Source organism: Burkholderia sp. 22PA0099, from assembly GCF_047497165.1.
Taxonomy (GTDB): Bacteria; Pseudomonadota; Gammaproteobacteria; order Burkholderiales; family Burkholderiaceae; genus Burkholderia.
In genome coordinates this window covers 2,975,951-3,032,599 of sequence record NZ_CP163164.1, presented here as the reverse complement: position 1 = coordinate 3,032,599, position 56,649 = coordinate 2,975,951, and the positions used below count along the sequence as shown (strand labels likewise).

51 protein-coding genes, 3 pseudogenes and 1 riboswitch (1 of these 55 running past the window's edge) are annotated in these 56,649 nt (G+C 66.2%); of the genes and pseudogenes, 22 read left to right on the top strand and 32 right to left on the bottom strand.

Annotated elements, in window-relative coordinates:
- The first annotated feature begins 275 nt into the window (after positions 1-275).
- Entirely contained in the window at positions 276-842 is a 567-nt protein-coding gene (locus AB4851_RS13355) for a sigma-70 family RNA polymerase sigma factor (protein WP_414449185.1), read from the top strand.
- Entirely contained in the window at positions 839-1,609 is a 771-nt protein-coding gene (locus tag AB4851_RS13350; protein ID WP_414447597.1) for an anti-sigma factor domain-containing protein, read from the top strand. Before AB4851_RS13355 ends, AB4851_RS13350 begins: the two co-directional genes overlap by 4 nt.
- Before the next feature lie 520 nt (positions 1,610-2,129).
- Here AB4851_RS13350 and AB4851_RS13345 read toward each other — a convergent pair.
- Both AB4851_RS13345 and AB4851_RS13340 read right to left on the bottom strand, forming a co-directional pair.
- A complete protein-coding gene (locus AB4851_RS13345) occupies positions 2,130-3,026 on the bottom strand; it encodes a retron St85 family RNA-directed DNA polymerase (protein ID WP_414447596.1) in 897 nt (298 codons plus the stop codon).
- 29 nt (positions 3,027-3,055) lie between these two features.
- Entirely contained in the window at positions 3,056-3,976 is a 921-nt protein-coding gene (locus AB4851_RS13340) for a retron St85 family effector protein (RefSeq protein ID WP_414447595.1), read from the bottom strand.
- 434 nt (positions 3,977-4,410) lie between these two features.
- Between AB4851_RS13340 and AB4851_RS13335 the strand changes: the two are divergent.
- The 7 genes and pseudogenes from AB4851_RS13335 to AB4851_RS13305 all read left to right on the top strand — a co-directional run bounded on the left by AB4851_RS13335 (position 4,411) and on the right by AB4851_RS13305 (position 10,922).
- Positions 4,411-5,207, top strand: a pseudogene (locus tag AB4851_RS13335) (DUF1295 domain-containing protein).
- A 25-nt stretch (positions 5,208-5,232) separates the two neighbouring features.
- Complete coding sequence (locus tag AB4851_RS13330; RefSeq protein ID WP_414447594.1) at positions 5,233-6,327, top strand: class I SAM-dependent methyltransferase; 1,095 nt, start codon at positions 5,233-5,235, stop codon at positions 6,325-6,327.
- Positions 6,324-6,947, top strand: coding sequence for a lipocalin family protein (locus tag AB4851_RS13325; RefSeq protein ID WP_414447593.1), 624 nt, complete (start codon positions 6,324-6,326; stop codon positions 6,945-6,947). The genes AB4851_RS13330 and AB4851_RS13325 overlap by 4 nt, the downstream gene beginning before the upstream one ends.
- A gap of 91 nt (positions 6,948-7,038) precedes the next feature.
- Positions 7,039-8,337: an NAD(P)/FAD-dependent oxidoreductase gene (locus AB4851_RS13320; RefSeq protein ID WP_414447592.1), complete on the top strand. Its 1,299-nt coding sequence runs from the start codon at positions 7,039-7,041 to the stop codon at positions 8,335-8,337.
- Positions 8,334-9,155, top strand: coding sequence for a DUF1365 domain-containing protein (locus AB4851_RS13315; protein WP_414447591.1), 822 nt, complete (start codon positions 8,334-8,336; stop codon positions 9,153-9,155). The genes AB4851_RS13320 and AB4851_RS13315 overlap by 4 nt, the downstream gene beginning before the upstream one ends.
- On the top strand, positions 9,152-10,363 hold the full coding sequence (locus tag AB4851_RS13310) for a class I SAM-dependent methyltransferase (RefSeq protein ID WP_414447590.1): 1,212 nt from the start codon (positions 9,152-9,154) through the stop codon (positions 10,361-10,363). Before AB4851_RS13315 ends, AB4851_RS13310 begins: the two co-directional genes overlap by 4 nt.
- Position 10,364: 1 nt before the next feature.
- Positions 10,365-10,922, top strand: a complete 558-nt coding sequence (locus tag AB4851_RS13305) for a chalcone isomerase family protein (protein WP_414447589.1) — start codon at positions 10,365-10,367, stop codon at positions 10,920-10,922.
- Positions 10,923-10,941: 19 nt separating this feature from the next.
- Here the strand turns inward: AB4851_RS13305 and AB4851_RS13300 are convergent, their stop codons facing one another.
- From AB4851_RS13300 to AB4851_RS13285, 4 genes are all read right to left on the bottom strand, one after another.
- The gene (locus AB4851_RS13300; protein WP_414447588.1) at positions 10,942-12,963 is read right to left on the bottom strand and encodes an acetyl-CoA carboxylase biotin carboxylase subunit; all 2,022 of its coding nucleotides are present in this window, start codon (positions 12,961-12,963) and stop codon (positions 10,942-10,944) included.
- Positions 12,964-13,030: 67 nt separating this feature from the next.
- Complete coding sequence (locus tag AB4851_RS13295) at positions 13,031-13,819, bottom strand: enoyl-CoA hydratase/isomerase family protein (protein ID WP_414447587.1); 789 nt, start codon at positions 13,817-13,819, stop codon at positions 13,031-13,033.
- A gap of 10 nt (positions 13,820-13,829) precedes the next feature.
- Complete coding sequence (locus tag AB4851_RS13290) at positions 13,830-15,446, bottom strand: carboxyl transferase domain-containing protein (protein ID WP_414447586.1); 1,617 nt, start codon at positions 15,444-15,446, stop codon at positions 13,830-13,832.
- 20 nt (positions 15,447-15,466) lie between these two features.
- The gene (locus AB4851_RS13285; RefSeq protein WP_414447585.1) at positions 15,467-16,648 is read right to left on the bottom strand and encodes an isovaleryl-CoA dehydrogenase; all 1,182 of its coding nucleotides are present in this window, start codon (positions 16,646-16,648) and stop codon (positions 15,467-15,469) included.
- Positions 16,649-16,872: 224 nt separating this feature from the next.
- Between AB4851_RS13285 and AB4851_RS13280 the strand changes: the two genes are divergently transcribed.
- From AB4851_RS13280 to AB4851_RS13265, 4 genes are all read left to right on the top strand, one after another.
- Positions 16,873-17,625 (top strand): TetR/AcrR family transcriptional regulator, encoded by a 753-nt coding sequence (locus AB4851_RS13280; RefSeq protein ID WP_414447584.1) that lies wholly within the window; start codon positions 16,873-16,875, stop codon positions 17,623-17,625.
- 346 nt (positions 17,626-17,971) lie between these two features.
- Positions 17,972-18,238, top strand: coding sequence for a translation initiation factor IF-1 (gene infA / locus AB4851_RS13275; protein ID WP_414439203.1), 267 nt, complete (start codon positions 17,972-17,974; stop codon positions 18,236-18,238).
- Between the two features lie 164 nt (positions 18,239-18,402).
- Positions 18,403-18,627: a hypothetical protein gene (locus AB4851_RS13270; protein WP_414439204.1), complete on the top strand. Its 225-nt coding sequence runs from the start codon at positions 18,403-18,405 to the stop codon at positions 18,625-18,627.
- A 267-nt stretch (positions 18,628-18,894) separates the two neighbouring features.
- Positions 18,895-19,281, top strand: coding sequence for a hypothetical protein (locus tag AB4851_RS13265; protein ID WP_414447583.1), 387 nt, complete (start codon positions 18,895-18,897; stop codon positions 19,279-19,281).
- Between the two features lie 54 nt (positions 19,282-19,335).
- Here AB4851_RS13265 and AB4851_RS13260 read toward each other — a convergent pair whose 3' ends face one another.
- Positions 19,336-20,316: a helix-turn-helix domain-containing protein gene (locus tag AB4851_RS13260; protein ID WP_414449184.1), complete on the bottom strand. Its 981-nt coding sequence runs from the start codon at positions 20,314-20,316 to the stop codon at positions 19,336-19,338.
- A 111-nt stretch (positions 20,317-20,427) separates the two neighbouring features.
- On the opposite strand from AB4851_RS13260, the gene AB4851_RS13255 reads away from it, so the two are divergent.
- Positions 20,428-20,955 (top strand): cysteine hydrolase family protein, encoded by a 528-nt coding sequence (locus AB4851_RS13255; protein ID WP_414447582.1) that lies wholly within the window; start codon positions 20,428-20,430, stop codon positions 20,953-20,955.
- A 69-nt stretch (positions 20,956-21,024) separates the two neighbouring features.
- Positions 21,025-21,423: a hypothetical protein gene (locus AB4851_RS13250; protein ID WP_414447581.1), complete on the top strand. Its 399-nt coding sequence runs from the start codon at positions 21,025-21,027 to the stop codon at positions 21,421-21,423.
- Positions 21,424-21,453: 30 nt separating this feature from the next.
- On the opposite strand, the gene AB4851_RS13245 is transcribed toward AB4851_RS13250, so the two are convergent.
- The 7 genes and pseudogenes from AB4851_RS13245 to tssI all read right to left on the bottom strand — a co-directional run bounded on the left by AB4851_RS13245 (position 21,454) and on the right by tssI (position 31,989).
- Entirely contained in the window at positions 21,454-22,458 is a 1,005-nt protein-coding gene (locus tag AB4851_RS13245) for a hypothetical protein (protein WP_414447580.1), read from the bottom strand.
- Positions 22,459-22,506: 48 nt separating this feature from the next.
- Positions 22,507-22,878, bottom strand: coding sequence for a hypothetical protein (locus AB4851_RS13240; protein WP_414439214.1), 372 nt, complete (start codon positions 22,876-22,878; stop codon positions 22,507-22,509).
- Position 22,879: 1 nt separating this feature from the next.
- Positions 22,880-27,162 (bottom strand): annotated as a pseudogene (locus AB4851_RS13235) (DddA-like double-stranded DNA deaminase toxin).
- 19 nt (positions 27,163-27,181) lie between these two features.
- Entirely contained in the window at positions 27,182-27,646 is a 465-nt protein-coding gene (locus tag AB4851_RS13230; RefSeq protein WP_414447579.1) for a DUF1795 domain-containing protein, read from the bottom strand.
- A gap of 47 nt (positions 27,647-27,693) precedes the next feature.
- Positions 27,694-28,125 carry a hypothetical protein gene (locus AB4851_RS13225; RefSeq protein ID WP_414447578.1) on the bottom strand — a complete coding sequence of 144 codons (432 nt, stop codon included), beginning with the start codon at positions 28,123-28,125 and terminating at the stop codon, positions 27,694-27,696.
- Complete coding sequence (locus AB4851_RS13220; RefSeq protein ID WP_414439217.1) at positions 28,125-28,994, bottom strand: ankyrin repeat domain-containing protein; 870 nt, start codon at positions 28,992-28,994, stop codon at positions 28,125-28,127. Before AB4851_RS13220 ends, AB4851_RS13225 begins: the two co-directional genes overlap by 1 nt.
- Positions 28,995-28,998: 4 nt before the next feature.
- Complete coding sequence (gene tssI, locus AB4851_RS13215) at positions 28,999-31,989, bottom strand: type VI secretion system tip protein TssI/VgrG (RefSeq protein ID WP_414447577.1); 2,991 nt, start codon at positions 31,987-31,989, stop codon at positions 28,999-29,001.
- 412 nt (positions 31,990-32,401) lie between these two features.
- Between tssI and AB4851_RS13210 the strand changes: the two genes are divergently transcribed.
- Both AB4851_RS13210 and AB4851_RS13205 read left to right on the top strand, forming a co-directional pair.
- Positions 32,402-32,644, top strand: a complete 243-nt coding sequence (locus AB4851_RS13210) for a hypothetical protein (RefSeq protein ID WP_414439219.1) — start codon at positions 32,402-32,404, stop codon at positions 32,642-32,644.
- Positions 32,645-32,692: 48 nt separating this feature from the next.
- Positions 32,693-34,468 carry an ABC transporter transmembrane domain-containing protein gene (locus AB4851_RS13205; RefSeq protein WP_414447576.1) on the top strand — a complete coding sequence of 592 codons (1,776 nt, stop codon included), beginning with the start codon at positions 32,693-32,695 and terminating at the stop codon, positions 34,466-34,468.
- 69 nt (positions 34,469-34,537) lie between these two features.
- On the opposite strand, the gene AB4851_RS13200 is transcribed toward AB4851_RS13205, so the two are convergent.
- From AB4851_RS13200 to AB4851_RS13175, 6 genes are all read right to left on the bottom strand, one after another.
- Entirely contained in the window at positions 34,538-34,816 is a 279-nt protein-coding gene (locus AB4851_RS13200; RefSeq protein WP_414447575.1) for a DUF3325 family protein, read from the bottom strand.
- A 2-nt stretch (positions 34,817-34,818) separates the two neighbouring features.
- The gene (locus AB4851_RS13195; protein WP_414447574.1) at positions 34,819-36,459 is read right to left on the bottom strand and encodes a PepSY-associated TM helix domain-containing protein; all 1,641 of its coding nucleotides are present in this window, start codon (positions 36,457-36,459) and stop codon (positions 34,819-34,821) included.
- Complete coding sequence (locus tag AB4851_RS13190) at positions 36,456-36,755, bottom strand: DUF3649 domain-containing protein (RefSeq protein ID WP_414447573.1); 300 nt, start codon at positions 36,753-36,755, stop codon at positions 36,456-36,458. Before AB4851_RS13190 ends, AB4851_RS13195 begins: the two co-directional genes overlap by 4 nt.
- Before the next feature lie 382 nt (positions 36,756-37,137).
- Positions 37,138-37,821, bottom strand: a complete 684-nt coding sequence (locus tag AB4851_RS13185; RefSeq protein WP_414447572.1) for a DUF799 domain-containing protein — start codon at positions 37,819-37,821, stop codon at positions 37,138-37,140.
- 12 nt (positions 37,822-37,833) lie between these two features.
- Complete coding sequence (locus AB4851_RS13180; RefSeq protein ID WP_414447571.1) at positions 37,834-38,289, bottom strand: DUF4810 domain-containing protein; 456 nt, start codon at positions 38,287-38,289, stop codon at positions 37,834-37,836.
- 49 nt (positions 38,290-38,338) lie between these two features.
- The gene (locus tag AB4851_RS13175; protein ID WP_414447570.1) at positions 38,339-39,028 is read right to left on the bottom strand and encodes a CsgG/HfaB family protein; all 690 of its coding nucleotides are present in this window, start codon (positions 39,026-39,028) and stop codon (positions 38,339-38,341) included.
- A gap of 658 nt (positions 39,029-39,686) precedes the next feature.
- Here AB4851_RS13175 and AB4851_RS13170 point away from each other — a divergent pair.
- A complete protein-coding gene (locus AB4851_RS13170; RefSeq protein WP_414447569.1) occupies positions 39,687-41,066 on the top strand; it encodes an amino acid permease in 1,380 nt (459 codons plus the stop codon).
- A 107-nt stretch (positions 41,067-41,173) separates the two neighbouring features.
- Here AB4851_RS13170 and AB4851_RS13165 read toward each other — a convergent pair whose 3' ends face one another.
- From AB4851_RS13165 to AB4851_RS13140, 6 genes and pseudogenes are all read right to left on the bottom strand, one after another.
- Positions 41,174-41,683: a 6,7-dimethyl-8-ribityllumazine synthase gene (locus tag AB4851_RS13165; protein WP_414447568.1), complete on the bottom strand. Its 510-nt coding sequence runs from the start codon at positions 41,681-41,683 to the stop codon at positions 41,174-41,176.
- A 71-nt stretch (positions 41,684-41,754) separates the two neighbouring features.
- Positions 41,755-41,909, bottom strand: a riboswitch (FMN riboswitch).
- A gap of 125 nt (positions 41,910-42,034) precedes the next feature.
- Positions 42,035-42,895: an ABC transporter permease gene (locus tag AB4851_RS13160; protein WP_414439229.1), complete on the bottom strand. Its 861-nt coding sequence runs from the start codon at positions 42,893-42,895 to the stop codon at positions 42,035-42,037.
- Positions 42,892-43,812: an ABC transporter ATP-binding protein gene (locus AB4851_RS13155; protein ID WP_414447567.1), complete on the bottom strand. Its 921-nt coding sequence runs from the start codon at positions 43,810-43,812 to the stop codon at positions 42,892-42,894. The genes AB4851_RS13160 and AB4851_RS13155 overlap by 4 nt, the downstream gene beginning before the upstream one ends.
- Before the next feature lie 154 nt (positions 43,813-43,966).
- Positions 43,967-45,023 (bottom strand): annotated as a pseudogene (locus tag AB4851_RS13150) (ABC transporter substrate-binding protein).
- Between the two features lie 147 nt (positions 45,024-45,170).
- Positions 45,171-46,076 carry a TauD/TfdA dioxygenase family protein gene (locus AB4851_RS13145; protein ID WP_414447566.1) on the bottom strand — a complete coding sequence of 302 codons (906 nt, stop codon included), beginning with the start codon at positions 46,074-46,076 and terminating at the stop codon, positions 45,171-45,173.
- A gap of 200 nt (positions 46,077-46,276) precedes the next feature.
- Positions 46,277-47,191 carry an NAD(P)/FAD-dependent oxidoreductase gene (locus tag AB4851_RS13140; RefSeq protein WP_414447565.1) on the bottom strand — a complete coding sequence of 305 codons (915 nt, stop codon included), beginning with the start codon at positions 47,189-47,191 and terminating at the stop codon, positions 46,277-46,279.
- Between the two features lie 154 nt (positions 47,192-47,345).
- Here AB4851_RS13140 and AB4851_RS13135 point away from each other — a divergent pair, with 154 nt between their 5' ends.
- On the top strand, positions 47,346-47,798 hold the full coding sequence (locus AB4851_RS13135; protein ID WP_414447564.1) for an Rrf2 family transcriptional regulator: 453 nt from the start codon (positions 47,346-47,348) through the stop codon (positions 47,796-47,798).
- Positions 47,799-47,887: 89 nt separating this feature from the next.
- Here the strand turns inward: AB4851_RS13135 and AB4851_RS13130 are convergent, their stop codons facing one another.
- Positions 47,888-48,793, bottom strand: coding sequence for a LysR family transcriptional regulator (locus AB4851_RS13130; protein WP_414439235.1), 906 nt, complete (start codon positions 48,791-48,793; stop codon positions 47,888-47,890).
- 211 nt (positions 48,794-49,004) lie between these two features.
- Here AB4851_RS13130 and AB4851_RS13125 point away from each other — a divergent pair, with 211 nt between their 5' ends.
- Positions 49,005-49,745 carry an SDR family oxidoreductase gene (locus AB4851_RS13125; RefSeq protein WP_414447563.1) on the top strand — a complete coding sequence of 247 codons (741 nt, stop codon included), beginning with the start codon at positions 49,005-49,007 and terminating at the stop codon, positions 49,743-49,745.
- Positions 49,746-49,830: 85 nt separating this feature from the next.
- On the opposite strand, the gene AB4851_RS13120 is transcribed toward AB4851_RS13125, so the two are convergent.
- The 4 genes from AB4851_RS13120 to AB4851_RS13105 form a co-directional block, all read right to left on the bottom strand.
- The gene (locus AB4851_RS13120; protein ID WP_414447562.1) at positions 49,831-50,598 is read right to left on the bottom strand and encodes a hypothetical protein; all 768 of its coding nucleotides are present in this window, start codon (positions 50,596-50,598) and stop codon (positions 49,831-49,833) included.
- 385 nt (positions 50,599-50,983) lie between these two features.
- Positions 50,984-52,207: a hypothetical protein gene (locus AB4851_RS13115; RefSeq protein ID WP_414447561.1), complete on the bottom strand. Its 1,224-nt coding sequence runs from the start codon at positions 52,205-52,207 to the stop codon at positions 50,984-50,986.
- A gap of 395 nt (positions 52,208-52,602) precedes the next feature.
- Positions 52,603-53,253 carry a DUF2239 family protein gene (locus tag AB4851_RS13110; protein ID WP_414447560.1) on the bottom strand — a complete coding sequence of 217 codons (651 nt, stop codon included), beginning with the start codon at positions 53,251-53,253 and terminating at the stop codon, positions 52,603-52,605.
- Positions 53,254-53,341: 88 nt separating this feature from the next.
- Complete coding sequence (locus AB4851_RS13105) at positions 53,342-53,911, bottom strand: TetR/AcrR family transcriptional regulator (protein ID WP_414439240.1); 570 nt, start codon at positions 53,909-53,911, stop codon at positions 53,342-53,344.
- A 121-nt stretch (positions 53,912-54,032) separates the two neighbouring features.
- Here AB4851_RS13105 and AB4851_RS13100 point away from each other — a divergent pair, with 121 nt between their 5' ends.
- Positions 54,033-54,821 carry an SDR family NAD(P)-dependent oxidoreductase gene (locus AB4851_RS13100; RefSeq protein WP_414447559.1) on the top strand — a complete coding sequence of 263 codons (789 nt, stop codon included), beginning with the start codon at positions 54,033-54,035 and terminating at the stop codon, positions 54,819-54,821.
- A gap of 96 nt (positions 54,822-54,917) precedes the next feature.
- Here AB4851_RS13100 and AB4851_RS13095 read toward each other — a convergent pair whose 3' ends face one another.
- Positions 54,918-56,039, bottom strand: coding sequence for a 4-hydroxyphenylpyruvate dioxygenase family protein (locus AB4851_RS13095; RefSeq protein ID WP_414447558.1), 1,122 nt, complete (start codon positions 56,037-56,039; stop codon positions 54,918-54,920).
- 427 nt (positions 56,040-56,466) lie between these two features.
- Between AB4851_RS13095 and shiA the strand changes: the two genes are divergently transcribed.
- Positions 56,467-56,649: the 5' end (the start) of a shikimate transporter gene (shiA, locus tag AB4851_RS13090; protein ID WP_414439243.1), read on the top strand. Its footprint extends 1,134 nt past the window's final position; only the first 183 of its 1,317 coding nucleotides appear in the window; it begins with the start codon at positions 56,467-56,469; its stop codon lies off the right edge, out of view.

Genomic DNA, 56,649 nt, shown 5'->3' with positions numbered 1-56,649 from the left:
AAGGCGTGATCATAGCGCAGCGGCGGCCCGCCGCAGGCCGGCCGATGCGGCCAGGCAACGGTGTGCGACGCGCCGGTTGCGCAATCGGCTGCATCCTGCGTGCCGGTTCGTCCGTATGTACAGATATCGGTAACGACGGACGCGCCACCATGACGATCAGACAGGCAGGCTGGAGCGGCACGATATACGGCGGCGCACCGCCGATGCTATATTTCGTGACACTTCAGCCACGACGCAGCGCGGCATCGAATCCGCGCGTCAAGATCACGCCCGACATGACCGAGAGTCCCGATGCCGACGAGGCGCGGCGCGCCCAGCTCAACCAGGCTTTGCAACGTGTCGCCCAGGGCGACCAGCCGGCGTTCGAGGCGCTCTACCGTCTCAGTTCGTCGCGCGTTTTTGCCGTGATCGTGCGGATGGTGCATGACCGCAGCGAGGCCGAGGATCTGCTGCAGGAGGTGTACACCAGTGCCTGGCGACGTGCCGACAGCTTCGATGCGGAGCGCGGCAGCGCCATGACCTGGCTGCTCACACTGGCCCGCAACCGCTGCATCGACCGCCTGCGCCAGCATCGCGAAAGCCCGCTCGACGACGAGCAGGCCGACGCCATCGAAGACGACTCCCCCACTCCCGCCGAACTGGCCGAATCGAGCGAGGCACGCCGCCGGCTCGAGCAGTGCCTGCAGGCGCTCGAAACGCAGCAGCGTGGTGCGATCCGCGAAGCGTTCTTTACGGGTGCGACTTATGCCGAACTGGCTGAACGCCTGCGCGTGCCGCTCGGCACCATGAAAAGCTGGATTCGCCGCAGTCTCCTGCAACTGAAGCTGTGCCTCGAGCGATGAATACCCCTGCCTTCTCCGACGACGACCTGCGCTGCGCTGAATATGCGCTCGGTGTGCTTGATTCCGATTCGCGCCGGCAGCTCGAGCGTGATGTTCGACGCGATGCGGTGTTGCGGGCGACGCTTGATGCCTGGTTGGTGCGGCTGGCGCCGCTGGCTGATGAGCTTGCTGCGGTGGAGCCGCCTGAGCGGGTTTGGACGCGGATTCGGCGTGATTTGGGATTTTTGCCGGGTGCGCCGATTTCTGTGGCCCAACCTGCGCGGGGTGGTGGGTGGTGGAATTCGCTCGATTTGTGGCGCTGGGTGGGGGTTGGGGCGAGTTTGGCGGTGGTGGTTTTGTTGGCGGTGAATTTGGGGGTGTTGCGGGAGGGGCCGTCTGGCGGGACCTCGGCTCCTTCGGCGTCTTCTGGTTCTTCTTCGCAGCCGAGCGGGTATCTGGTCGCTACCCTCGCCCGTACCGACGGCGTTGCGCACTGGACGGCGACGGTCGATTTGCAGCGCGGGAATATGGTCGTGGTGCCGGCAGTGCATCCGCAAGTGGCAAGTGGGCGATCGACGGAGCTTTGGCTGATTCCTAATGGGGAGAAGCCGATTGCGTTGGGCGTGTTCCCGGCGGATGCGCCGGCTTCGATGGCGTTGCCGGCGAAGATTGTGGCGCAGTTGGTGGCGAGTGCGACGTTGGCGGTTTCGGTTGAGCCGGAGGGTGGGTCGGTTACGGGGCAGCCTACAGGGCCGGTGATTGCTAGTGGGGCTTTGCGGGTTTCTTGAGGGGATTGTGGGCGGGACTACCAGCAGCAACTAATTTAACTTTGATATGCACTCGTTAAATTGAGTATTTTTTCTATTTCGACGAGTATAGATCAGCCAAATTAGCCGCCCGCTATTCAAAGTTAATGCATCTCCGGGGTGTGCCCTGCGCCGCCAGACGAGTCTTTCCATTAATCCAGCGCCTCGAATGAAAAGCGGCAGCCCATTAATTTGTCACGATTTATTAATAATTTCCATATGTAAAAAAATTGATTTAAGCGCAACACCCGAATTAATAAAACTTCCATTTATAACAATTTTTAAAATCCAATCAACCCTCCCTTCGCCAGAAAAATTACTTATTCAGGTAATTTAAGTCAGTCTACATATTGTCATGCCGAATTATGGAAAAATCAGAAGGCGAGGTTAATGGATTTAGGCATCGAATCACCAAGAATCTTAAAATTCGGCTTCCTGCGAAATGCATGCCTCCGTTCTGTCGTGCCGGTTGGCACTGTCACGAACTGAAGTGTGACCATCATCAAGGTCGAGCAGCTTTCCTAAGTTCCGCCGCCTTTAGTCTATCAGAGAATCCAGGCTCAACGTCATCAATAAACGCGAGAAGCCCGTCAAGGGCATCTGATTCTTCGGTTGTTAGCAAGCCTAAGATTCTCCGATGGAACATGGACCTTACTAACCTTTTTCTGTCACGCCCCACTGATAGTCCGCCGTCCGGCGTCAAAACTATCCCAGTCACAACACGTCGGCCTGCACGAGATGCATGTACTGTTTTAGAACGATTTATCTTAACCTGAGGATATGTCAACCTAGCTAGTGTCGCGGTTACGAAATCTACGTAGTCAGATAAAAGCCCTGCGTGGGTGGACGACAGAGCAATATCGTCTGCATATCTAGTGTAGATCACGCCATCAGACTGCGCCCTCTGTGAAATTGCACAATCAAAATCGTACATTACACTATTGGAAAGCAATGGCGAACTTGGGGCGCCAATGCATAATTGCAAAATAGAATTGCGTTCGGGTAGCCATGTACACGCCCTGACGATAATGCGACGATCCTCAAGTGAGATTTGATCGCCACAGTGCCGATCGAGATGATCGTATAAATCCTTGGCGGTTATTGATGTGAAAAAATTTGAGAAATCCATTTTTAGTAAAAAACGGCTACCCAAATGCCGTTCTGCATTTTTTTTGATGGATTTGCCTGGCTCGTAAGCCATTACGGCATTGTGCAATGGAAGTTGTGGGCGGAGCTGATTGATTATCCATCGCTGTATCGCCTTGACCTCACGAGCAGGCTGAGCCACTACCCGACGCGATCCATCACGTTTTGGAATAGTAAAAACTTTATATCGCAACGGGGCTGTCTTAATGATGCTCGCAAGCTGCCCTGGAAGCATTCCCAAGTCACCGGCCATTCGTCTTAAAATATTCGCATACGCCATAATTAACGGCCTCGGACTTCTTGGATTGCACGAAATCGCTTCTTATCGGATGCGCCGTACCTAGCCAAAGTATCACTTCGGAAACGCGCCGCATCAAACGCCGCCCCATCAATATGCAATCTTAAATATTGATGGTCATTAATTCCGACATAGAATCGCTGATCTCCCTTTGGCTCCATTGCAATTAATTTCACTCGCTCGAGCAAATAAAGAACCTGTTTAATTTCATGCTCTGTTTTAGGTAGGCCAACGTCTCCGAGCAAGCCCCTCAGCTCTCGAATTGTCAGCGCAGAATACAGATCAATGAAATCACAAACCAATAAAGCAAAATGAAGCCACTGATTGGGGTCAAAGGGTTTTTCAGTCCCTTTCTTAGCAAGCCTCACGCGGATTGCGTCCGCAACTTCTGATTGCAAATCAGCTGCAAGCTTGCCATCAACTTGTTGTCTGTTATTTAGCCACCGATGGACTTCTGCAGGATTTCCATGAGTTTTCTCCAAAAAATCGACAGGCCCCAGTTTGATGAATGAATTTGATCTATAGTATTGAGTATCAACAAATACAAGGAGCTTTTCTCGAAATGCGCCAATGGCGGCAAAAAGCCCCAATTCCGCAATGGCGCCAGGACTTTCCAAAACCAATACAATGATAGAAGAAAGTTCGGCTATATGCTGCTCAAATAAAACCAGATCATTATAGACGGAATCGTGTGCCCAATCTTTGTAATGCTCCGCAACTCTGATTCGCCCTTCGTCGGAATCGCTTTTTACCAATTCACGATAAATGGCATCTCGCAAAGACGTAGGAAAAACGGATGTGATATCCGCAGGGCCGCCGCACAAAAAAATGAAGCCCTCGTAGGGCTTCACACGTGATTTCTCAAGATCAATTTTTGGCGAAAGCGACGTGCTAAGATCGCTCATTTAATTATTGCCTTACCTAAAGTGCGCCGCGAAAGCGCTTTCGGGTTTTCCGAGTGCCCGCAGGAAAACCCGAAAGCGCTTTCGCGGCGGTAAACTCGGTCAATCATTGTCAGTCTGGCGAAACGCCCGACTATTCTACGCAACCCGCATCGTAGAACCGCGTAAAGGCACGACATTTTATGCAGGCAACGAACACGAAGTCAATGCCTAGTCGATTTCAACAAATAGATACTTTACATTTTGAAGTCGTCTCGACATACGGGCATAGCTGGCATGGCTGTGGATCGTCATACTCGGGGCTAGTAGCGCCCATCTGCGCCTGCGACCCCACTTGAGGCGACGTAAGTACCAATTTTTCTCTAATTGCTCGCCCCTGCATCCACCGCCCCCCCCCATCCGTATCTCCCCATGAGCCCCCCGACCCCGGACCCCTCATGCCCCTCCCCCTGTCCGTCGCCCTATCCGCCGCAACCCTGATCGCGCTATTCACCGCCGTCTGGCTCTGGCAACTCCGCAGCCAGAACGCCGGCATGATCGACCCGATCTGGGCCTTCGGCCTCGCGCTAGTCGCAATCCTGACCGCCCTAACCGGCACCGGCGCCCCATCAAACCGCTGGCTCGTAGCCATCGGTGGCACCCTCTGGGGCCTACGCCTTGCCCACCACCTTTGGAAACGCAACTTCGGCCACCCCGAAGACGCCCGTTACCGCCAATTCCGCGACCAATGGGGCACCGCAGCCCCTTCCCGCTTCTTCTGGTTCTTCCAACTCCAGGCGGTAGTCGCCCTAATCCTGGCCATCGCCTTCTTCGTCCCAGCCTTCCGCCCCGAACCCGTCGCCGCTCCCGACGCCCTGGCCGCCATCGCAATCTGGCTCGTGTCAGTAATAGGAGAAGGAGTAGCAGATCGCCAACTAGCCCATTTCACCGCCAACCCCAAAAACAAAGGCGAAGTCTGCCGCACCGGCCTCTGGCACTACTCCCGCCACCCGAACTACTTCTTCGAATGCCTGCACTGGTTCGCCTACACCGCCCTGGCGATCCGCCTGCCCTGGGGCTGGCTGACCCTGATCCCCCCTTCGTGATGGCCTGGCTACTCATGAAGCTATCCGGCATCCCGCTACTCGAAGCCCGCCTGATCCACACCCGCCCCGGCTACGACGACTACATCCGCACCACCAGCGCCCTGATCCCCTGGCCGCCGCGCCGCTCGCCGCCTGCCGGCCCGCGCTGAGCCCTCAACCGCAAGGAGCCTCACGATGAGCACGACCGCTACCAACCCCACGCCCGCGCCGCACGCCCCGGAACCCTGGCTGATCCAGTGCTGCGAACGCGGCTGGCTGCCCGACATGCTGATCCGCGCCGGCATGCGCCAATTGATGCGCACCCGCCTGCGCGAAGCGTTCGCGCACGACGGCGAACGCAGCGCGGACGCCCTCCAGCACCTGCTGGCCGAACTGCGCGCGAGCCCGATCGCAATCGACACGCAAACCGCCAACCGCCAGCACTACGAAGTGCCGGACACGTTCTTCGAGCAGCACCTCGGCCCACGCCTCAAATACTCGTGCGGCTACTACCCGCGCGGCACGGAAACGCTCGCGCAAGGCGAGGACGCGATGCTCGAATGCTATGCCGAGCGCGCGGGCCTGGCGGACGGCCAACGCATCCTCGATCTGGGTTGCGGCTGGGGTTCGCTGTCGCTGTGGCTGGCGGAGCGCTATCCGGCGGCCCGCATCGTGGGGCTGTCGAATTCGCACGGCCAGCGCCGCTTCATCGAGCGCCGCGCGGCGGAGCGCGGCCTGACGAACCTGCGCATCGTCACGGGCAACATCGCCGATTTCGATTTCGCGCCGGAAGAACGCGGCTTCGACCGCGTGGTGTCGATCGAGATGTTCGAGCACATGAAGAACTACGGCGCGCTGCTGGCCAAGATCGCGAGCTGGCTGCACGACGACGGCCGGCTGTTCGTCCATCACTTCGCGCACCGCACGGCGGCCTATCACTTCGATTCGCAGGACGGCACGGACTGGATGTCGCGCCATTTCTTCACGGGCGGCACGATGCCGTCGGCCACGCTGCTGCTGCACTTCCAGGACGACCTGCGCGTCTCGCGCCAATGGTGGCTCGACGGCCGCCACTACGCGCGCACCGCCGAGCAATGGCTGGCCTCGCTGGACGACGAGCGCGAGGCGGTGATGCCGGTGTTCGAGGGCGTCTACGGGGCGGACGCAGCGCTGTGGTTCCAGCGCTGGCGCATGTTCTACATGGCGGTGGCGGAACTGTTCGGCTATGCGCACGGCCGCGAATGGGGCGTGGCGCACTGCCTGCTCGAAAAGCGCCAGGTGTCGCGATGAGCCGCGCACGCCTGATCCGCCTGGCCCGCGCGAGTGTGCTCGTGGTGGCCGCCGCCGCGCTGCTGCCGGCGCTGTCTGCCTGCTCGAACGACCCGCCGAACCCGAACCCGCGCGCAGCCGTGCCGCTGCAAACGGTGCCGGTCGATCTGCCGCGCTACATGGGCCGCTGGTACGTGATCGCGAACATCCCCTACTTCGCGGAACGCGGCTTCGTGGGCAGCCGCGTGCACTGGGCGCTGCGCGAGGACGGCCGGATCGACGACGGTTTCGCGGGCCGCAAAGGCAGCTTCGACGCGCCGGAAACCACGCACAGCTTCGTGGATACGGTGCAGCCGGGCAGCGGCGGCGGGGCCTGGCGCGTGCGGCTGTTCTGGCCGGTGTACGTGAGCCAGTTGACGCTCTACGTCGATCCGGACTACCGCTACACGATCCTCGGCTATCCCGGCAAATCGCTCGGCTGGATCCTCGCGCGCGAGCCGCGGATCGACGCGGCGACCTATCGGGCGCTGCTGGCGCGGCTCGACGCGATGGGCTACGACACGGCGCGCTTCCGCCAGGTCGCGCAAACGCCCGCGCAACTCGGCCAGCCGGGCTTCGCGCGGCCCGACGGCAAGGATTGATCGCACGCGGCTGCATCCGTGGGGGCGAGTCGTCCGTATCTGTCCCTGTAGCCCCCCGAGTTCGTCATCAGGAATCAGGAGCAGGAACGCCATGGATCATCAAGCCGCCGCACGGCGGCCCGGACAACGCATCGCCGTGGTTGGCGCCGGCATCGCCGGGCTGGCCAGCGCCTATCTGCTGGGCCGCCGTCACCACGTGACCCTGTTCGAGGCGGCCGGCTACGCGGGCGGCCATACCAATACGGTGGATGTCGAACTGGACGGCCAGCGCCATCCGGTCGATACCGGCTTCCTGGTGTTCAACGACCGCACCTACCCGAACCTGATCGCGCTATTCGATGAACTGGGCGTGCAGTCGCACCAAACCGACATGTCGTTCTCGGTGTCGCTCGACAGCGGCCGCCTCGAATGGGCGGGCACCAACCTGAACACGGTGTTCGCGCAGCGCCAGAACCTGCTGTCGCCGGCGTTCCTCGGCATGTTGCGCGACATCCTGCGCTTCAACGCATCGGCGCTGGCGCAGCTCGACGTGGCGTTGCGCACGCGCTGCTCGGTCGGAGAATTGCTGGCCGAGGGCCGTTACGGCACGCCGTTCCAGCGCCATTACCTGCTGCCGATGGCGGCGGCGATCTGGTCCAGCGAGGCGGACGACGTGCTGCGCTTCCCGGCCGCCACGTTCCTGCGCTTCTGCCTGAATCACGCGCTGCTGCAGGTCAACAACCGCCCGGCCTGGAAGACGGTGGTGGGCGGCGGCCGCGAATACGTGCGGCGCATCCTGGCCACGCTCGACGACGTGCGCCTGAACACGCCCGTGCTGGCCGTGCGCCGCGAGCCGGACGGCGTGACGGTGGCCACCGACGCAGGCGGCAACGAGCGTTTCGACGCCGTGGTGCTGGCCAGCCACGCGCCCACCAGCCTGCGCTTGCTGGTGGATGCCGACGAGGCCGAGCGCAACGTGCTCGGCGCGGTGCGTTATCGCCGCAATCTCGCCACGCTGCATACCGACGCGCGCCTGCTGCCGCATCGGCGCAGCGTGTGGTCGGCGTGGAATTACCTCGGGCGGCAAGGCGCGGACGGCACGCAGGAAACCTGCGTCAGCTATCTGATCAATCAATTGCAGCCGCTGCCGTTCAAGCAGCCGGTGATCGTCACGCTCAATCCGTTCGAGCCGCCGGCCGAGCGCAGCGTGCTCGGACAGTATCAGTACGAGCATCCGCTGCTCGATCAGGCCGCGATCGACGCGCAGCAGCGCCTGCCCAAGCTGCAAGGCCGCCGCCATACGTGGTACGCGGGCGCCTGGGCCGGCTACGGCTTTCACGAAGACGGCCTGAAATCGGCGTTGCGGGTGGCCGCCGCGTTCGACGTGCTGCCGCAATGGGCCACGCCATGACTGCCCGAGCCGCCGCGCCCGCCGCGCAGTTCCTGACCGGCCGCGTCATGCACGAGCGCCTGCGCCCGGCGCGGCATCGCTTCGACTATCCGGTGCTGTATCTCGGCTGCGACGTGGGCCGCCTCGCGCAAATCGAGCGACGCTGGTTCGGCATCGACCGCCGCGCGCCGCTCGGCCTCGCCATGCGTGATTTCGGCCCGCGCGACGGCCAGCCGCTGGGGCCGTGGATGCAGGCCCGGCTCGCCGAGGCCGGCATTCCGGCCGACGGCGAAATCCGGCTCATCAGCATGCCGCGCGTGTTCGGCCATGCGTTCAATCCGGTCGGGTTCTGGCTGTGCCACGACCGCTCGGGCGCGCTGCGGGCGCTGTATGCCGACGTGCGCAATACCTTCGGCGGCCATCACGGCTACCTGTTGAGCGCGCCCGGCCACGCGCCGATCGAAGCGGCCACCGAACTCGTCTGCCGCAAGGTGTTCCACGTCTCGCCGTTCTGCGAAGTGGCGGGCCGCTATGTGTTCCGCGTGCGCGAGCACGGCGAGCGGCTCGCCATCGCGATCGATTACCACGACGATCAAGGCCTGCTGCTGCGCACCGCGCTGGCGCTGCGCGCGCAGCCGTTCACGGGGCGGCAGGCGTGGCGGGCGCTGGCGCGCCAGCCGTTCGATATCGTCGGCGTGCTGTTTCGCATCCATTGGCAGGCGCTGCGGCTGTGGCTCAAGCGCGTGCCGTTTCACGGCGCGCATCCGCCCTCGCCGCCTGCTACCGAATCCACCCCATCCGCACCATCCTCGCTTCACGACCGGGAGACCTCGTCATGACCCTGCTGCGTTCGTTTTCGACTCCTGCCGCGGCGGGGCTGTCCGTGCGGCTCTTTTTCGGCTTGCTGCGGCGCGCGCGCGTCGGTCACCTGACGCTGTCGACGCCCGAGGGCGCGCAGTTCGTGTTCGGCGATCCGCACCAGGGGCCGAGCGCCGTGCTGCGCCTGCTCGACTGGCGCGCCTGCCGCGCGATCCTGCGCTCGGGCGACATCGGTTTCGCGGAAGCCTATCGCGCCGGCTGGCTCGATTCGCCCGATTTCACGGCGCTGCTGCGGCTGGCGATGCGCAACGAGGCGGCCGTCTCGCGCACCGTGCACGGCGGCCGGCTGGCGCGGCTCTGGTACAACCTGCGGCACCGGCTGCGGCCGAACACGCGCGCGGGCAGCCGGCGCAACATCCACGCGCATTACGACATCGGCAACCCGTTCTACGCGCTGTGGCTCGACGACACCTGGACGTACTCGGCGGCCTGCTTCGACGGCGATCCGGCCCGCCCGCTGGCCGAGGCGCAGCACGCCAAGTACCAGCGCATCGTCGACACGCTCGGGTTGAAGCCCGGCATGCGCGTGCTGGAGATCGGCTGCGGCTGGGGCGGCTTCGCGCTGCATGCGGCGCGGCTCGGCATTGCCGTGCGCGGCGTGACGATCTCGCCGAGCCAGCAGGCGCTGGCGGCCGAGCGGATTCACGCGGCAGGCCTCGACAGCCTGGCCAGCGCCGAGTTGTGCGACTACCGCGATCTCGACGGGCACTACGACGCGATCGTGTCGATCGAGATGTTCGAGGCGGTGGGCGAGGCGTTCTGGCCAGGCTATTTCGCGACGTTGCGCGAGCGCCTCGTGCCGGGCGGCCGGGCGCTGGTGCAAACCATCACGATCGACGACGCGTGTTTCGCGGCCTATCGCGCGTCGAGCGACTTCATCCGCGAGTTCGTGTTTCCGGGCGGCATGCTGCCGAGCCCGGAGCGGTTCGTGCGCGCCGCGCAGCGCGGCGGCCTGAGCGCCAAGGCCACCCTCAGCTTCGGCCAGGACTACGCGCACACGCTGCAACTGTGGCGGCAGGCGTTCGAGGCGCGGCTCGACGCGGTGCGCGCGCTCGGCTACGACGAAACCTTCGTGCGCACCTGGCGGCTCTATCTCGCGTATTGCGAGGCCGGGTTCGCCGAGGCGCGCACCGGCGTCATGCATTTCCTGATCGAACGGGACGGCTGAGATGCGCGCGCGGGCTTGGGGGAGGACGGCGCACGGCCTGATCGGCATGGCGATGGCGGCGGCCACGGCCTGCGCGTTCGCCAGCGCCGACACGCCGGCCGATTGCCGCAACGACGTGCCGGCGGCCCGCCTGATCGGCTCGGGCGAGTTTTGCGTGCTGGGGTTTTGTCTCTACGACGCGGCGCTGTGGGCCAGCCGCGCGCCGACCAGCCCGGACGTGCCGTTCGCGCTGGCGCTGACCTACCGCCGCAAGATCCACGCCGAACGGCTGGTGGAAGTTGGCATGGACGAGATTCGCCGCCTCGCGCCCGCTCCGCTGCCCGAAGCGACGCTCGCGGCGTGGCGGGCCGACATGCGCCGCGCGTTCCAGGACGTCGGCCCGGGCGACCGCTTATGCGGCGTCTACCTGCCCGGCCACGGCGCGCGCTTCTATGCGAACGACACGCTGAAGGCCGATATCGACGACCCGGCGTTCGCGGCGGCGTTCTTCGGCATCTGGCTCGATCCGCATACCCGGGCCGAGCGCCTGCGCCGCCGGCTGCTCGGCGAGCAGCCCTGACGCCGGCGCGGCAAGGCGTTCAGCTTGCCGCGTCGAGCCGGATCAACTGCGCGCCGTCGGCCACCTGATCGCCCACGGCATACAGCACCTCGGCCACCACGCCCGCGCTTGGCGCGCCGATGGTGTGCTCCATCTTCATCGCCTCCATCACGAGCAGCGGCGCGCCGGCTTCCACGGCCTGCCCCGGCTCGACCAGCACGGCGATCACCTTGCCCGGCATCGGCGCGGTCAGGCGGCCGCCGCCCTGTTCGGCGTCGCCGGCGTGGGCCAGCGGATCGGCCCAGTCGAACGTTTCGGCGCTGCCTTGCGCGAACACGTGGAACGCGTCGCCATCCACCACCACCCGGCCGGTGCCGCGCTGGGTGCCGATCGTCACGACGAAATCGAGCGGCGTCGCGCCGCGCGACCACGCGAACGGCAGCGGGCCGGCGTCGCCCACCGCCAGTTGCGCACCCGCCGCGCCCTGCGTGTACTCGACACGCAGGCCGCTTTCGCGTTCGCGCAACTGCCAGTCGAGCGTGCGGCGGTACGCGCCGTTGAGCCGCCAGTTGCCGAGCGCGGCCCACGGCGAGCCGGTGGCGACGCCGCCGGTTCCTTGCGCTTGCGCCTGCGCGCCGTCGCGCGCCAGCAAGGCCGCGCAGGCCAGCGCGACGGCCACCGGTGACAGCGGCTGCGGCGCGAACAGCGCGTCGTGATGACGCTCGATCAGGCCCGTATCGAGATCGCCGGTGGCGAACGGCTCGCTGGCCACGATCCGCTGCAGGAACGCCGCATTGGTCGACAGCCCCACCGCCTCGCACTCGCGCAGCGCGCGCGCCATCCGCTTCAGCGCTTCCTCGCGGTCCGCGCCGTGCACGATCAGCTTGGCGATCATCGGATCGTAGAACGGCGTAATCGCGTCGCCCTCGCGCACGCCGCTGTCCACCCGCACGGCCGCGCCGGTCGCGAACTCCACGCCGCTCGGCAGGCGCAGGTGGCGCAGCGTGCCGGTGGACGGCAGGAAGCCGCGCGCCGGGTTCTCGGCATACAGGCGTGCCTCGATCGCATGGCCGCTGGCCTGCAACTGCGCCTGGGCGAGCGGCAGCGGCTCGCCCGAGGCGGCCCGCAACTGCCATTCGACCAGATCGAGCCCGCTGACCATCTCCGTGACGGGATGCTCGACCTGCAGGCGCGTGTTCATCTCCATGAAGTAGAACTGCTCGCCCGTGACGATGAATTCGACGGTGCCCGCGCCCACGTAGCCGACGGCGCGCGCCGCGGCCACGGCGGCCTCGCCCATCGCGCGGCGCTGTGCGTCGGGCAGGCCCGGCGCGGGCGCTTCCTCCAGCACCTTCTGGTGACGGCGCTGCACCGAGCAATCCCGATCGAACAGGTAGACGGTGTGGCCGTGCGTGTCGCCGAACACCTGCACCTCCACATGGCGCGGGCGTTGCAGGTATTTCTCGATCAGCACGCGATCGTTGCCGAAGCTGCTGGCGGCCTCGCGCTGGCACGAGGCGAGCGCGGCCGGGAAATCGGCCGAGCGCTCGACCACCCGCATGCCCTTGCCGCCGCCGCCCGCGCTGGCCTTCAGCAGCACCGGGTAGCCGATCGCGTCGGCCTCGCGGTGCAGCAGCGCCGGGTCCTGGTCGTCGCCGTGATAGCCGGGCACCAGCGGCACGCCGGCGCGCTGCATCAGCGCCTTGGCGGCGGCCTTCGAGCCCATCGCGGCGATCGCGCCGACGGGCGGCCCGATGAACACCAGGCCGGCCGCCGCGCAAGCCTGCGCGAACGCCTCGTTCTCGGACAGGAAGCCGTAGCCGGGGTGGATCGCCTGCGCGCCGGTGGCGAGCGCGGCGGCCACGATGTGCTCGCCGCGCAGGTAGCTGTCGGCGGCGGCCGCGCCGCCGATCGGCACGGCTTCGTCGCAGGCGGCGACGTGTTTGGCGTTGGCGTCGGCGTCCGAGTAGACGGCGACGCTCGCGATGCCCATCCGGCGGCAGGTCGCGGCCACGCGGCAGGCGATTTCGCCGCGATTGGCGATCAGGATCTTGTCGAACATGATGGTCGGGGTTCGGTTGTCGGGTTTTGGCGAGCAGGCGTCGGGGCAGTCGAGGCGCGGTGGCCCGTCATGCGCGCCAGGCCGGCGTGCGTTTTTCGAGGAACGCGGCGATGCCCTCGCGCGCCTCGGCGCCGGCGCGCGTGGCGGCGATCCGGTCGGCGGTGTCGTCGATCAGCGCATCGTCGAGCGCGCGGCCGGCCACGTCGGCCACCAGCCGCTTGCCGGCGCGCACGGCGTCGGGGCCGTTGGCGCACAGCGCGTCGGCCAGTTGCGCGACGGTCGTGTCGAGCGCGTCGGCGGCCACCGCCTCGTGGATCAGGCCCAGTTGCGCGGCGCGCGCGCTGTCGAACACCTCGGCGGTCATGACGTAGCGGCGCGCGGCCCGCTCGCCGAGCGCGCGCACCACGTACGGCGCGATGGTGGCCGGGATCAGCCCGAGCCGCGCTTCCGACAGGCAGAAGCGCGCCGGCTGCGCGGCGATCGCGATGTCGCAGGCGGCCACCAGCCCGACGCCGCCCGCGTACACGTCGCCGTGCACCCGCGCGATCACCGGCTTGCCGCAGCGGTAGACCGCCTCCAGCATGCGCGCGAGCCGCCGCGCGTCGGCGCGGTTCTCGTCGTCGCCGTAGCCGGCCATCTTGCGCATCCAGTTCAGATCCGCGCCGGCGCAGAACGCCGGCCCCTCGGCCGCCAGCACCACGGCGCGCACGCCGTCATCTGCATCGAGCGCGCCGAACGCGGCGCTCAACTCGGCGATCATCGTTTCGTTGAACGCGTTGCGCACCTCGGGCCGCGCCAGCGTGACGGTGGCGATGCGGTGCGCGTGCGTGACGCGGATCGTCTCGTAGTTCGACATGCCGGCCTCCTTACATGCGGAACACGCCGAAGCGCGTGTCCTCGACGGGTGCGTTTTCCGCAGCGGCCAGGCCCAGGCCGAGCACGTCGCGCGTTTGCGCCGGCTCGATCACGCCGTCGTCCCACAGCCGCGCGCTGGCGTAATACGGGTGGCCCTGCCGTTCGTACTGCTCGCGGATCGGCGTCTTGAACGCGGCTTCCTCGTCGGCCGACCAACTGCCGCCCTTCGCCTCGATGCCGTCGCGGCGCACCGTGGCCAGCACCGAGGCGGCCTGATCGCCGCCCATCACCGAAATGCGCGCGTTCGGCCACATCCACAGAAAGCGCGGCGAGAACGCCCGCCCGCACATGCCGTAATTACCCGCGCCGAACGAGCCGCCGATGATCACCGTGAACTTCGGCACCTTGGCCGTGGCCACCGCCGTGACCATCTTCGCGCCGTGGCGCGCGATGCCCTCGTTCTCGTACTTGCGGCCCACCATGAAGCCCGTGATGTTCTGCAGGAACACCAGCGGGATCTTGCGCTGGCAGCACAGCTCGATGAAGTGCGCGCCCTTGACGGCCGATTCCGAGAACAGGATGCCGTTGTTGGCGACGATCCCGACCGGGCGGCCCCAGATGCGCGCGAAGCCGGTCACGAGCGTGGTGCCGAAGCGGGCCTTGAATTCGTCGAACGCGGAATCGTCGACGATGCGCGCGATCACCTCGCGCACGTCGAACGGCTTGCGCGTGTCGGCGGGGATCACGCCGGCCAGCTCGGCCGGCGCGTAACGCGGCGGCAATGGCTCGGCCGCCGCAAACCGGTCGTGCGCCGTGGCCGCCTTCGCGCCGAGGTTGCCGACGATCGAGCGCGCGATCGACAGCGCGTGCGCGTCGTTCTGCGCCAGATGGTCCGCCACGCCCGACAGCCGCGTGTGCACGTCGCCGCCGCCCAGATCCTCGGCGCTGACTTCCTCGCCGGTGGCCGCCTTCACGAGCGGCGGCCCGCCCAGGAAAATCGTGCCCTGTTCCTTGACGATCACCGATTCGTCGCTCATGGCCGGCACGTAGGCGCCGCCCGCCGTGCACGAGCCCATCACCACGGCGATCTGCGCGATGCCGGCCGCCGACAGGTTCGCCTGGTTGTAGAAGATGCGGCCGAAGTGGTCGCGGTCGGGGAACACGTCGTCCTGGTTCGGCAGGTTCGCGCCACCCGAATCGACCAGATAGACGCACGGCAGCCGGTTCTCGGCCGCGATTTCCTGCGCGCGCACGTGCTTCTTGACGGTAACGGGGTAGTACGTGCCGCCCTTCACGGTGGCGTCGTTGCAGACGATCACGCACTCGCGCCCGGCGACGCGGCCGATGCCGGTGATGATGCCGGCACCCGGCGCATCGTCGTTGTACATGCCGTAGGCGGCCAGTTGCGACAGCTCCAGGAACGGCGTGCCCGGGTCCAGCAGCAGCGCGATGCGCTCGCGCGGCAGCAGCTTGCCGCGCGCGACGTGCTTGTCGCGGGCGGCCTGGCCGCCGCCTTGCGCGAGCCGCTCGATCTTCTCGCGCAGGTCGGCCACCAGCGCGTCGAGCGCCGCCTGGTTGGCGCGGAATTCGTCGGAGCGGGGGTTCAGTTTCGATTCGAGGATCGGCATCGTGTCGGCTCCGCTGCGGCTCAGGCCGTTTCCGCGAACAGTTCGCGGCCGATCAGCATGCGGCGGATTTCGCTGGTGCCCGCGCCGATTTCATACAGCTTGGCGTCGCGCCAGAGCCGGCCGACCGGGTATTCGTTGATGTAGCCGTTGCCGCCGAGGATCTGGATCGCCTCGCCGGCCATCCAGGTGGCGCGCTCGGCCGTGTAGAGGATCACGCCCGCGCAATCCTTGCGCGCTTGCCGTACGTGCCCGCTGCCGGCGGCATCGAGATGGCGGCCGACCGCGTACAAATACGCGCGGCAGGCCTGGAACGTGGTGTACATGTCGGCCAGCTTGCCCTGGATCAACTGGAATTCGCCGATCGACTGGCCGAACTGCTTGCGATCGTGGATATACGGCACCACCGCGTCGAGGCAGGCCGCCATGATGCCGGTCGGGCCGCCCGCCAGCACCGCGCGCTCGTAATCGAGCCCGCTCATCAGCACCTTGACGCCGCTGCCCACTTCGCCCAGCACGTTTTCCTCGGGCACCTCGACGTCCTGGAACACCAGTTCGCCCGTGTGCGAGCCGCGCATGCCGAGCTTGTCGAGCTTCTGCGCCACCGAGAAGCCCTTCATGCCCTTCTCGACGATGAACGCCGTCATGCCGCGCGCGCCGGCTTCGAGGTCCGTTTTCGCGTAGACCACCAGCGTGTCGCAATCGGGGCCGTTCGTGATCCACATCTTGGTGCCGTTCAGCACGTAGTGGCTGCCGCGCCTGTCGGCGCGCAGCTTCATGCTGACCACGTCCGAGCCGGCGTTCGGCTCGCTCATCGCCAGCGCGCCCACGTGCTCGCCCGAGATCAGCTTCGGCAGATAGCGGCGCTTCTGCGCCTCGTTGCCGTTGCGGTTGATCTGGTTCACGCACAGGTTGGAATGCGCGCCGTAGGACAGGCCGACCGAGGCCGAGGCGCGCGAGATTTCCTCCATCGCCACCATGTGGGCGGTGTAGCCGAGGTTCGCGCCGCCGTATTCCTCGTCGACCGTCATGCCGAGCACGCCCAGGTTGCCGAACTTGCGCCAAAGGTCCATCGGGAATTGGTCGCTGCGGTCGATCTCGGCCGCGCGCGGCGCGATTTCCTTGGCTGCGAACGCGGCGATCGCGTCGCGCAGCATCTCGATGTCTTCACCGAGCATGAATTGCACGCCGGGCAGGTTGATCATGTCTCCTCCGATTCCAGAAAGTGCGTTCGGCCGATCCGGTGGGTAATGCATTCTGAGTTGTGCTCAGGATTTTCCGGGCGCCGACGGATTGAACGATGCCGCTTGATGGCGGCTAGTGTCGCGCGGCGGTTGTTTCGGCGTCAATGATTTTTTGAGTGTCACTCAAATTTCATGGCGATGTCGGCTATCATCGCTCGCATTGCTTCGTTTCGTGTTCACTCGCCATGTCCGACCTGCCCCTCAAGACCGACCGCCCCGACGGCAGCCGCGCGCCCGCCGGACGCAAATCGCAGCAGCGCGTGCAGGACATCCTGCGCGCCGGGCGCGAGGTGTTCGCCGAGAAGGGGTACGAGCACGCCACCGCCGCCGAGATCGCGCAGCGGGTGGGCGTGTCCGAGGCCACCGTGTTCAGCTATTTCCGTGGCAAGCGCGAGCTGTGCGCGCGCGTGATTGCCGACTGGTACGACGAGAACATCGCCACGTTCGAGGCGGGCATGCCGGCCGGCGCGCCGTTGCGCGAGCAGTTCGCGTTCGTGGTGCGCACGCATTTGCGGCTGATGCTTGTGAACGGCACCGGGTTGTGCGCGCTGGTGCTGTCCGAGGGCCGCGCCAAGCAGCAGATGCTCGGCGACGAACTCGGCGAACTGCAACGCCGCTACACCGCCCCGCTGATGAACCTGCTCGCGCGCGGCCGCGACGATGGCCTGATCCGCCGCGACATGCCGTTGAGCCTGCTGCGCTCGCTGGTGTTCGGGCCGATCGAACATGTGCTGTGGGACGCGATCCTCGGGCGGCGCACACTCGATACCGAGCGCACCGCCGATCAATTGATCGAGGTGCTGTGGGCGGCGCTGCAACCGCCGACGCCCGACCTCGACGCGCTGGCCGAATTCGGCCGCGAGGTGCGTGCCGCCGTGGGCCGCCTGGAGCACCGGACGGGAGCAGCAAGCAACGGGCCAGCCGGCGAAATGGCTTGACTGATCAAGTCATAGGGTGTAACGTCTGGCGACTAAAGTATCAAAGAAGCGTGATTGCTGCTCATCACTGACCGCTAGACTGCGGTATTCGTTGTCCTCTCCCTCCTTGATTCTTTTCGCGTGCCGAACACTGCACGCGGTCTGAGAAGCGGCATCGGTCCAGTCCTTTACGGCGCTACCGGCCGGAAGTCCGCTCAAGCAAACCTAGTTTTCCGTCGATTGCCTGTTCGACGCCGCATCCGGGATGTCTCGCCATTCATACCGCTGTCCGGTACATGTGCGGAGCGCCCGTTGCACGACGGGCGACGTACGACTCAACATCAACCCGGTCATTGGAGAAATCAATTTGGCAAAGGAAGAGCTGCTGGAACTGGATGGCGTTGTCGATGAAGTACTGCCCGACAGCCGCTATCGCGTGACGCTCGAAAACGGCGCTGTCGTGGCCGCCTACGCGTCGGGCCGCCTGCGGAAGAATCACATCCGCATTCTGGCCGGCGATCGCGTTCGACTCGAGATGTCGATGTACGACCTGACCAAAGGCCGTATCAACTACCGTCACAAGGACGAGCGTGCCATGTCCGGCGCGCCGCCTGCCCGCAGCTTCCGACGCTGAGTTTTCGCCCGCGTCGGCGGGCCTGGCACGCGCTAGTGCCCGGCCCGCCGACGCGGACATGTCTCGGCGCAGATCACCAGCGAATCTCAGGATTCCCGATCATTCCGCGGCGGATGCCGAACTTCTCTCACGACACACCATGTCCAACACATTACTGATTCATCATGCAAAACAACACACTCAAGAACTATCGCGGCTACGCCGTTAAACCGTCGGCCCATCGTCTTCCCGACGGCAGCTTTTCGTCCAACCTGACGCTGGAACGCACCAACATTCGCAGCGAGCCCGCCTCCTACGAGTTCTACACACTCGATTATTTCGGCTCCGAAGCCGCCGCCTTGCGACATTCCGCTCGCTGGGCACGCAATTGGATCGATACGCGTGGCTGAACCCGCGCCGCCTCCGATTCAACGCTCCTGATCTTCCCGGTTTCGTCGTAGTTTTCCGCAGTTTTCAGATGTCAGCCGCATGCAGCCGGCCCCGTTAGCGTTTCGCGCTCAGGCGATCGCCTTCCCCTCCAGGCCGCATCCCGTCTCACCCTGATTTCCCGTTCTCGTGACGCGCGATCATTGGCCCGCTCGCCAATCCGCTGCGCTCGCCGACGCATATCCGTCTACACTTGTCGGTCTCGACCCGATTTCACGGCAGACCGACCGATGACCCCGCCCCTTGACGCCAGCGCCTTGCGCGCGCTGGCCGAACGCGCCGAAGCCACCCAGCGCGCCGATTGCGCTTGCCACAAGACGCCGCTCGACGGCTGGCAATCGCAACCGCTGTCGCTCGATGAAACGCTGCTGGCGCAAGTCGGCACGTTGCGGGACGACGACGGGCGGGAGCCGTCTTACGACGAGTACCTGCCCGACGGCGTTCGCTACTGGTCGCCTGACGCGCCGATCGCGCCGCGTTTTTTTCCGTATAACCAATGCGACGTGTGGGCCTGCCAGGCTTGCGGTCGCGTGATGCTGCGTTATACGGAAGGCGGCGGGTATTTCGTAGATCGGCGGATTCGGGCGGTGCGGGCGGCGTTGGTGGTGGACGTTTGAGATTCGACGGGCCGGGCATCGGTTCATCGTCCCGGGCCGGATATCGGCCCATCATTAAGCCCGGTCGCCCTCGCCCGTTCCTGTAAACGTGGTCCGCCACGCGGCGGGCGACACCCCGAAGGCCCGCGAAAAATGCTGGCGCATCGACACCGCCGAGCCGAACCCCGTGGCATCCGCCACGTGCTCGACCGGCATCGCTGTCGTTTCCAGCAGACGCTGCGCCAGCGCGAGCCGCTCGCGTGTCAACCACGCATTCACCGTCGTGCCGGTCAGTTGCCGGAAATGACGCGTGAACGTCCGTCGACTCATCAGCACGCGATTCGCCAGCGAATCCAGCGTGTGCGCCTGAGCCAGATTCCCTCTCGTCCAATCCAGCAACGCCGACAGCCGCGAGCCGCCCTCCGTGGCCGGCACCGGCAACTCGACGAACTGCGCCTGGCCGCCTTGCCGATGCGGCGGCACCACGAGCCGCCGCGCCACCCGGTTCGCGATTTCGCAGCCGTAGCGCTGACGCAGGATGTGCAGGCAACAATCGATGCCGGCGGCGGAACCGGCCGAGGTCAGTACGTTCGCGTCCTCGACATACAGCACGTCGGGCGCCAGCAGCACCGATGGATAACGCGCCGCGAAGTGCTCGGCAAAGGCCCAATGCGTGGTCGCACGGCGGCCGTCGAGCAACCCGGCCGCCGCCAGCACATAGGCGCCGAGACACAGGCCCACCAGATGCGCGCCGCGCCGATGCGCCGCCGCCAATTCACGAAGCAGGCGTTCGGGCGGTCGTTCGTCGGGATCGCGCCAGGTCGGGACGATGACGATGTCGGCCGTGCGCAGCGCCGACAAACCGTGCCGCGCGACGATCTCGAAGCCGGCCGTGGTACGCAACGGCCCCGGTTCGGCCGCGCAGACTTTCAGCGTATGCGGCGGCTCGTCGGTTTTCTCGGACTCGAACGCGATGCACGGCACCGACAGGTGAAACGGGCTGATCCGGTCGAACGCGACGACCGCGATGACAGGTGGCGACACGGCATGCCTCAGGAAAATCAGATTGGCCCGATTCTATCGTCAAACGACTGTCGGGCCACTCGCTGGTTAGACGTTCGAACGCCATGATGAGGCCTCGTTCACCCCCACCCTCGAGGTACACGCATGACGAATCGCAAACGCGCACTGGTCGTTATCGACCTGCAGAACGACTATTTCCCCGACGGCGCCTTGCCGCTCTGGAACCCCGAGGCAACGCTGGCGAATGTAGAGCAGGCGATCGGCAAGGCGCATGCGCTGGGTATTCCGGTGATTCTCGTCCAGCACGTGAGCCAAGGGCCGCGCAGCGGCTTGTTCGATGCGGATACCGCAGGCGTGGAGATTCATCCGCGCATTCGGGCCGCCGCGCCCGACGCGCCGGTCGTCGTCAAGGCGTTTGCCGACAGTTTCTGGCAGACCACGCTCGATGACACCTTGCAACGCCTCGGCGTCGACGATCTGCTGATTGGCGGGATGATGACGCAGAACTGCGTGACCCATACGGCGATCTCGAAGTCGGCGGAGAAATACGGCGTGACGGTGTTGTCGGATTGCTGCACGACGGTCAGCGAGTTGATTCACAAGTTCGCCGTGAACGCGATGTCGACGCGGGTGGCGGTGGAGACGGTGGAGGTGGCGTTCGGGGCGGCGTGATTACTGTGCCCTTTCTCGAGGCGATAGTGTATTTTCCAGAATTCGATTTCAACTGCGTCGGATTCATCATTGGAAAAATCACCTGCTGATTGGGTGCCTCCTGCACAAGGCAGCCGACACGCCGTTTCGGGATACTGGGCATTTTTTATTGTTGCGCTTCAAGCCCTGATGATCCTGATCGCTGCCGATATCGCGTATTGGCTGGTCAGTTGCAGCGAAGCCAGCATATTGGAACGCCTTGGCTGGGCTGCATTTTTCACGGCGATACTCGTGCCAATAGCTTTCATGCAATCGCAACCCGATGCCGGGTTGTATTGCATTGCGGGCCTCGTCGCCATCGGCGTACTGGCACATTGGCGACGCTGGATTCCGGCTAGATGGCTGGTGCTTGGCGTGCTGATGGGTGGCGGGCTGGGAGTCGTTTTCACACGCGTCTTTGTGTGGAATGCAGCGTGTCGCTTGTGGTAGCGGGCTTGCTTCCATACAGATCAAACCTGATCAATCCCCGGCCAAAATATCGAAACTCAAAATCGGCTCCGATCGCTTCTCACCGCCCGTTCTGACCAAATTGAAGTAAGGCACCGGAACGAATTCACCCGTCGCGGCATCCGTCGTCTTGGCGATATAAAGATAGAGCTGAACGACATCGCCCTCTCCCGCGACCGTCAAACTCGGCCATTCGCCCGGCGATTCGGTATCCCAAGCAGTCAGTGCGTTCCCCGGAATGATCGACACCCGCTCGATCTCTCCGTCAAGGAAATACGCTCCCCGACACGCGGGCGCTGTGTTCTCGGGAAAGAACATCGCCGATTCGTTCGTGCCATGCGACGTGATCATGTACAACCACGGCGTGATACCCCAGCACAGCACCATCAACCCGCGTTCGAACAAATCGCCGGCCAGTTCCGTCGTGGTGAACGCTTCGACGATGTTGTGGCGGCCGGCGCCCAGCGTGTCGCGAATGAATGCATTGAAGCGCGGCACATCCACGGCAACAAACCCCAGATTGCCGTAGCTGTCGAAAAGATATCGATTCGAGGCGGGCTGAATCCGCGTACCCGGAATCTTGCAAAACACCACGTAGACGACCAACAGCTCCGACGACTTGATCAAGCGCTGACGCCCTTCGTCCAAGCCGGCCTGCTTGCCGATCGCCGGGGTTTGCAGGAACGCGATGACGTTCAGTTCCCACTCGCCCGAGCCGACGACCTCAGCCGGGATGGCGATCTGCATGCCCTGTTCGTCGAAGTCGATGCTGCCGGCCGCATCGACCGAGATTCGATGACGTTCGCCATGCGATTCATCGAATGCATAATTTCCGATGCTGCTTTCCGCAAGCGACGTCACGCATTCCACCGTCAGGACGGTGCGATTCTCGTAGTTCATCCGCTTCACGAAATCGAATACCGGCAACGTTTTGTCGCCATTCGAATCGCTGATCTTCAAGCCGACGTCGTGCAGGCGTCGCGCCGTCTGGAGCACCTCGAAATCTTGCTGTTTCATACTTCACGAGCGCGATGACCAGGGCTGCAAGACCAATGACATGCCATTTCAGAGTTCGTCCCACGATAAGGAGTCTGGGCGTTGCTTTGTAGAGAAAAATTGCGTTGCCCCTTCAATCATTGCCTTTTTGCTCACCACGCAGCTTTTCGAGAGTTGGACTTCGCCCCCGAGCTTGTTTTCATAGAATGTCTCGACGCCATCTACCAGGGATTCACCTTGCGATACAAAATTTTCACCAGCGTCCATGTAATACACGACGGCAATTTCATTCTTGGTGAAAATATTCAACTGGGGAAACCCATCATCCTCGAATGTCAGCGTGAAGTTGTTCGAATCGAAGGCTGGTTTCTTGTGGAGAAATTCAACCAATTCATTCAAATTATCGATTTCAATTTCGCCATCAAAATCGTCTGCATACATATCAACATGCTCCTTTGGTGGGGGACTTGGGAGATTTGCTGTTTCCCGTGAATGTTCTAGGCTCGCCGGTGGCGCCTCGCTTGACCGGTATCGCTCCTTCGGGCGGGACAACGGTAAGTTTTGAATTTTCTGGCAACAACGTTTCGGTCATGTTGACGCAAAACCCGCATGTCCCTTCCGGGTTGTTATGAAACACCAAAGCATCCGCAATCCCGTTATCCCTCATGAACAAAGCAGATTGGCCCTCCACATGCCCGGCATTGGCGTAATTCGGATACGGGGTAGGGCCTCCGGACGAAAATGTTCTGGATTCAAGCCCTCCCGTGTCACTGACATAATAGAAGGTCCCGACGGTCTGCCCGTTGTAAGCCGGCAGTTGTGGCGCAGAAATCTGATAGGAGCCGAGAGTATAGCTCCCGGCCAGCCCCCACCAATCGGTCCATGCATTTGAATTGGGTGCGTACTGGTAGAGGTTCAGCCCCCCATCAAGCCTATCGGATCCTGATTGATAAACCGTCCGACATCCGGATCATAGAAACGGAACGTGTTGTAATGCAACCCGGTACGCTCATCAGCATATTGCCCGGCGTAACGGAGTGGCTGATCGATCCGTGCAGGAGCCGGCTGTGCCTGGTTCGGCACGACCTTGCCCCAAGCGGAATAGCGTCCGGCCCAGACAATATCGCCCGCCTCGTTCGTTGCTTCCTGGGGGGCACCCGCCTGATCGGTATGAAAGTGAAAGATGCGCGCGGCATGCTTGGCCTTGTCGATTGCGGCATTCGCGAGTGCTTCGGCTCGCACCGCATCAACCCGCGCAGCGGGTTGGTAAGGTGCATCGGGGTTATATATATAGCTGCTCACGCCGGTTTCGCGAACCTCCTGCGCGAGCCTCAACCCTTCCCACACAAACCCCGTTGTCTCGGCGCGCAACCTTGTGCCGCTGATATCGAAAACGACATCCGTTCTGGCGATACGCCGCCCAAGCGGATCATAGGCAAACCGCGTCTCCACCACGCCACGCGCATCCTGCGTGCACACAGCCACGAGGCGATCCTGCCCGTCGTACGTGAACTGCTGGCGCTGGTTCGCGCCGCGCAGCTTGGTCGCCAGATTGCCGAACGGGTCGTACTCGAAGCGCAGGTTCTGCCACATGCGCAGCCGGTTGCCCTCGACATAGCCGCGGCTGCTGCGTTGCGCATCATCCAACAAGTTGCCGGCGGCGTCCCAGGCGAACGATTCGAGTTGGCGATCGGCGGTATTCACGCGGCGCGTGAGGTAGCCAGCCGGATCGTAGCTGTACTGCGTGCTGCCGCGCAGGCCGTCGTTGCTTTCGGCCAGTTCGCCGGCGGCGTCGTAGCCGTAGTTGCGCCACACCTGCCCCTGCCCGCGCGCAAGCGCGTCGGGCTGGAAACCGGCCGATTGCCAGATCTTCCGGCCCAGCAGGTCGTAGGCGGTGCGCTCGGTCAGCCGGCCCTGCGTGCGCGTCAGTTCGCGATGCAGGTCGTCGCGTTCGAAATCGCTGATCACCTGATCGCCGCAACGGATCTGGTGCACGTGGCCCGAGCCATAGCGCAGCATCTGCAAGCTCTGCTCGTGCGGTAACGCGAGCGTCGTCACATTGCCGAGCGCGTCGAGCGTGTAGTGCACGCTGCCGTTCGCGCCGTGTTCGGCGGTCAGCCGCCCGGCCTTGTCGTAGTCGAACGTCAGCGTGTCGGGCGCGATGCCGAGCGCGAGCCCGGCCGCGGTCGGCGCCCGCGCGACTTCGAGCAAACGGCCGCCCGCATCGCGCGTGTAGCGAGTCACGTCGGTGGGCGTGTGCTGCACGCACAGGTTGCCCATCCGGTCGCGCTCGAAGCGGATCGTGCGAACCGGGCGATCGGCCGGTGCACGGTCGTCCGCTGTGCCGACGATGTCGAGCACCGCCAGATCGCCGGCCTCGCCGTATTCGAAACGGCGCAGCACGCCGTCGGGCCGCGTTTCGCTGATGAGCCGCCCACCCGCGCTGTACGTAAACGCATAGCGCGCGTGCGCCTGTTGCAGCTCGCGCAGCCGGCCCTCGGCGTCGTAGTGATAGCAGGTTCGCCGCCCGGCCGGGTCGATCGACTCCACCAGTTGCCCGCGCGCGTTGCGCAGCGATTCCTGGATGCGTCCACCCAGGCCGATATGCCGGATCATCAGCCCGGCGGCATCGTATTCGTAGCTTTCGGTGCTGCCGTCGGGATAGGTGACGCGGCGCGCCTCGCCGGTTGGACGCAGGTCGAACGTCACGCGGTGCCCGAGCGCGTTCTCGCGCGCGAGCGGCAGGCCGAACGCATCGAAGAAGCTGCGCGTGGTCTTGCCGGAGCAATCGGTGTAGGCCACCAGCTCGCCGAGCCGATTCCATTCGAACGTCTTGCGGCCGCCAAGCGCATCGATGTGCGCGCTCGGCAGCGCGCTCAACGCCTTTGGATACTCGTAGCGGTTTTCCCGGTCAAGCGGATCGCGGGTGCGCAGCAAGCGGCCCTGGCGGTCGTATTCGGCATGCCAGGCGCCGCCATCGGGCGCGACGATCTCGACGGGCCGCATGCTGTTGCCGTCGTAACGCGTGCGCGTGGTGCGGCCGAGCGGATCGGTTTCGGCGACGATGCGGCCGGCCTCGTCGTACTCGAACGCCACGGTCCGCTCGCCGGGCAGCGTCAGCATCACGGGCATGCCGGCGTCGTTGTACTTGAGCCCGTAGCAGCGGCCGTCGAAATCGACGTATTCGACGATGCGGAATCGGGCGTCGTAGCGCCACTGCGCGTGGCGGCCGTCGGCGTGCCGGACGTGCGTGCGGCGGCCTTCGATGTCGTACTCGAACGCCCAGGCCTCACCTTCGCTGGTATGCGTCGCGATCACCCGCTGCGCGCCGTTCACGGCCTTCCATACGTAGCCCGACGTGTAGCCGAGCGCGTTCGAATGGCTCGTCATGCGCCCGTCGGCATAGGTGAAGCGGCGCACCACCGCGCCGTTCGCATCGGTCACGGCGGCCATCTGCCCGTGCTCGTCGTAACCGTACGCGACGACGAGGCGCCGCTGGTCGCCACTGACGAGCGACACGTTGGCGAGCCGCTCGTGCTCCGCCTCGTAATCGAGCACGGCCGTCAAACCGCCGCAGGTCAGGATCTCGCGCACGCGGCCCCGGCTGTCGCGTTCGAACTGGCACCACTGGCCGGCCTGATCCTCGATGCGGCGCACCCAGCCGATGCGGCCCGAGCCGGGCTCGTAGCGGCCGAAGTCGTAATAGGTTTCGCCCACGTCGTGCAGGATGTAGCGGCCGTCCGGCGTGCAGGTCAGGTAGCGCTGGTCGGCCTCGCTGAACGCGGCCTGGCCGGGTTTCAGGATCGGGAAGCCGCTCTCGCGCCCCTGCGCGTCGGTGTACCAGAGCCGCCCGTCACGCGCATGCAGCCGCAGTTCCCACGGCAGCACCCAGCCGCGCCCGAGCGTGCCGGCGTAATCGAGGTCGCTCGAATAGAAGCGCCGGATCGCCACCGGCATCGGGCTCGGAATCACGTAGTCGGTTTCGGATTCGGCCGGCAGGATCTTGCGCCCGGTGGTGACGTCCACCGGGTTGCCGAACATCCCGCCGATCGCGCTGTTGATGGCCGGGCCAATCACGTAGCGGCTGGCGGCCTCGCCGAGCACGTAGCCGCCGATGAACTTCGCCGCGCACGGCAGCACGGCGCTCGACAGCCCGCCCGCCTCCTTCAGCAAGCCGCCGAGCCCGCCCACCAGCCCGGCCAGCGCGAACGCCCAGTCGGTGGCGGTGCGCAGCCACGGCGGCACCTCGTCGTCGATCGGCAGGCAGGTCTGGGTGCCGCCGTGGAAATACGTGTCGTGCGAGCCGTCGGAGATGGTCGCGCCGCAGGTGATCTTGTCGTCCTTGCGCGCGGCCGGCTTGCCGTTGATGAAGATGTTGGTGGAGCCCTGCGCGATGAGCGGCACCGGGTTGTGCTTGCTGCACGTCACGCTGCTGAGCGTGGCATAAGCGGCCTGCTTGCCGTTCACGTAGACGTTCGGCGAGCCGAGCGTGATCGCGCCCGACTGCGAACTGAACATCTTCCCGATCGATTCCCCTAACGACAACAGCACCTGCGCGCCGATGCCGGCGGCCATGCCGGCCAGCAGCGCCACGCCGAAGCCGCAGGTGAACGTGGCGAACGCCACGGCGGCGATCAGGGCAATGCCGAGCACGGCGCCCACCAAAAAACCGGTGAGCGCGCTGGTATGTTCGATCGGATCGGTGACGCGTGCCGCTTCGTACACGATACGTCTCCTTCGCGGGTCAGGCCTGGGCCGGCGCCGGTGCATCCGGCCGATAGCCGTCGAGCCAGTCGCGCCAGAGTGCGTTGTAGGTGTCGCCGAAGCTCTTCGCGCTCGACGCCGTGAAGATCAGCACGCGCCCCGGCGCGACGATGAACGCCGCCTGCCGCTGGAATACGGTTTTCGCGCCGTTGCGGTAGGCCGTGTCGATTCGCTCGCCTGCGATACCGACGTCCTCCGTGCCGAGCCGCTCCGCCACACGCGCGATCAGGCGATAGCCTTGCAGCCTCGACTTGAGCAAGGCGCTCTGGCGATCGACGTAAGGGCCGAGCGCCTCGCCGTCGTCAAGCCAGTCGCGCGCCACGCTGAGGTTCGGCTGCGCGGCCGTGTCGGGCGGCACGAACAGGTTGGTGGTCCGATCCTCGAAGCCGGCCGGCAACGCAATGCTGCCTTCGTGGATGCGGATGCGGTTGTCGGAATCCGTCATGCAAGCTGCCCGTATGAGAGGGAAATCGAATCGAGCGCACGCGCCGGTCAGTGCGCGGCGGCGCTCCGGCGCAGGCGCAGGCTGCCCAGCAGCAACGCCGCCAGCGCCAGCAGCCACACATAAAAGCCGATCCCGAGGCCGGCGATCGGGGTCGCGGCGGCCTCGTTGAAATACCAGTTCTTCGTGAACGGCGAGCACAGCGCGCACGCCAGCGCGGCGGCGCCGAAGCCCGCCGCCCGGCCGTAGCGCCGCCGCGCAAGCTGCACGGCAGCCCACACGCAGAGCGGATTGGCCAGCCACGCGGGGTTCAGCGTCAGCAGCCCCAACCAGCCCTGCCCGAGCAACGCCAGGCCGCTCAGCGAGGGTTCCTTCTCGAAGTACATGGCCGGCAGCAGCAGCGACAGCACGTAGCCCGCCGTGGACGCGCCCAGCACCGCGCGCCGGCCGACGCTCGGCAACGCTTCGATCAGGTCCGCCATCAATCCGCCTGGCCGGCCGGCGTCACGACCTTCTCGCCGCGCGCGCGCATCGCCGCACGCTGCGCCTTCGGATCGAGCGGCGGCCACGGCGCGCCGGCTGCGACGATCTTGCGGCGGATCTGTTCGATACGCGCGGCGGCCGGCGAATCGGGCGCGGCGTGATTCTTCAGTTCGTTCTGCAGCACCCAGCCATAGGACACGCCCAATTCGCTGGCGAGCTTCGGGTCGGCGCCGTGCGCGAGCAGGTAATCGACGGTGTCCCACTGCTGGATCATGGTCGCCTGGAACAGCGCCGTCTTGCCGAGCGAATCGCGTGCGTTGACGTTCGCCTTGTGCTCGATCAGCAGCGTCAGTTGCGGCAACAGCTTGTTCTCGGCCACCTCGAACAGCATCGGCGTGTCGCCGTTGTAGAGCCAATTCGGGTCCAGCCCGCCGTTCAGCAGCACGCGCAGCAGGTTCGGCGTATCGGCGCGCAGCGCGATTTCGGCGACCGAGCCGCCGTCGGGGCCGAGGCTCGCCTTCGGGTCGGCGCCGTGCTTCAGCAGCACCGAAATGATCTGGTAGCGCGGGCTGGCCGCGTCGTTCTTGACCGGCACGATCTCCTGCACCGCGTACGACAGCAGCGTCACGTGCTTCGCGCCGGGCGCGTTGAGGTCCGTCTTCGGCGCGAGCTGCTGCACGCTGCCGAGGTTGCCGTCGTGAATGGCCTGGGCCAGCGTGAGCTGCTGCCCCGAAAAGAAGGTTTCCGGTGCATAGCGTTGAAAGCCGGTCATGGTGATTCCTTGGGCTTGAGTGGGCCAGCCGAGCGGCAGCGCCGCGCCGATCAGCGCAGCGACGGTGCCGGCGGCAATCGCGTTCTTGTATCGCATCAATTCAATTCGACGTGTTCAGATGGGAGGCGAGATTCAATTCGTCCTTCGAAACCTGCTGGCCGAGGCCGTTCGACACCTCGCCCATCAGATGGCGGCCGACGGTGGTCACGCTGGTGCCGTCGAGCGTCACGGGCGTGCCGACCGCCTTCGGCATCAGCGCGGCCGTGCCGTCGCTGATCGGGCCGAGCCGGCCTTCCTGGATGCCCGTCAGGATATCGCCGTCCACGCGATAGGCGGTGATGTTGCTGGCCTGCGCGGTGCCGCCGTATTGCGCGACCGTGCCCGGATCGAGGCCCGCCGCGTTGAACGTGACGGCCGACGCGCCGCTGGCTTCCGAGGCGGCCGAGGCCAGCCCGCCGCCGAGCGAGTGCCCGGTGAAGTCGACGGCCGACGCGGCGCCGGTAGTCTGGATGTCCTTGCCGATCGTGACCGCGTTGCGGTAGTACGGCGAATCGGAGCCCAGGCCCTGCGCGAGATTGTTGCTCATGTCCTCGCCGAACAGTTGCTGGGTGCCCTTGAACGCGATGGTCGGCTTCATGCTGTCGCCGAACACGTTCGGGTCGGGCGCGTACATCTGCGCGCCGAAGTTGCTGCCGGGCTTTTGCAGGTCGCTCGGCTTGAGGCCGTAGGCCTTCAGCGCCTCGGGGTCGTTGCCGATCGCCTTCCAGCCGGTGGGCGGCGGATCGTTCGGGTGATACACGTGATCGGCCAGCTTGGCGAGCTGCTGCGCCTTGAGCGATTCGGCCAGCTTGCCGGCCGCCGCGCGCGTGGCCGGGTCGCTGCTGGCCAGGCCCTGCGCGATCATGGCCTGCGCGGCCGCCCATTGCAGCGCCAGCGCCTGCTCGGGCGTCTGCACGCTGCCCTGGTTCAAGTGGATGACGGGGCCGTCGAGATAGATGCCGTTCGCGTTGATCAGGATGGTCGACGGGCCGTGACTCAGCTTGATGCCGTCGGGCGTCATGGTCAGCACGCTGTCGCCCACCCGATGCTCGATGCCGTCGCTGGCCTGGTGGCTCTGCATGCCGGGGCCGGCCTTGCTGGCGATCGCCTTGGTGTTGATGACGTTCGCCGTGGTGTCGCGGGTCAGCGCGATCGTCTCGGTCATGCCGCCTTCGGCGATCTGCTTGGTTTCGCTGCCCTTGAGCAGCGAGACGGTGCGCGGGCCGGCCTCCACGGTGTGCGTTTCGGCATCCTTGATGACCGTGTTCATGTCCTTCTGCGCGTGCAGGAACACTTCCTGGCTGCCGTTCACGTCGGAGAAGCGCAGTTCGTTCGAGCCTTCGCCCTTGTGGGTCTGGCTCTTGATGCCCATGGTCTGGCCGGCCGCGCCGTGGTACGGGTTGCCCTGGTCGCCGTTGAACACGCGCCCGACGATCACCGGGTTGTCCGGGTCGCCCTGGTTGAACGCCACCAGCACTTCCTGGCCGATTCGCGGGATCGCCGCCGCGCCCCAGCCGGCGCCGGCCCACGGCTGCGATACGCGAATCCACATCGAATCGGAGCCGTCGAGCTTGCCGCGCCGGTCCCACAGGAAATGCAGCTTCACGCAACTGCCGTTGGTGTGGATCTGCTCGCCGTCCGGGCCGACCACGATGGCCGATTGGGTGCCCTGGATCAGCGGCTTGGCGGTGACGCGTCGCGCCCGGTACGCCACCTTCTGCGGCAGCAGCACGAAGCTGTTGCGGTACGGCAGCCTGGCCGCGTGCTGGGCGTAATCGTTGACCGCCTCGTGGCGCACCTGCAGGATCACGTAGGCCTGGTTGTCGGCGGCCACCGGGTGGCCCGTCACGCTGACGCTGCCGGCCGTGGTCATGCGCCACGCGTAACCCTGCCCCGTGTAGCGCTGCCCCTCCGCTTCCTCGGCCTCGATGGCCTGGAGCGCGTAACGGTCGCCGTCCGCGGCGTGATCGTAGAGCGATTGATGTTCGAAACGCTCGGTGGTGGCGAGCCGGGCGTATTTGAGCGTCGATTCGACCTCGACCATCATCAGCGGTGACGACGGCGTCTGATGGTTGAAGTCGCGATAGGTGATCTTGCCGACGCCGAAATGGCCGCCCTGGTTGAGCTGATCGATGCCGTTGAGCTCACTCGACGCGCTGTCGGCGTACGGCACGCTGGCCAGCCCCTCGATCGGGCGGAACAGGGCGTTGCCGTCGCCGATCGCCAGGATGTGCTTGTCCTTCTCGTAGCGGTGCGTCCAGATCAGCCCTTCCTGCTCCATCAGGCGCGCGCAGAAGTTGTAGTAGGACTCCTGATACATCACCACGTACTCGAGCGGCTTTTGCGCCGAGCGGATGTCGAACGCGAAATCGCTGAAGCCGTGATCGGTGAACACGGTCGACAGGATGTCCTGGGCGGTCTGCTCCTGGAAGATGCGGCAATCGGTCGAGCGCGTCAGGAACCAGAACCACGGCATCACCGACATGTGGTACTGGGTCACGCTGCCCGGGTTGCCGACGCGGTCGAACGACGACACGAAGCCGTCGAAATAGCGCGTCTCGTCGCCGCTCACGGCGGTGGCGGCGGCCAGCAGCGCCTGTTTCGATTGCGGGTCGAACTTGAGCCGGACCTGCTGGCCGATCAGGTCGGCCGGCTTGAGGTCGTTGCGGTGCGAGAGCAGGTCGAGATGCATCTCGGGCAGGCGGTTCACGTGCTCGTCCACCACCGCCACGCTGACCAGCAGCACGTCCTCGCCGAGCGGCGTGTCGAGCGTGACGTAGCGGTTCATCTGGGTGAGCTTCGCCGTGCTGCCGACCGTCTGATTGATCGAATCGGCGATCGCGGCCGGCGGCCGCTGCAGCAGCGAGAAACCGGTTTGCGCCAGTTGCACCGCGCGTTGCACGGTATCGACGTGGCCGGCCAGCGCGGCCACCGGGCCGACTTGACTCGCGATATTGGTGGCAAGCGAACCCGCCAGCCCGCCGAGTCCCGCCGGTGCTCCCTGCGGACTCGCAAAGCTGGACAGGACGCCGCCGAACGGCGCCGTGCTCATGTCTTTCCTTCTTCTCAGGTTCTGCCCCGTAGGACGCCTACGTCCATGGCATCGCAACTTTAGGGGAAAAATGAAAGAAACGGTAAACCTTGAATTGGCGTTTCAATCGATTCGGAAATTTTGACTTCATATTAATAATCATGAACTTAGCCAGGAATAATTTTCCGCTTCAAAAATCGGAAAATCGCCGCGCAATCAATAGGATTACTACCGATGCAGTCGTGAATTGCCGTTTGATGACAAGCTGCCATGCAGCATCGCGATTAACGGAATATCGGCTCGATTAACAAACTTTCAGCGCGAGCCGATTACCCGCCAACCATCGCGTCACGATATTTGATCGCCGCCACAATATTCGCCGCGCCCGAACGTCATCCCGGCATGACACCCGCCATCCTGCCGAGAACCGACCATGTTGAGCCTTCATGAGTTGTCGACGCTGCTGCTGATCCACAGCACCCCCGAGCAGATCGACATGACACGCACCGAACTGAGCACCCTGCTCGCGCACCAGTTGGTCGCGCTGAAGCCCGGCGGCGGGGGCCTGAACCTGCCCGCGCTGACCGCCACCGGCCGGCGCCTGCTGGAAGCGGTCGCGCGCCCGCGCGGAAACCGCTACGCTGACGCCCTGCCCGGGAACGACGCCGCGCGCTGAAGCGGCGGCGCCCCCACCACGCCCTCGCTGTTTTCACCCAGGATTCTCATGCCGGAAGCCAACCGCCGCGCGCCTCGCGTGGCCCCGCTGCTCGATCTTTTGCCGTTTCTGCGCCGCTACACGGGCCGCTGGGCGCTCGCCTTCCTGGCGCTGGTCGTCTCGGCTGGCGCGACGCTGGTGCTGCCGGTGGCGTTCCGCTTCCTGATCGACCGCGGCTTCGCCAGCGGCGAGCGCACCCATATCGATCGCTATTTCATCGCGCTGTTCGTGGTCTCGCTGATCCTCGCGGCGGCCACGGCGCTGCGCTTCTACTGGGTGTCGTGGCTCGGCGAACGTGTGACGGCCGACCTGCGGCGCGCCGTGTACGACCACGTCACGCGCATGAGCCCGCAGTTCTTCGAAACGACCCAGACCGGCGAAGTGCTGTCGCGCCTGACCACCGACACCACGCTGATCCAGACGGTGGTCGGCACCAGCCTGTCGCTCGGCTTCCGCAACTTCCTGCTGGCGGTGGGCGGCGTGGCGATGCTGGTGGCGACCAGCCCGGTGCTGTCGGCCTACATCATCGCGACGCTGGTGGTGGTGGTCGCGCCGATCGTGATGTTCGGGCGGCGCGTGCGCAAGCTGTCGCGGGCCAGCCAGGACAAGGTCGCGAACGCCAGCGCGCTGGCCGGCGAGGTGCTCAACGCGATGCCGACCGTGCAGTCGTACACGCAGGAGCGGCACGAGGCGCAGCGCTTCGGCACGGCCGTCGAAACCGCGTTCGACACGGCGCTCACGCGCATCCGCGCCCGCGCGTCGCTGACGGCGGTGGTGATCGTGTTCGTGTTCTCGGCGATCGTGTTCGTGCTGTGGCTCGGCGCGCAGGCCGTGCTGGCCGGGCAGATGACCGCGGGCCAGCTCTCGCAGTTCATCCTCTACGCGGTGTTTACGGCCGGCGCGGTGGGCGCGGTGGCCGAGGTGTGGGGCGACCTGCAACGCGCGGCGGGTGCGGCCGAACGGCTGCTGCAACTGCTGGCCGCGCGCTCGCCGGTGGAGGAAGCGCCGGCCACCGTGGCGCTGCCCGCCGAGGGCGACGGCATCCGCTTCGAGAACGTCGGCTTCGCCTATCCGTCGCGGCTGGGCACCCCGGCGCTCGCGGGCTTCTCGCTCGAGGTGCGGCCCGGCGAACACGTCGCGCTGGTCGGGCCGTCGGGCGCGGGCAAGACCACCCTGTTCCAGTTGCTGCTGCGCTTCTACGATCCGCAATCGGGCCGCATCCTGATCAACGGCGTGCCGACCGGCGACATCGCGCTGGCCGACCTGCGCCAGGCGATCGGCATCGTGTTGCAGGAATCGGTGATCTTCTCGGGCAGCGTGCTCGACAACATCCGCTACGGCATGCCCGACGCCACGCTGGCGCAGGTGAAGCGCGCCGCCGAGATGGCCGCCGCCGCCGGTTTCATCGAGCAATTGCCGGAAGGCTATGACACGTTCCTCGGCGAGCGCGGCGTGCGGCTGTCGGGCGGCCAGCGCCAGCGCATCGCGATCGCGCGCGCGATCCTCAAGGACCCGCCGATCCTGCTGCTCGACGAAGCCACCAGCGCGCTCGACGCGGCCAGCGAGCGGTTGGTGCAGACGGCGCTCGACAACGCCGCGCAGAACCGCACCACGCTGGTCATCGCGCATCGGCTGGCCACCGTGCAGCAGGCGGACCGGATCGTCGTGCTCGAACAGGGCGCGATCGTCGCGCAGGGGCGTCACGCGGAGTTGCTGCAGACGTCGCCGCTCTATGCGCAGCTCGCCGCGCTGCAATTCGGCGAGCGCGACGCGTTCAAGTCATGAGCGGGAATGGCCCGCGCGCCGTGGCGCGGGCTTGGTGACACACGGGGCCGGGCGCCCCGCCTCGGCCGCTCAACGCGCGGCCGACCTTCTTTCGACGGCGATCAGCACGCCGATCACGATGCCGGCCGCGAGGCTCGTCACGCCGCTGTAGGTCGCCAGCCCGATCGCCCAACCGCGCACCGCCACCGTCAGCCACAAGCCCAACAGCAACCCGACCCAACCAGCCCAGCGCAACGCGCGCGTGGCCGTGGCGGCCAGCGGGCGGCCGAACACCGTGTCTTGATGGCGCTCCATCGCCAGCGCGAGGCAGGCGAATGCGGCCAGACACACCAGAATCATCAGCAGCATGCTCACGGGGTGTCCTCCTTGCGCATCGCCACCGAGGCACGCGGCGCGGTGGCCTTGCCGGCCCGGCCCACCGGACGCGGGCGCGCGCGATGGCGGCTCGCGCGGATCGCCAGCAGCGCATGCAGCGCCGCGAACGCCCACATCATCAACTGGAAGCCCGTGAACACCCAGTCGCCATCGGCCACGCTGCGCCAGATCGGGCGATCGGTGGTCAGCGCGTTGAGCACCGGCAGCAGCGCCAGCAGCGCGGCCGCGAGCCACAGCAGCTCGATCCAGGCGCGCCGCGCCGGGCGCACCAGCCCATACAGGAAGGTGGCGGCCCACACGCCGAAGAACAGGTTGATTTCGGCGTCGGCACGATGCGCGATGCCGAGCGACAGCAGGCGGTTGCCCCATAGATAGGACGTCATCGCCACCGACAGCCCCGCGATGCTCGCGATATTGAGCCGCTCGACGATCCGGAAGCCGAGATGCGGGCGCAGCGGGTCGCGCAATTGCTGGCGGCGCTTGACCGTCCACATCACGAGGCCGGTGCCGACCATCGCCGTGCCGGCCAGGCTGACGAGGAAATACAGCCAGCGCAATTGAAGATCGCTGAAGCGGCCCAGATGCAGCGCGTACAGCACGCCGCGCGTCTCGGCCGCGCCGCCCACCCGGTCGTGCACTTCCAGCAGCTTGCCGGTGGTGCCGCTGAACAACAGATATTGCGGGCTCGACGACACGCGCCCGCCCTCGGCGCGCGCCACCGCGACGCGCGCGACCGCGTCGCCGGGATTCACCACCGTGACGATGCCCGCGCCTTGCTCGCCCCAGCGCGCCTGTGCGGCGCGCACCATCGGCTCGATCGGCGCGAGCCTGGCCGGCGTGCCGCTCGGCGTGCCGGGCTGGATGAATGCGCTGATCTGCGAATTGAACGCGGCTTGCAGTTCGGGCGTTTTCAGCGCCATCTGGTTGCCCCAGGGCATGTACATCGTCATCAGCGTGACCAGCCCCGTGTAGGTGATCATCAGATGGAACGGCAGCCCGAACACCGACAGCGCGTTATGCGCGTCGAGCCACGAGCGCTGCCCCTTGCCCCAGCGGAACGTGAAAAAGTCCACGAAGATCTTCTTGTGCGTGATCACGCCGCTGACGATCGCCACCAGCATGAACATCGCGCACACGCCCGCGATCCAGCGGCCCCAGACCGGGGACAGATAGAAGAACTGGAAATGGAAGCGGTAGAAGAATTCGCCGCCGAGCGTGTCGCGGGCCTGGGTCACGCGGCCGGTGACGGGATCGAACGCGGCCTCGCCGAAAAATCGGCCCTTGCCCATCTCGGCCGGCGTCAGGCGCCAGAACGTACCGGCCACATTGCTGCGATCGGTCGGCAGCGTGATGCCCCACTGCGTGCTTTGCGGCGCCAGCGTGCCGAGTTGCGCCACCACGCGCGCCGCCACTTCGGCCGGGTCGGGCGTGCGCTGTTGGTGCGTCAACTCGGGGCGCATCCACTGCGAGATTTCGTCCTTGAAGTAGCTGACGGTGCCGGTCAGGAACATCGCGTAGAGAATCCAGCCGCACAGCAGGCCGGCCCAGGTGTGCAGATCCGACATGCTCTGGCGCACGCCGCGCGGCTTCGGCGCTTGAACGGGCGTGGCGCTCATGGGACGATCGCTCCGGTGGACACCAGCACGGCGGCCAGCGCCAGCGGCGCGGCGGCGGCCAGCAGCCCGGCCCAGGCGCGCGTCGCGCTGCGGGCCAGGAACACCCAGATCACGGCACCGGTATAGAACACGAAGCTGGCCAGCATGCCGGTCATGACGGCTTGCGGGCGCGCCATCGGCAGCGCCAGCGCGGCCACGCTGGCCAGCGCGCCGAGCGCGTAGCCGCCGCCGATCGCACACACGATGCGCGAGATCAGCGGCCCGACCCGCCGGCAGCGGTCGAATACGGCGCTCATGCGGCCGGCGCCGCGCTCGCGGCGGTCAGGGTCGGACGATTCTTCAACAGGTTCTCCATCAACATCCCGCAGGCGGGCAGCGGCTTGGGGCGGCAGCTCGCCTGAACTGCTTGCGCGACGGCTCGGCGTTGCGCGGTTAGGCGGGTTCGCGGCGCGGCCGGCAAATGAGTCGGGGCCGGGTTGGGCGCGGCGAACGAAGTCGCGATCATACCGCCCTGCGGGGGCGGTTCTCGATGGGGTGACACGCGAGGCGGGGAAACGGGACAGCGCAGGGAGACGAAATGTGTAACAGCGGGCGCGACCTGCGAAAAGCCGCGCCCGCCCGGTCCGGCGGCGGAAGCCGGGCGCGAAACGCCCTCGGCCTCGCGCCGGACAGCCGAGTTCAATCCGTGCCGAACTTCGGCGAATGCGGGCCATACAGCAAGCCGTTGGGCGTGCCCGCCGACAGCAGCTTGCCGTTGGTCAGCCCGGCCACATCGACGCTCTCGTCGGTCACCGTCTTGGCCACCTGCTTGACGGCCGCCACGGCGAGGTTCACAAACAAGCCGACCATCCCGCCGCCCTGAACGCCGCCGTGCATGCCGCCCAGCTCCTTGTCGGTCGCGCTCTTCGAGCCGGTCCACAGCACGTCGCCGGTTCGCAGGTCGACCAGCTTGGCGTCGACCGTCACGATCGTGGTGCTGTCGAGCACCTGATAAACGGTGCCGTAGCGCGTGACCTTCATGTAGAGCGCGGCGTCCGCGCCGAAGATCTCGCGCAGCTTGGCCGGCGGCACCTCGGCGATGTCGTTGGGCGTGGTCAGGCCGTTGTACTTGAAGGTTTCCTCCATCGCGCCGACCGGCACCACGTAGTAGCCCGACTCCGCGAGCGGCAACGTCACGCCGGACAGCACGCCGATGCTGGCCTTCACGTCATTCGTGTTGTTGACGGGCGGCAGCACCAGGATCGAGCGCGGCTGGCTGCGCTTGAACGCCGTGTAGTCGAGCTGTTTGACGGGCGCCGCGCAGGCGCCGAGCGTCGCCAGCAGCGCAACGGCGAGCAACTTGAACGAAATGCGTTGGAACATGGGTCTCTCGCGTCAGTGGGTGGCGGTCGGGGCGGCGGGCGCGGCCAGGCCGGCCGGTTCGGGGGCAACGCTTGCCGCGGCCGTCGTGTCGCTGGCCGGCGCCTTGCCGGCGGATTTCTTCATCAGGAAATCCATGTACGGCGCCGATTCGGGAAAGCTGTCCTTCTCGGCCTGGAACGCCTGCATCGCCTGTTCGCCGTTGCCGAGTTCGGCGTACAGCACGCCGAGTTGCGCCTCGAAGCCCGGCGGCGGCCGATGGCCGTGGGCGCGGATGTCCTGCAGCGCCTTTTCGAGCGCGTCGAGTTGCTGCTGCGGGGATTTTTCGGCCTTGAAGTAGTCGTAGACGCCGCGCTGGTATCCGGTCCACTGGTAAAGCGGCGGAGTTTTCGGCGCGGCGCAGCCGGCCAGCAAGGCGCAGGTCGCGGCCAGCGAGAGGCCGGCGCGGCGGGTCAGGAGGATGGTCTTCATCGTCGTGTGTGGTTTTTGGGTAAAACGCGGGATGGCCGGTTCGTCCGGCTCACTTGTTGTTGGCGTTCAGCGCACCGGCGTCCACCTGGGAAACCAGGTGTTCGACCGCTTCCTGAATCGCCAGGTCGAGCACCTTGCCGTTGAGCGTCGAGTCGTAGCTCGCGGTGCCGCCGAAGCCGATCACCTCGCGGCTCGACAGGCTGAATTCGCCGGCGCCCTGGCTCGACAGCACGACTTCGGACGTGCTGGTGTCCACGATGTTCAGGCTGACCTTGGCGTAGGCCACCTGTTGCCGGCCGCTGCCGAGAATGCCGAACAGCTCGTGGTCGCCCACTTCCTTGCGGCCGAACTCGGTCACGTCGCCGGTCACCACGTAGTGCGCGCCCTTCACGGCCTGCTTCTGCTTGAGGAACGCCGATTCCTGGCGGATCTCGTCGAGGTTGTCGCGGTCGAGCACGCTGAAGCGGCGGCTTTGCTGGAGGTGCGTGATCAGGATCGTCTTGGCCTGGCCGCCGAGCCGGTCGACGCCGTCCGAGAAAATGCCGCGCAGGTAGCTGGAGCGGTTGTCGAACTTGCCGACCGAAATGGCGACCGGCTTGCCGGCGAACGGCACCTGCGCGCTGGGCGTCGGCGCGACGGTCAACGTGCGCGACGATTCGGTGGCGCAAGCCGCCAGGCCGAGCGCCAGCGCGACGGCCACGAACGCGGTGCGTCCGGTGGAACGAACGTGTGAGTTCATCGAGAAATCCTCTTCAGGTCAAAAAAGTGATGAAGCAACGGCGGGCATGACGCAAGACGTCATGCCGCCCATCGCCGTGACGGCCATCACCCGCGCCGCGACCGGGCAAGCCGGCAGCGGCGACAGCCGTGGCTCACGGCAATCGGGTCAACGGTGGCGCCAGGCGAGCGAATGTCGTTGCAGGGCGTTCGCGCTGCGCAAGCGATCGGGGTGGCCTGGCGTGCCGTGGAAAGGCAGACGACGCGCGGCGTGAAACCGCGGCGGCGGTGCGCCGGCGGCGTGGCGCCGGGCGCAAATGCGGTGCGATCCCGGCGGGATCTCGCGGGGAGGTGCCATCGGGAACGCGGCCCCGGTCCGATGGCGAATCTGGTCTTTCATCGTTGTCTTTTTACGATTTTCTCTCGGCGTGAAAATTACCATCAAACGCCCGCCATTGGGGTCGCATGACGCTAACTCGCCACAGCCTCCGCAAAATCGGGAAATGCTGATTGCGCCGACGCCCGCCGCTGCGGCTGGCAGGTGCGGCATTGTTGTCGCACAGCCCTCTTTTTCCCTCCGAACCGTATTGGTATGATGTTTTCGCCCCAACCTGACTAGACAACTCGGGGCACAGCGGCTCGGCCTCGACGCCGGCCCGTCATACTCACTCGGAGACACGATGAAGCCACTGCAACGCCATCTCGGCGCGCGCCACATCCGCTTTCTCGCCCTCGGTTCGGCCATCGGCACTGGCCTGTTCTACGGTTCCGCCTCGGCCATCAAGCTGGCCGGCCCGGCCGTGATCCTCGCTTACCTGATCGGCGGCGCGGCCGTCTACATGGTCATGCGCGCACTCGGCGAAATGGCCGTGCGCGAACCGGTGGCGGGCTCGTTCGGCTATTACGCGAGCGAAAACCTCGGCCCGTTCGCGGGCTTCGTCACGGGCTGGACCTACACGCTCGAAATGGTGATCGTGGCGATCGCCGACGTGACCGCGTTCGGCATCTACATGGGCTTCTGGTTTCCGGACGTGCCGCAATGGCTCTGGGTGCTGGCGATCGTCGCGATCATCTGCGGACTGAACCTCTGCCAGGTCAAAGTGTTCGGCGAGCTGGAGTTCTGGCTGTCGATCGTCAAGGTGGCCGCGATCGGCGCGATGATCGTCGGCGGCGTGGCGATCATCGCGATCGGCATGCATCTGGGCAGCGCGAACGAAGCCGCGCCGTCGCTCTCGAACCTGTGGTCGCACGGCGGCTTCCTGCCGAACGGCTGGGGCGGGCTGGTGGCGTCGCTGTCGGTGGTGATCTTCGCCTACGGCGGCATCGAGGTGATCGGCATGAGCGCCGGCGAGGCCAAGCATCCCGAGCAGGTGATCCCGCGCGCGATCAACGCCGTGCCGGCGCGCATCCTGCTGTTCTACGTGCTGACGATGGTGGTGCTGATGTCGATCTTCCCGTGGACGCAGATCGGCACCCAGGGCAGCCCGTTCGTCGAGATCTTCAGCGCGCTCGGCGTGAAATCGGCGGCCGGCATCCTGAACGTGGTGGTGATCACGGCGGCCATCTCGGCGATCAACAGCGACATCTTCGGCGCGGGCCGCATGATGTACGGCATGGCGCAGCAAGGCCACGCGCCGCGCGTGCTGGGCGCCACCTCGCGCCAGGGCGTGCCCTGGGTCACGGTGCTGGTGATGGCCGCCGCGCTGCTGGTCGGCGTGGTGCTGAACTATCTGGCGCCGAAGCAGGTGTTCCAGACAGTCGCGGCAATCGCGACGTTCGCGACCGTGTGGGTCTGGCTGATGATCCTCGCGTCGCAGGTCGCGATGCGTCGCCGCCTGCCGCGCGCCGAAGTCGATGCGCTGGCGTTTCGCGTGCCGCTGTGGCCGGTCGGCCCCGCGCTGGCGATCGCGTTCATGGTGTTCGTGGTGGCGATGCTCGGCTGGTTCGAGGACACGCGCGTGGCGCTCTATGCCGGAATCGGGTGGCTCGTGTGGCTGGCGGTGATCTACCGGCAGCGCCATCGCTGGGGCGGCGCGCTCTGGCGGCGCAGCGAAGGCTGAAGCACCGGCGCTGGCACTCGCGCCAAAAGCAAACGGGGAAGCCGAAGCTTCCCCGTTTTGCGTTCCGTCAGGCGGCGAGCGATGCGCGGCGCGCGGCCGCGCCCGCTTCAGGCGGCCTGCTTGATCGGCGCGCCGACCGTTTCACCGCGCAGCGCGGCAACCTTCGCGATGGTATCCGCGCAGGCGTGGGCCAGTTCCTTGCCCTTCACGACGAAGTGCTCGTGGAAGAACGAGGTGTGCTCGTGCGAGCCGTGATGAAAGTGATGCGGCGTCAGCACGGCGGTCAGCACCACCGTTTCGGTTTCGAGCTGCACCTGCATCAAGCCCGAGATCACCGATTGCGCGACGAATTCGTGGCGATAAATGCCGCCGTCGACCACCAGGCCGGCGCAGGCGATGGCCGCGTACTTGCCCGTCTTCGCGAGCAGCTTGGCATGCAGCGGAATTTCGAACGCGCCCGCCACTTCGAAGAAATCGATATCCGACTCGGCAATGCCGGCGTTCGCGAGCGAGGCGACGAACGAGGTCTTGCACTGGTCGACGATGTCCTTGTGCCAGCACGACTGGACGAAGGCGATTCGACGGGGGGATGGGGAAGTGGAGTGAAGCTGAGTCATCGACAGGTCCTGTGTTTGCGTTGAATGGGGCGCACAGGGCCACACCGCACGCATTGCGCGCGCGGCAAAAACCCCGCTCTCTCTCATCCGGACTATGACCGTCGGCCCCGGAATCACACCGGGTCGGCAGGCATCGCGCAGGCAGGCCTGCGTGAGCTGTTCGCGGGCTACGCGCCGAAGCGCGATTACCGCCGGTGGGGAATTTCGCCCCGCCCTGAGAACGTTGCGACGCGTTTGACGCGCCGCGGCGAAAATCTACCATAAGTGACGCGGCGTCGCTGTCGAGCGGCCGAAAAACCGTACCGCCCGCAGTGTCATCGCGCGCCGCCATTCAGGCCGGCGTCGGCCGGTTCAGGCGCGCCAGCGGCGCACCGTCAACCGCTCGAGCGTATCGAACACCAGGTGCTCGACCAGCAGGCCGATCACGATCACGGCCGCCAGCCCGGCGAACACGCGATCCGTATAAAGCTCGTTGCGGTTCTGGAAGATGTACCAGCCCAGGCCGCCCTGCCCGGCGCTCGCGCCGAACACCAGTTCGGCCGCGATCAGCGTGCGCCAGGCAAACGCCCAGCCCACCCGCAGCCCCGACAGGATCGACGGCAGCGCCGCCGGTACCAGGATCAGCCAGACGAACCGCAGCCCGCGCAGGCCGTAGTTGCGGCCCGCCATGCGCAGCGTGTCGGGCACGCCCAGAAAACCCGTGTACATGTTCAGCGCGAGCGGCCAGAGCACCGAATGGATCAGCACGAACAGCAGGCTGCCGGTGCCCAGGCCGAACCACAGCAGCGCGATCGGCAGCAAGGCGATCGACGGCAGCGGGTTGAACATGGCGGTGAGCATCGACAGCAAATCGCGACCAAACCGCGTGGAAACCGCCACCGAGGTCAGCGCAAACGCCAGCACGGCACCGATCGCATAACCGCGCAGCAGCACCGACAGCGAGATGCCGGTCTTCACCAGCAGTTCGCCCGACGCGATGCCCTCCACGAAAGCGCGCGCCGTGGCCACGAAGGTCGGCACCAGCAGGTCGTTGTCGACCACTCGCGCCACGATCTCCCAGGCGGCGATCAACACCAGCGCGATCAGCACGCGGCGCAGGCCGCTCGAATCGAGCAGGCGCGCCACGAGCGGTGCCCGCGCGGCCAGCACGCCCTGGTCGGGCGCTTCCAGCGTCAGTTCGTATTCGGGGCGGGACGGAAGCGGCGTGCTCATGCTTGAGCCTCCTCGGTGCGGGCGGCGTGCGGGTTGCCGGGCACGTCGGGCGTCTCGAACAACAGCCGGTGGATGCGCGCCACGCTCTGCTGGAAATCGTCGCTGCCGATGCTGTCGAGCGCGAACCGCTCGCTGTTCATTTCGGCGCGCACGCGGCCCGGATGCGGCGACAGCAGCAGGATGCGATTGCCGACCACCAGCGCTTCCTCGATCGAATGCGTGACGAACAGCAGCGTGAAGCGCGCGTCGTCCCACAGGCGCAGCAGTTCCTCCTGCATCTTGCGGCGCGTGAGCGCGTCGAGCGCGGCGAACGGCTCGTCCATCAGCAGCACGCGCGGCTGCATGGCCAGCGCGCGAGCGATCGCCACGCGCTGCTTCATGCCGCCCGACAGCGTATGCGGATAGGCCTTCGCGAACGCCGACAAGCCCACCTTGTCGAGGTAATGGAGCGCGCGCTCGCTGGCCTCGCGGCGCGACAGCCGGCGCGCGACGCGCAGCGGGAACGCCACGTTCTCGAGCACCGTCTTCCACGGCGGCAGTTGATCGAATTCCTGGAACACGGCCACGCGGTCGGCGCCCGGCCCCGCGATGGCGCGGCCGTCGAGCGCGATGCTGCCCGCCGCCGGTTCGACAAAACCGGCCACCGCCTTCAGCAGCGTCGATTTCCCGCAGCCGGACGGCCCGAGCAGCACGAAGCGGTCGCCGTGATCGACCTCGAAGCTCACGCGCTGGGTGGCGCGCACGATGCGCTCGCCGGTGCGGTATTCGAGCGTGACGCGATCGACCGACAACAGCGGCGCGGCGTGGCCGGCCTGCTCCGCACCGCGTTCGCCGCGCGTGCCGGCGCGGGGCGCCGATTCGACGCCGGTTCCGCTGCGCGCGACATGCGGCGCAGGCCATGCGTTCGACAGATTCATGCTCGACCTCGACAATGCGACAGACAAAACATCAAGATACCGGCCGCGTTTCGCGATCCCAACCAATCATTGCGGCTTTGCAAATGCCGCGCGCGGATAAGGCGCGCGCGGCATCGAGTCAGGCGCGCGTCAGGCTTTCGCGCCTGGCACGCGCTCAACTGCCGCCCTGGATGGCCGGATCGTCGAAGAAATAGTCGTGCACCGAATTCGGCGCGTTGCGGATCGCGCCCACGCGGTGCATGAACTGCGCGAGGCCGAGCGTGTTCTGCGGCGCCGTCTTGAACTGCACTTGCGGGTCGCGCAGGATCTTCAGCAGCAGCGCACGATCGATCTTCGACTGGTTGACGCGGATATAGATATCCGCCGCGCGCTCGGGATCGGTCGAGATCAGCTTGGCCGCATCGGCCAGCGCCGCCACGAACGCGCGATACGTCTTCGGGTTCGCGTCGCGGAATTTCTCGGTGGCGTAGAGCACGGTGGCCGAGCTGGGGCCGCCGAGCACGACGTAGGAATCGAGCACCACGTGCGCCTTCGGGTTGCCGGCCAGCTCCTGCTGCTGGAACGGCGGCGTGCTGAAATGCGCGCTCACAACGTTGCTGTTGGCCAGGATCGCGGCGGCGGCGTCCGGATGCGGAATCGCCTGCGTGTAGCCGTCGAGCTTGTCGAACGACTTGTCGCCCCATTGCTTGGCGGCCGCGTATTGCAGCACGCGCGACTGCACCGACACGCCCACGGCCGGCACCGCGATGTGATCCTTCGCGGTGAAATCGGCGATCGTCTTGACCGCCGGATTGGTGCTGACGAGGTAATACGGCAGGTTGCCGAGCGAAGCCACGCCCTTGACGTTCTGATGGCCGTGGGTGCGGTCCCAGCACGGTCAGCAGCGGCCCGACGCCCGCGCCGGCGATATCCACCGCACCCGACAGCAGCGCGTCGTTGACGGCCGCGCCGCCCGACAGCTTGGCCCAGTCCACCTGAATATCGATGCCTTCCTTCTTGCCTTCCTGCTCGATCAGGTGCTGGTCGCGCACGACGTTCAGCATCAGGTAGACGATGCCAAACTGCTCGGCAATGCGGATCTTGCCTTCGGCATGAGCCGGCGCGGCGGCGGCGAAGCCGGTGGCGGCGAGCGCCACGGCGATCGCGGACACGGCCGAACGGCGGGCGAACCAACGGGTGCGCGCGAGCGTCGCGCTGAACGGAAACGACATCGGAAACCTCGTGCTAAGGGATGCGAAACAAATGGAATCGGCGAACGAGCGCCGCCGCGGCGCGGCCCCGACGATCGTCGAGGGCGCAGGCGCCGGGAGGCGGTCAGGCTCGGGCTGAAGGCGGCGTCCGGCTTCGGGCCGGAATCGTCAGACCGGCAGGTCGCCTTCGATCGTGGTGCGGTAGAGCTTGCGGCGCAGATGATCGGGCGTGCCGGCCGCGAGATGCATGAGCGAGCGGTTGTCCCAGAACACGAGATCGTGTTCGCGCCATTGATGGCGGTAGACGAATTCGTCACGCACGCTGTGCGCGAAGATCTCGTCGAGCAGCGCGCGGCTTTCGTCTTCCGGCAGGCCGACGATGTGCGTCGTGAAATGCTCGTTGACGAACAGCGCGCGGCGGCCCGTTTCCGGGTGCGTGCGCACGATCGGCTGCTCGACCGCCTTGACCTGCGCGATCTGCTCGGGCGACAGGTTCGGCCGCCACGGGCTGCGCGCCTGCAGCTCGGCGTAGCGCGCCAGATACGTGTGCTCGGCGCGACGGCCCTCGACGGCCTGCTTGAGCGCCTCGGGCAGCGTGTCCCAGGCCAGGTGCATGTTGGCGAACAGCGTGTCGCCGCCCTCGGCCGGCAACTCCTGCGCGTGCAGCAGCGAGCCGAGGCTCGGCTGTTCCTTGTACGACAGATCCGAATGCCAGAAATGGCCGGCGTCGCCCAGGCCGATCGGCTTGCCGTTCTCGACGATGTTCGAGACGATCAGCACCTCGGGATGCCCCGCCAGCGCGAACTGATACAGCACGTGCTGCTGGAGCGGGCCGAAGCGGCGGCTGAACGCCACCTGCTCGTCGGGCGTGATGCGCTGGTCGCGGAACACCAGCACGTGATGATCGAGGTGCGCGCGATGGATGCGCGAGAAATCGTCGTCGCCGATCGGCTGCGACAGGTCGAGGCCGACCACTTCCGCGCCGAGCGGCGCGTCGAACGGCACGATATCGAATGACTGCCGGAACGACGGCGACGGCGATGCGGGCGTGGCAACAGCGGCGGAGACGGACACGTTCGACGATTCCTGCGAAGCAAAAACCCGAATTTATGCCCGCGCCGCCGGCAAGACAACGAAGCAAATCGGATACGAATATCACCCGATGTCATAACGGCCGGTTGCGTGTGGAAGCCGCCGTCGTCGCGCGATGCCGCGACGGAATCGACGCGATCGCGACGGCGGCCGTCCGGCCCGTCAAGCCGCGGCCGGCGCGCTCAATGCCCTGCCGGGAAAATCAGCGACCGATGCGCGGCCACGCCCGCCATCACGCCCGACGACGACGCGAACGTGGCGTTGGTCATCGGGTTCGACGCGTCGCCGGCCACGAACAGGCCCGGCACCTTGGTCTGCTTCCAGGCATCGACGCGCACCATCTGGCCCGCCGGCCCTTCCTCGAATTCGCAGCCCAACTGGCTCGCGAGATTGCTGGCCATCTGCAATTGCGTGCCGACGAACAGCGCATCGACCGGCACGATTTTCCCGTCGGCCAGCCTCAGGCCCGACAGCTCGGGCGCCTTGCCGAGCACTTCCACCACCGGCGAGGTCTCGACACGCACGCCGCGCGCCGCGACCTGCGCCAGTTCGTCCGCGCTCGGTTCGATCGCGCCGTGCGTGAACCAGGTGGTCGGTCCCCAATCGGAGACGAGCATCGCCTGATGGAACGACATCGGGTGCGTGGCCAGCACGCCGAGCCGCCCGTCACGGCCGAGTTCGTAGCCGTGGCAGTACGGGCAATGCAGCACGCTGACGCCCCAGCGTTCGGTCAGGCCGGCCAGCGGCGGCAGCACGTCGCGCACGCCGGTGGCGAGAATCAGCCGATCGGCGGTGGCCGTGCTGCCATCGGCCAGCGTCACGGCGAAGCCCTGCGCCGTACGCTCGGCTTGCGTGGCCTGGCCGATCCGGAACTGCACGCTCGGATAGGCCGCCAGTTGCGCCGTGGCGTCGCCGACGATCTCCTCGGGCGTGCGCCCGTCCTGCCCGAAAAAGCCGTGCGAATGCGCGGCGAAGCGGTTGCGCGGCTGACGGCCGTCGATCACGAGCACGCGCCGCCGTGCCCGCGCCAGTTGCATCGCCGCCGACAGGCCCGCGAAACTGCCGCCGACCACGATCACTTCATGATGTGACTGCATCCCAAGCTCCCGTTGAGGCCGGCCATGAATGCACGGGCCGGCACATGACATCGATTTCACGAAACATCAGGAGTTGCATGATAGACGTGTACCATCCATCTCGCAACTTCATTTGTTGCGTGAGTGGATGCCCTGCCCTGAACCCTGGAGAATCATGAGAACGGATAGCCGCCTGTCACGGATGCTGCACGCGCTGATCCACATGCACCGCGCCGACGGGCCGATGACGTCCGAGATGATGGCCGCGATGCTCGGCACCAACGCCGTGGTGGTGCGGCGGCTGCTCGGCGGGCTGCGCGACGCCGGCTATGTGCAATCGGAGAAGGGGCACGGTGGCGGTTGGACGCTGGCCGCGCCGCTCGATGCGATCACGCTGCTCGACGTGTATCGCGCGGTGGGCGAACCGCCGCTGTTTTCGGAACTGGTGTCGGACGATCACCCGCATTGCCTGGTCGAGCGCGCCGTCAACGCGCATCTGTCGGCCGCGCTGGCCGAGGCCGAGGACGCGCTGCTGGCGAAGTTCGGCGAGGTTACGCTCGGCTCGCTGGCGCGCGATTTCGAGCAGGCGATGCCGACGGACGGCGGCGCCGGTCACGTGCCGGGCTGATCGTACCGGTCACGCCACGGGCCGATTGCACCGGTCACGCCCAGGGCCGATCGCGTCGGGCCGCGCCGCGCTCCACGCTCAAGTCAGGCTCAGGCCGGCCCGAACAATTCCCCGTAGATATCCCGCAGCCAGTCGACGAACACGCGCACGCGCGGCGACAACTGCCGCCGATACGGATACAGCGCCGTCAACGGCATGGCCGGGCTGTGCCAGTCGGCCAGCACCTCCACGAGGCGGCCGTCGCGCAACGCCGGCTCCAGGTGGTAGCGCGGCGCCTGGATCAGCCCCGCGCCGCTTTCGCAGGCCACCGCGTAGTTTTCCGCGTCGTTGACCGAGATCCAGCCGCCGACGTCGTAATCGCGCACTTCCCCGTCCACCACCACCGAGAACGGGTAATCGATGCCGCCGCTGCTCGCGAAGAAGCGCACGGCGCGGTGCGACGGCAGCTCGTCGGGATGCCGCGGCGTGCCGAATTCGGCCAGATAGGCCGGGCTCGCGCAGATCACCTGCGGCATCATCGCCAGCCGCCGCGCCACCAGCGACGAATCGTGCGGCCGCCCGCCCCGGATCACGCAATCCACGCCCTCGCGCACCAGATCGACGAGCCGGTCGCCGCTGCTGACCACCAGTTCGATTTCCGGATAGCGACGATGGAAATCGGCGATGCGCGGCAGCACCACCTGCGTCGCGTGCGTGCCGCTCATGTCCACGCGCAGCAGGCCGCGCGGGTTCGAGGCGTCCTGGCGCAGCGAGGCTTCGGCGTCGTCGAGTTCGGACAGCACCAGCACGCAGCGCTCGTAGAACGCGCTGCCGTCCGCCGTCGGCTTGACCTGGCGCGTGGTGCGCTCCAGCAGCCGCGTGCCGAGCCGCGCTTCCAGTTGCTTGATGGCGTGCGTCGCGCTCGCACGCGGGATGCCGAGCATGTCCGCCGAGCGGCTGAAGCTGCCGGTTTCGACGATCCGGGTGAACAGCTGGAGAGTATCGAGGCGATCCATGGCGGAGCGGGATTGTTGATGTTCGTTGAATATGCGCGCTACTTTACCAGCCTGAAAGGCCGATGAATGTGGCTGAAACGCCGATTTCCCGCTCACATTATTGATGCCGGTTGAATTGTATTAGCAAGCCGGGCGGGTTTATCGATGCGGGCAAAGCGCGAAGAATGCATTCCTGACGGGCAACGACGCCCTCTCACATCAGGAGCCAGACATGACCCAAACCTCTTCCCGCGCCGCGATCGTGACCGGCGGCTCGCGCGGCATTGGCCGCGCCATTTCGATGCGCCTCGCCACCGACGGCTTCGCCGTGGTCGTCAACTACGCCGGCAATGCCGACACCGCCCAGGAAACCGTCGATGCGATCGTCGAGGCTGGCGGCCGCGCGATCGCCGTGCAGGGCGATGTGTCCGTCGAAGCCGACGTTACGCGCCTGTTCGACGCTGCGTTCGAGGCCTACGGCCGCGTGGATGCCGTGGTCAACAGCGCCGGCGTGATGACGATGGCCCAGATCGACGCCAAGCATATCGACGTGTTCGACCGCACCATCGCCATCAACCTGCGCGGCGCGTTCCTGGTGCTCGGCGAGGCGGCCAAGCGCCTGCAACGCGGCGGTCGGATCATCGCGCTGTCGACCAGCGTGATCGCGCGCTCATTCCCCGGCTACGGCCCGTACATCGCCAGCAAGGCCGGCGTGGAAGGCCTGGTGCGCGTGCTCGGCAACGAACTGCGCGGGCGCGGCATCACCGCGAATATCGTCGCGCCGGGGCCGGTGGCCACCGAATTGTTCTTCAACGGCAAGAGCGAGGAACAGGTCGCGCAGATCACCAAGCTCGCGCCGTTGGAGCGCCTGGGCGAGCCGGAGGATATTGCGTCGGCGGTGTCGTTCCTGGCGGGGCCGGATGGGGCCTGGGTGAATGCGCAGGTGCTGCGCGTGAATGGCGGGTTTGCTTGATTGATGCATGAAGCGGGTGCTGCGTGGTTAGCCGCATCTGCTTCATCGCGGTCGGCGGTCGGCGCGGACACAATGCACACGCGATTCACCCCCGCCGCAATAAAGCCGGCAAATCACCATCGAACGCATGCGGCCCGACATGCGTGGTCTTGAACCACGGACACGCATATATCCCGCCACCCAGGTCGCGCCACTTGCGGCAGAACGACATGTCCTCCGACAGCGACCGCCCCTCGGGCGTGCGCAGAAATTCGAAGTGCTCGTACATGTGCGTCGCATGCGGCACCAGATGCCGGTAGACGGCAGGCACCTCGACGCGCGTGTCCGGATAGGCCCTCGCCAGCTTCTCGAACACGGCACGCTCCAGCAGCATCAGGCCCGCACCGCCGGCCGCCACTTCCACGGGCCGTTCGGTCTGGTTCAGAGCGCCCTCGCCGATCGCATACAGCGTTTGCCGGTAATCGGCCGCGGCCATCGCCACCTGCCGGGCCGACAGCTCGGGATTGCGCCGCGCCATCTCCACGATCGCATCCCAGTTCATCTGCTTCGCCGGATACGGCCCCAACGCGATCTCAGCCTGCACCTCGTACATGCGCAGCACGTCGCGGCCCTCGAAGCCGATGTCGGCGTCGATGAACATCAGGTGCGACAGGTTCGATTCGGCGAGAAAGCGCTGGATCAGCACATTGCGCTGCTCGTGCAGCAGCGCCGTGCCGCTGACATAGAAGAATTCGAACCCGAGGCCCGCCTCCATGCACGCGCGCTGCAACGACAGCAGCCCGCTGACATACGGCATGTAGCAGCTCGATCCATAGGCGGGCGTGGCGACGAAGATGCCAGGAATCGAAGTCATGGTGACCCGGAACGGAATGAGAGATCGGTGTGTTTATCGCTCCGTTTTATTGAATTTCGAGATGACCGTCAACGGGCGCTTGTCAATCTCGAGGGTCGCTCGCGATCGAAAATTTGCATCGAAGCGTGATCGCTCAGATAAGTTTTCTTATCTTAACGAGTCGATTTCAAATCAAAACTCGAGGATGGCAAAACGCATCGAAGGCTGGCAACCGCATGGGGACGGACCACGCCGGCCACGCGCCTCTTCGGCGCGCGATCCGTAAGGGGTCGAGTGAACAGGTCGAGATCCGAAACGATCGAGGCGATCGGCTACGGCGATGGCGAATCCGACGATGGCATCGGGACTTTTCCCGATGCGTCGCGCCGGCAACACAGGCGATGGCTCAGGCGCGGGCCGCCCAGGCTCGCGCCTGATCGTTGACGTCCTGCAGCGCGGCGACCGGCATCGCGCTCAACGCCTGCCCCGCCTGGTTCGGCGCGATGCCCGCAAGCGCCGACACCTGCTGCGCCAGCGTCGCGTGGAAATCCTGCAACTGCTGCGCGTTCAGGTAATCGGCACGCACACCGGTAGCGCGCTTCTCGCCCGGCGGCGGGTTGATCCGCACCACCGCGCCCGGCGGAATCTCGACGCCGCGCGCCAGGCACGCGAGGCTCAACGTCGCCAGATCCTCGCGGCTGCCGACCTCGATTTCGGTCAGCCGGCCGCCCTGCTCCGAGCCGTCCAGCGGGTGCACGGCCTCCTGATACGCGTGTTGCTTGCCGCTGGCCAGCGTGTGCGTGCGCAAGCCCTCCACCTTCTCGAAGCCGAACACCACCGGCACGATCTGGCCGCGATTCATCAGGCACAGGTACGGCATGGCGTCCGAACGCTCCTGCTGATCCTTGATGCCGGCCGCCGCATCGCGATACAGCGTGCGCAGCGCGTCGCCCTCGATCCGCACGCGCTCGCCGTTGCGCTTGCACATCAGTACCGACCCGCGCAGCGGCAGTTGCTCGACCGACCGCGTCAGCGCCTCGGCGTGGTTCGCCGGCGTACGTTGAGCCATCAGGAACATGGCGGCGCTCAACTCGTGGGACAGACGCTCGGTCAGCTCCGCCGGCGTGTCGGCGTCGTAGCGCTGCGCGTCGGCGGTGGGCTTCCAAGACGCGGCGCTACCTGCTCGATCGAGCACCGTACTGGCCAATTGGTAGCGGATGCCGGCCTGCGCTGGCGAGTTGCTGCTCGATGCGCTGCCCTTCGCGTAGCGACGCGGCCCCGAGCGCCAGTCGGCGCGCACGGCCTGGCTCGCGGGGCTTTCCGGCGTGCGCGTCGAGAAGAACACCATGCCTTCGAGCGAGCTGTGGCCGCCCTTCGGCGCGTGCCGGCCGCCCGCGAGCGCCTTCGACTCAAGGATCTCGAAGCCCCACGGGCTGCCGTGCAACGCCTCGGGCTTGCCGTGCCCGTCGGGCGCGGCCGGATTGCGCGGGCGCAGCAGTTCTCGACGCAAGGCCGAGCCGACCGAGCGCGACGCGCCCAGCGAATCGAGCACGTCGAGCGGCGTGCGGCGCTGGCCGTCGAGCTTGTTGAGCTTCGCGCCGGACGCGATCAGCGTGCGTACGCCGGACATATCCTGATTCGCCACCGCATCGTGCAGCGACGCGGGCGCCACGCCGTCACGGCGCGCTTGCTGGTATGACTGCAGGGGCAGATGTGCCCCCCACCGCTCGGGCTGGCGGACGATGCTGTGGACGCATGACGCGGATCGTCTTGCCGCGATTCGGCGTCGTTGATGTTCAGTGGGGAGGCGTTCGAGTCGTAACGGGTGCGCATGGGCAGGCGGGTGTGATCCGCGCCGGGCGGACGAAGCCGCACGCCGCGAAGGCTCGGAGAAAAGCGGGATCACAGGCTACCGCCCCGGCGAGGCCGCGCCGAGGGCCGAATGCGAAGCGTTGTCGCGAGGATCGAAGCAGATCGACGAACGCACGACGAAGATGACGGAACGATGACGCGTCATGCGCGCCGTCATCGATCGCCCGGTTCAACTCGGCGCGGCTCCGCTTCCGGCTCGGCAAGCCGCAGCACATGCTCGCGAATATCGGCCGGCCAGCCGTCGATCCGCTCGCGAAAGCCATCCGCCTCGCCCGCGAACAAGGCGCGCGAGGCCTCCTCGAAGCCGGGCAGATCGCCGGCCAGCGCCGACATGAAGTGATAGGCGCGCTCGTTCGCGGCACGCAGGCGGTCGCGGCCGCCGTGTTCGCGGCGTGCGTCGTCGACGAGCTTGCGCAGCGCCACCGACGCCCCGCCCGGCTGCTCCGCGAGCCACGCCCAATGACGCGGCAGCAGCGTGATTTCACGCGCGACGACGCCGAGCCTGGGCCGTCCACGGCCACGCGGCGCGGCGGTTTCGGGGGTGTCCCGCGGTTCGTCGCCGGACGTAGACGCAGACGCAGATTCAGCTTCAGCCGCGAACCGCGCTCGAATTTCGTCCTCGCTGCCACGCAGGTCGACGTCGATCGAGCGCCCCGTGGCATTGTCGAACAGCAGCACCGGCCCGGTCGATTCGGCCTGCGCGGCGCGGCGCATGGCCAGCGCGACCGTCGCGAGATCGCCCGACGCGAGATGCCGCGCGCCGTCGAAGCCGGTATAGCGGGGAAGCAAAACGGGATCTGCCATGAGGTGATGTGCGATAACGATCGATCGGAAAACGTGAGCCGGGCCGAAGGCGAACGACCCAACATTTACCCGGATATAAAAAAGCGCGTCAAGCGGCAGCCGAATCGCCGTGCGGCGCGTGCTCGTCGATCCAGGCCAGCGTTTCGCGCAGCACTTCCTCCGACAGCGCCGGATCGTCGCTGAGGCGCGACAGAATCACCGCGCCGACCATCGCCGACCATCCGCCGATCGCCGCGCGTCGAGCTTCCCCGGGCGCCACGCCCTTCATGCCGGCCGCGAAGCGCGCCACCTGCCGCCCCACGCTGCCGCCCAGCGCGGCGCGTACCTCGGGCGCCTGCCGCGCCGCTTCCGCGCCGAGCGCGGCCACCGGGCAACCGGTGGCGCACTGGTCCCGGTGCTGCGTGCTCAGGTAACCCGCCGCATAGCCGAGCATGTCGAGTTCGGTCCGGTCCTCGCCCTTCACCAGCTCGGCCAGCGTCTGCGCGATCAGGTCTTCCTTCGATTTGAAATAGCCGTAGAAGCCGCCGTGCGTCAGGCCGGCCGCGCTCATCACGTCGGCCACCGTCACCGCGTCGAAGCCGCGTTCGCGGAACAACTCGCTTGCCACCTCCAGGATCTTTCGCCGGTTCTCGGCCACCTGCTCCCGACTGACTCTCATATCGCCCTCCCATTCGATGCTTGACATGATACATGACAGACATCATGATTAAATACATGACGGTCATCATGAATAAATCGGATGACCGTTTTTACCCTACGTTCCTCTCTGGAGAATCAGCATGTCGAAGCTTCCCGTCGTCCTCGTCACCGGCGCATCCACCGGCATCGGCGCCGTCTATGCCGACCGTTTCGCGAAACGCGGCCACGATCTGGTGCTGGTCGCCCGCAACCAGTCGCGCCTGAACGATGTGGCCGCCCGCGTGCGCGCCGCGCATGGCGTGAACGTCGAAACGCTCAACGCCGACCTCACGCAATCCGCCGATCTGGCCCGCGTGGAAGCGCGCCTGCGCGACGATGCGTCGATCGGCGTGCTCGTCAACAATGCCGGCACCACGATTCCCGGCGGCTTCGTCGACCAGACGCCCGACGCCATCGAAAAGCTGATCACGCTGAACACCACCGCGCCGGCCCGCCTGGCGGCGGCCGTCGCGCCGCGTTTCGCGCGCGAGGGCCAGGGCGCGATCGTCAATATCAGTTCGGTGGTGGGGTTCGCGCCGGAACTCGGTCTGTCGGTCTACGGCGCGACCAAGGCGTTCCTGAGCTTCCTGTCGCACGGCCTGCAGCTTGAACTGGGGCCGAAGGGCGTGTACGTGCAGGCGGTCCTGCCGTCCGCGACGCGCACGGAAATTTGGGATCACGCCCAAACCGACGTGAATTCGCTCGGCGCAGTGATGGAGGTGGATGAACTGGTGGACGCGGCGCTGGCCGGCTACGACCTGCGCGAGACGGTGACGATCCCGACGCTGCACGACGCCGGTCAATGGACGCAATACGAAGGCGCGCGCCAGGCGATGCTGCCGAACATCCTGCAAGTGCACGCCGCGCCGCGCTACAAGCAGCCGGCCTGAGCGGTAACGGCCCTTTCGGCGGCGCTCGAATCGCCAAAGGGCCGATCGGACCCGCCGGACCGCCGCGCGCGGCCCGAACGGATCGAAACGCGTGCGTCAGCCGTGCTGCCGCGCGTTCGCCAGCAGATCGAGATTGCCCTCGCCGAAGCCCTGATGGCCGCTGCGCTGGACGATCTCGAAGAAAATCTCGCCCGGACGGCGCTTGACGAAGGTCTGGAAGAACAGCTTCGGCACGCCGTTCACGATCTCGCCATCCACCAGGATGCCGCGCTGGCGCAGCGCCGCCACGTCGAGCCCGTGGCCCGGCAGGCGTGCATCGATCGAATCGTAATAGGCGGCCGGCGGCTCGACGAACGTCACGCCGTTGGCGGCCAGCGCGTCCACCGACGCGACGATGTCGTCGGTCGCCAGCGCGATGTGCTGCACGCCCTCGCCCGGATGATCGGGCAAATAGTCGTGCATCAGTTGCGTGCGCGCCGTGCCTTCCTCGTAGAGCGGAATCCGCACCTCGCCGTCGGGCGACACCATCACGCGCGATTCCGCCGACACGTGCCAGTTCGCGTTGATCTCGTGGATCTCGCGGAAATGCAGCAGATCGCGATAGAAATCGAGCCATTCCCGCATGCGCCCCGCGCCGACCGTCTGCGTCAGGTGATCGACCTGCACGAGCTGCCCGCTGCCCGCGTGATGCAGGTCCGCCTGCGCGGTGGCCGGGTCGATCGGGCGGAAATCGATGTCGAAGATCGAGATGTCACCCACCCCGCCCGTCAACCCGCCGCGCCCGCGCCAGCGATCCACGAAATAGATGTGCGAATCGCCGATGCCCTGAATGGCCGGGATCGCCAGTTCGCCCTTGCCGATCCGCTCGCCCTCGAACGCCCACGCGCCGAGTTCGAGTGCGCGGTCGAACGCGCGCTGCGCGCTGTCCACGCGGATGCCGATCGCGCACACGCCCATGCCGTATTCCTCGGCGTAGCGCGAGGCGAACGAATCGGGTTCGGCGTTCAGCAGGAAATGCATCTGGCCCTGCCGGTACAGCGTCACCGCCTTGCTGACGTGCCGGGCGATCGCCTTGAATCCCAGTTGCTCGAAGCGGCGCGCGAGATCGTCGGGCGCCGGCGCGGCGAACTCGACGAATTCGAGGCCGGCCATGCCGAGCGGGTTGTCGTCCGCGGTAACGGGGGGCGTCGCGGACGACTTGGGAAAGTGGCTGGACATCCGTGGTCTCCAGAAGCGGGGGTGGCGTGGCAAGGCTCGGCGGCGGCCCGGGGCCGGCTGCGACATCGCCGCAATTTTAACCGTATCGTTCATTACAGCCCAAGCGCCGATTGCGGCGTGGCACGCGGGCGATGCGTCGGCCGGCGTTTCGCGACAGTCTGAAGCGAATCGAACCCGCTCGGCAATCGGGCGCTTCCAGCAGCGTCGCTCGGGCTCCGGCGAATTTTCGCCCTAGTGCTAACCCGAAAAACGTTCGATGATCGCACGCAATTGAACGATAATCGCGCTCCCGCGTTCGCCAAGCATTGTCGAGCCGCCGCCGCGCCCCTATGCTGCGAGCAATTTCATCGCGACGACAGCCAGGCGCGATGTGAACTCCGGCCCGCCACGCGGCCGGAACCGGGACCAGCACGACAGGAGACGCCACATGACCCCCGCATTCGATTCACTCGACCAGGCGAGCGCCCAGCGCGCCCGCGCCCAGGCCCGCAAGGCCGCGATCGGCAGTTTCGTCGGCGCGGTCGTCGACTGGTACGACTTCCTGCTCTACGGCATCGTCGCCGCGCTGGTGTTCAACGCCGAGTTCTTCCCGAAGGTCAGCCCGACGATG

Coding starts and splice junctions, on each gene's coding strand:
- AB4851_RS13230 (WP_414447579.1), bottom strand. CDS start 27,646: ATGACGGATTCCGACAACCGCATCCGCATCCACGAAGGCAGCATTGCG.
- AB4851_RS13225 (WP_414447578.1), bottom strand. CDS start 28,125: ATGGCGGACCTGATCGAAGCGTTGCCGAGCGTCGGCCGGCGCGCGGTG.
- AB4851_RS13290 (WP_414447586.1), bottom strand. CDS start 15,446: ATGCCGATCCTCGAATCGAAACTGAACCCCCGCTCCGACGAATTCCGC.
- AB4851_RS13280 (WP_414447584.1), top strand. CDS start 16,873: ATGTCCGACCTGCCCCTCAAGACCGACCGCCCCGACGGCAGCCGCGCG.
- AB4851_RS13305 (WP_414447589.1), top strand. CDS start 10,365: ATGCGCGCGCGGGCTTGGGGGAGGACGGCGCACGGCCTGATCGGCATG.
- AB4851_RS13265 (WP_414447583.1), top strand. CDS start 18,895: ATGACCCCGCCCCTTGACGCCAGCGCCTTGCGCGCGCTGGCCGAACGC.
- AB4851_RS13185 (WP_414447572.1), bottom strand. CDS start 37,821: ATGTTCCAACGCATTTCGTTCAAGTTGCTCGCCGTTGCGCTGCTGGCG.
- AB4851_RS13140 (WP_414447565.1), bottom strand. CDS start 47,191: ATGCAGTCACATCATGAAGTGATCGTGGTCGGCGGCAGTTTCGCGGGC.
- AB4851_RS13155 (WP_414447567.1), bottom strand. CDS start 43,812: ATGAATCTGTCGAACGCATGGCCTGCGCCGCATGTCGCGCGCAGCGGA.
- AB4851_RS13115 (WP_414447561.1), bottom strand. CDS start 52,207: ATGTCCGGCGTACGCACGCTGATCGCGTCCGGCGCGAAGCTCAACAAG.
- AB4851_RS13310 (WP_414447590.1), top strand. CDS start 9,152: ATGACCCTGCTGCGTTCGTTTTCGACTCCTGCCGCGGCGGGGCTGTCC.
- AB4851_RS13105 (WP_414439240.1), bottom strand. CDS start 53,911: ATGAGAGTCAGTCGGGAGCAGGTGGCCGAGAACCGGCGAAAGATCCTG.
- tssI (WP_414447577.1), bottom strand. CDS start 31,989: ATGAGCACGGCGCCGTTCGGCGGCGTCCTGTCCAGCTTTGCGAGTCCG.
- AB4851_RS13255 (WP_414447582.1), top strand. CDS start 20,428: ATGACGAATCGCAAACGCGCACTGGTCGTTATCGACCTGCAGAACGAC.
- AB4851_RS13190 (WP_414447573.1), bottom strand. CDS start 36,755: ATGAGCGCCGTATTCGACCGCTGCCGGCGGGTCGGGCCGCTGATCTCG.
- AB4851_RS13095 (WP_414447558.1), bottom strand. CDS start 56,039: ATGTCCAGCCACTTTCCCAAGTCGTCCGCGACGCCCCCCGTTACCGCG.
- AB4851_RS13220 (WP_414439217.1), bottom strand. CDS start 28,994: ATGCGATACAAGAACGCGATTGCCGCCGGCACCGTCGCTGCGCTGATC.
- AB4851_RS13130 (WP_414439235.1), bottom strand. CDS start 48,793: ATGGATCGCCTCGATACTCTCCAGCTGTTCACCCGGATCGTCGAAACC.
- AB4851_RS13100 (WP_414447559.1), top strand. CDS start 54,033: ATGTCGAAGCTTCCCGTCGTCCTCGTCACCGGCGCATCCACCGGCATC.
- AB4851_RS13120 (WP_414447562.1), bottom strand. CDS start 50,598: ATGACTTCGATTCCTGGCATCTTCGTCGCCACGCCCGCCTATGGATCG.
- AB4851_RS13125 (WP_414447563.1), top strand. CDS start 49,005: ATGACCCAAACCTCTTCCCGCGCCGCGATCGTGACCGGCGGCTCGCGC.
- AB4851_RS13315 (WP_414447591.1), top strand. CDS start 8,334: ATGACTGCCCGAGCCGCCGCGCCCGCCGCGCAGTTCCTGACCGGCCGC.
- AB4851_RS13340 (WP_414447595.1), bottom strand. CDS start 3,976: ATGAGCGATCTTAGCACGTCGCTTTCGCCAAAAATTGATCTTGAGAAA.
- AB4851_RS13205 (WP_414447576.1), top strand. CDS start 32,693: ATGCCGGAAGCCAACCGCCGCGCGCCTCGCGTGGCCCCGCTGCTCGAT.
- AB4851_RS13270 (WP_414439204.1), top strand. CDS start 18,403: ATGCAAAACAACACACTCAAGAACTATCGCGGCTACGCCGTTAAACCG.
- AB4851_RS13295 (WP_414447587.1), bottom strand. CDS start 13,819: ATGTCGAACTACGAGACGATCCGCGTCACGCACGCGCACCGCATCGCC.
- AB4851_RS13325 (WP_414447593.1), top strand. CDS start 6,324: ATGAGCCGCGCACGCCTGATCCGCCTGGCCCGCGCGAGTGTGCTCGTG.
- AB4851_RS13345 (WP_414447596.1), bottom strand. CDS start 3,026: ATGGCCGGTGACTTGGGAATGCTTCCAGGGCAGCTTGCGAGCATCATT.
- AB4851_RS13245 (WP_414447580.1), bottom strand. CDS start 22,458: ATGAAACAGCAAGATTTCGAGGTGCTCCAGACGGCGCGACGCCTGCAC.
- AB4851_RS13110 (WP_414447560.1), bottom strand. CDS start 53,253: ATGGCAGATCCCGTTTTGCTTCCCCGCTATACCGGCTTCGACGGCGCG.
- AB4851_RS13200 (WP_414447575.1), bottom strand. CDS start 34,816: ATGCTGCTGATGATTCTGGTGTGTCTGGCCGCATTCGCCTGCCTCGCG.
- AB4851_RS13180 (WP_414447571.1), bottom strand. CDS start 38,289: ATGAAGACCATCCTCCTGACCCGCCGCGCCGGCCTCTCGCTGGCCGCG.
- AB4851_RS13330 (WP_414447594.1), top strand. CDS start 5,233: ATGAGCACGACCGCTACCAACCCCACGCCCGCGCCGCACGCCCCGGAA.
- AB4851_RS13355 (WP_414449185.1), top strand. CDS start 276: ATGACCGAGAGTCCCGATGCCGACGAGGCGCGGCGCGCCCAGCTCAAC.
- AB4851_RS13300 (WP_414447588.1), bottom strand. CDS start 12,963: ATGTTCGACAAGATCCTGATCGCCAATCGCGGCGAAATCGCCTGCCGC.
- AB4851_RS13350 (WP_414447597.1), top strand. CDS start 839: ATGAATACCCCTGCCTTCTCCGACGACGACCTGCGCTGCGCTGAATAT.
- AB4851_RS13170 (WP_414447569.1), top strand. CDS start 39,687: ATGAAGCCACTGCAACGCCATCTCGGCGCGCGCCACATCCGCTTTCTC.
- AB4851_RS13135 (WP_414447564.1), top strand. CDS start 47,346: ATGAGAACGGATAGCCGCCTGTCACGGATGCTGCACGCGCTGATCCAC.
- AB4851_RS13240 (WP_414439214.1), bottom strand. CDS start 22,878: ATGTATGCAGACGATTTTGATGGCGAAATTGAAATCGATAATTTGAAT.
- AB4851_RS13195 (WP_414447574.1), bottom strand. CDS start 36,459: ATGAGCGCCACGCCCGTTCAAGCGCCGAAGCCGCGCGGCGTGCGCCAG.
- AB4851_RS13285 (WP_414447585.1), bottom strand. CDS start 16,648: ATGATCAACCTGCCCGGCGTGCAATTCATGCTCGGTGAAGACATCGAG.
- AB4851_RS13160 (WP_414439229.1), bottom strand. CDS start 42,895: ATGAGCACGCCGCTTCCGTCCCGCCCCGAATACGAACTGACGCTGGAA.
- AB4851_RS13210 (WP_414439219.1), top strand. CDS start 32,402: ATGTTGAGCCTTCATGAGTTGTCGACGCTGCTGCTGATCCACAGCACC.
- AB4851_RS13320 (WP_414447592.1), top strand. CDS start 7,039: ATGGATCATCAAGCCGCCGCACGGCGGCCCGGACAACGCATCGCCGTG.
- AB4851_RS13165 (WP_414447568.1), bottom strand. CDS start 41,683: ATGACTCAGCTTCACTCCACTTCCCCATCCCCCCGTCGAATCGCCTTC.
- AB4851_RS13175 (WP_414447570.1), bottom strand. CDS start 39,028: ATGAACTCACACGTTCGTTCCACCGGACGCACCGCGTTCGTGGCCGTC.